Genomic DNA, 56350 nt, shown 5'->3' with positions numbered 1-56350 from the left:
AGGAAGGTGCCCAGCGGCATCGCGGCCCCAAAAAGCTCCGTGAGCCAGCGCCACCGTAGAACCCGTCCACGTCCAATCATTTGCCCCAAAGCCAGAGAGATCAGCACGATGACGAACGGGATGAACGCCGTGGCGTAGAAGAAGTACATCTGTCGGTCGAAGACCATGAGCCAGGGCAGGAAACCCGCCGCGGCACCCACGAGCGGGATAAGGAAGGCGCGGTTGCGTCGCACGAGCAAGGACCACAGTCCCCACAGCACCGCCGGGATAACCAGCCACCAAATGACCGGGGTACCAAAGAGGTACAGCATCCTGCGGCAGGATCCGCCGTCCCCGCAAGAGATGTCCGTGGAGGAGTAGTAGAGGATCGGACGTGCGGCCACCAGCCAAGCCCACGGCTTGGAGTCCCAGGGGTGGCTGTGGCCACCTGAGGAGGTCAAGGAGGCGTGGAACTCCAGCACAGAGGAGTGGTAGTAGAACCAACCGGCAAGAGGCTCGGGGAGGTGGAGCAGCCAAGAGCCATCCTCGATCGTGCCGTCAACCTTGGCGTGGCGGTAGACGGCGGTCTCATCGGCGAACCAGGCGCGCCAAGACCACGCATACAGGGCTACGGGGACCGCAACGAGTGAGGCCAGGGCTGCTGGGGTATCGCGTACCAGCGTGCCCACGATGTAGCGGCGTACGCCATACAAGCGGCGCAGAGCGAGATCCGAGAAAACGCTCATGAGACCGAAGAACATGATGTAGTACAGGCCGGACCACTTCACGGCCAGCGTTAGCCCCAGGAAAACGCCGGCAGTAAAACGCCACCACCGGAAGCCAAATCGGGGGCCGAATTCGGAGTCCCCCATCGTGCCTGACAGGAAGGCGGCGTGCAGGCGCTCGCGCATCTGCTGGTGATCCCGCGCCAAGGCCCAGGCGGCGGCGACAATGAAGAAGACCTGAAAGATATCAAGCATTCCGAACTTGGATGCCACGAGCAGCACGCCGTCGCACACGGCGAGCGGGCCGGCGAGGAAGCCCACCTGCCAGGAACCGGACAAGCGGCGTGCCAGCGCCATGGTGAGTAGCACGGTGCCCACGCCAAAGAGCGCCGCCATGGCCCGCCAGCCCAGTGGGGTGTAGCCGAAGATGGCCTCCGATATCGCGACAATCTGCTTGGCCAGCGGTGGGTGCACAACCAGGCCGTAGCCCGGGTTGGACTCGATGCCGCCGAGGAAGAGGTTGTGCCAGCTGGTGACCATGTCCCAGGCCTGCGGCACGTAGTGCTTCTCATCGAAGACGGGCGTGCCTTCGGAGACCGGTGCGGTGAGACCTGCGAAACGCGTGATGAAAGCCAGCACGGCGATGATGGCGGTGCTGATCGTGTCGGCCTTGGTCCGGGTAGCGGGAATGAGCGAGTGGGATGGATGCGCGGCGACGCGCGCGGCTGGTGCGGCCAGATCGATCAGTAGGGATTGCGATACTCACGCGGAAGAGTCTAGCGTGCGTGTGCCATGCTGGGGTATGAGTCTTCAGCTTGAACCCCTGCCGCGTGGAGTCATCCTGGCCGCCACGCCGCTGGGAAATCCCGGTGATGCTTCTGCCCGATTGATGCAGGCGTTGGGCCACGCGGATGTGATCGCTGCGGAAGACACCCGCCGCGTTCGTAACCTGGCCCAGGCGCTGGGGGTAGAGATCCGCGGCAAGGTGGTTTCCAATTTCGACCACAACGAAGAGGAACGCTCGCGCGCGCTCGTCAACGCTGCCCGTACGGGCACGGTTCTCGTGGTGTCGGATGCTGGCATGCCGCTGGTCTCCGATCCTGGGCACTCCATTGTCACCGCTGCGGTGGAAGCGGATGTGCCTGTGACCTGCTTTCCGGGGCCCTCGGCGGTGCCGACTGCGCTTGCACTTTCCGGACTGGGGGTGGGGCATTTCCTCTTCGATGCCTTCCCGCCGCGCAAACCCGGACCGCGTAAAGCCTGGCTGGAGTCCCTCGTGGGGGAGCGCCGTGCCATTGCTTTCTTTGAATCCCCGCACCGTCTAGCGCAGACGCTTGGCGACGCCTCAGCGATCCTCGGCGCGGAGCGCCGCGCTGCGGTCTGCCGTGAGCTGACGAAGACCTACGAGGAAATCAAGCGTGGCACCTTGGGCGAGCTTGCCGAGTGGGCGCAGGAGAATGCGCGGGGTGAAATCACCGTCGTCATCGAGGGCGGGGATGCCGCACCCGTGTCGTTGGAGGCCCTCGTGGAGCAGGTCCGTGCGGAGGTTGAGCGGGGCGTGCGGGCCAAGGATGCCTGCAAGCAAGCAGCAGCGGGAACCGAGTGGTCCAACCGTGAACTTTATGATGCATACCTCGCCGCGCGCGGCTGAGCTTTAACAATAAATTCTGGTGATGCCCGTCTCTTTTGGGCCAATCGTTATGGCATCGTTATGTCACCCGGCGTGGCCGCGGCATGCGCGGTAGGGATGCCATACCTCGGAAGTGCCTCCGAACAAGCTGGCAAGCTGCACAGTTGCGGTACAGATTCGGCAGCTGCGGTGGAATAGCGGTCGTGCAAAGAAGCTCGTGACAGACGCTTTAGGAACGCTATATGCCCGAAATGCATGTGGTGAATAGTCTTTTTGTTTCCGTTTTAGTTTGACTAGTTGATGAGACAGCACCAAGGTCGGGAGGTATGACAGACTCGACGAATGCAGACAATGTAAAGGACACGGGGGTGTCTTCGGCTGTGCCCCAAGGCGAGAGCTCGCCGGCCGCGGTAGAGGAATACCGCACCGTCGACGAGCGCCTCGAGGAGGCCTCGGCCACAAGCCAGCTCCAGGATATGCTCACCAACAAGGCGTTCAATCCTGAGGCGGCTCCCGCGCCGGTGGAGGAGGAAGAGGACGAGAAGTTTGGCCCAGGCGGCATTGATTCACCGATCGACTGGACCATTGTGGGAATCGCCGGCCTGCTCGTTGCCGCCTTTGTGGCATGGGGCTTGGCCGCTCCAGAGAGCTTTGCCTCCTTCTCCAGCAATGCTCTGAGCTTCGTGGTGAATAACTTTGGCTGGGCCTATGTGCTCTTCGGGACCATTTTTGTGGTTTTCGTTATCTGCGTTGCGGCCTCGAAGTTCGGCACCATTCGTTTGGGCAAGATTAACGAGGAACCGGAATTCTCCACGGTCTCTTGGATTGCGATGATGTTCGCTGCCGGCATGGGCATCGGCTTGATGTTCTATGGTGCTTCCGAGCCGCTCAACTACTTTAAGAACGGCGTTCCGGGCCATGGTGAGAATGAGGTAGGAACCTCAATGGCCACGGCCATGTTCCACTGGACCCTGCACCCATGGGCCGTGTACGCCATCGTGGGGCTTGCCATCGCTTATTCCACCTTCCGTATTGGCCGCAAGCAGTTGTTGAGCCAGGCCTTCGTGCCGCTCATTGGCCAGCGCGCCGCCGACGGATTCGCAGGCAAGATCATTGATATCTTGGCCATCTTCGCCACCGTCTTTGGCACCGCTTGTTCGCTGGGCCTCGGCGCGATGCAGATTCAGGCAGGCCTGCAGGCCTCCGGAATTATTGAGAACCCCACGCAGAACGTCGTTATCGGCATCGTTCTCGTGCTGACCTTGGCCTTTATTCTGTCGGCCATGTCGGGTGTAGGCAAAGGTATTCAGTACCTCTCTAACACCAATATGGTCTTGGCGGCTCTGCTGGCCATCTTCGTGTTCGTCTTCGGCCCAACCGTGTCGATTTTGAACCAGATCCCAGGCTCCATTGGTAACTACCTGGCGAACTTCACCGAGATGATCGCTCGTACCGCTGAGTCCGATAACGGAAACGCTGGCGAGTGGCTATCTACCTGGACCATTTTCTACTGGGCTTGGTGGGTTTCCTGGTCGCCGTTCGTGGGCATGTTCCTCGCCCGCATTTCGCGCGGCCGTTCCGTCCGCGAGTTCTGCGTTGGTGTGCTTCTCGTCCCGGCTGGTGTCTCCACGGTGTGGTTTGCCATCTTCGGCGGTACCGCCATCCACATGGAGCAGAACGGCAACTCCATCTCCGGTGAGTCTGCCGAGCAGGAGCTGTTCAACCTGCTGCAGAACCTCCCCGGTGGTTTCATCGCGGGCATCGTCGCCGCCCTGCTCCTTGCCACGTTCTTCATTACGTCGGCCGACTCGGCGTCGACAGTCATGGGCTCGATGTCCCAGTCTGGCGCTACCACCGCCAAGCCGTGGCTGTCCGCGGCATGGGGTGTGCTCACTGCGGCTGTCGGCCTGACCTTGCTGCTGTCGAGCGAGAATGCCCTGTCAAACCTGCAGAACGTCACCATCGTGGCGGCGCTGCCATTCCTCTTCATCCTCGTCGGCCTCATGTTCGCTATTTACAAGGACTTGAGCAACGCAATACCGCGATAGCTTCCGCGCAACGGCGTGGCCTACGCAGTTCCAGCGCGAACAGGCCTACAAGGCCCGCCGCCGCCAGCACAGCCACAAGAACTAGTTCTGGCGCGAGCATTTCTCTCATACACCCCTCATGCTCCGGTGAGGTGTTCGACAGGAGGGCCATGACTGAGACAGTTGTCGTTAATGTTGCTTGGCCCTATGCCAACGGACCCCGCCACATCGGACACGTGGCGGGTTTCGGTGTTCCTTCCGACGTGTTCGCCCGTTTCCAGCGAATGCGTGGCAACGACGTCCTCATGGTTTCCGGTACCGACGAGCATGGCACCCCGTTGCTCGTGCAGGCGGATAAGGAAGGCGTGACGGTTCGTGAATTGGCGGATCGCTACAACCGCCAGATTGTCACCGACCTGGCTGGGCTCGGCCTGTCTTATGACCTCTTTACCCGCACCACCACTCGCAACCACTACGCGGTGGTGCAGGAGCTGTTCAAGGGGCTGTACGAGAACGGCTACATGATTAAGGAGACCACCCAGGGCGCCATTTCGCCGTCCACGGGCCGTACCTTGCCTGACCGCTATATCGAGGGAACCTGTCCGCTGTGTGGTGCCGATGGCGCGCGCGGTGACCAGTGCGATAACTGCGGCAACCAACTCGATCCGGTAGATCTCATCAACCCGGTGTCCAAGATCAACGGCGAAACCCCGAAGTTCATCGATACCGAGCACTTCCTGCTGGATCTTCCTGCGGTCAAGGACGTCCTCGAAGAGTGGCTGAAGACGCGCGAGGACTGGCGTCCCAACGTTCTCAAGTTCTCCCTCAACCTGCTGGAGGATATGCGCCCGCGCACCATGACCCGTGACATCGACTGGGGCATTCCCATTCCGGTCGAAGGCTGGGAGGATAACGGCGCGAAGAAGCTCTACGTGTGGTTCGACGCGGTGATTGGTTACCTGTCTTCCTCCATCGAGTGGGCCCACCGCACCGGCAACCCGGAGGCTTGGAAGGACTACTGGCAGAACCCGCAGGCACGCCACTACTACTTCCAAGGCAAGGACAACATCACCTTTCACTCCCAGATCTGGCCAGCAGAGCTCTTGGGCTACGCGGGCAAGGGCTCCAAGGGCGGTGAGCTGCACACCTACGGTGAGCTCAACCTGCCCACGGAGATTGTGTCTTCGGAATACCTGACCATGTCCGGCTCCAAGTTCTCCTCCTCCAAGGGCGTCGTTATCTACGTCAAGGACTTCCTCGAGGAGTTCGGCCCAGACGCACTGCGCTACTTCATCGCCGTTGCCGGCCCAGAAAACAATGACACTGACTTCACCTGGGATGAGTTCGTGCGCCGTATCAACAACGAGCTTGCCAACGGCTGGGGCAACCTGGTCAACCGCACCGTGTCGATGGCCCACAAGAACTTCGGCGAGGTCCCGGCCCCGGCCGCGCTGGAGCAGGCAGACAAGGACATCCTGGCACTGGCGGAGGAGACCTTCACCACCGCCGCGAATTTCCTCGAGCAGTCCAAGTTCAAGCAGGCCATGACCGCCATCATGCACGTCGTCGGCGAGGCCAATGCCTATGTCGCGGCGATGGAGCCGTGGAAGCTGGCCAAGGATGAAACCCAGCGCGAGCGTCTGGCCACCGTGCTGTGGACCGCACTGCAGGTGGTCTCCGACTGCAACGTAATGTTGACCCCGTTCTTGCCCTTCACCGCACAGAAGGTGCACGAGACCCTGGGACGTGAGGGCGTCTGGGCCGCACAGCCGCGCATTGAAGACGTGGTGGATGATATGCCGGTCGAACTCGTTGGCGTAGACCTCCCGCCGGAGAATCACCCGTACCCGATCATCACCGGTGACTACGCGGCGCAGCAGGCTGCGTGGAAGCGTGTCGACATTACGCCGGGTACAACGCTGCAGAAGCCGAAGCCGCTGGTGGCTAAGCTCGACCCGGAGCTTGGTGAGACCGGCCCGGAGTGGGCCCCGGTTCAGAAGTAAAGGCGTGGGCTCGGCGTTTCGGCGCTCCCTGGCGCCCGTCCTACTCTTTGTTGTTGTCTGCCTGACCGCGCTGAACCTACGGACGGGCATCGCGTCGGTGGCGCCGGTGCTGGGTCAAATCCAAGATTTCTTTGAAATCAGCTCCGGCCAGGCGGGTTTGCTTACCGCACTTCCGGGGCTGTGCTTCGCGGCCATGGGTTTGGCCGCCGTGCCCATTGCTCGGCGGGGCGGGCTCAGCCGTACCTTGACCGGCGGCACGCTGGCCCTAGTGGTGGGCCTGGCGCTGCGTCCGTGGGTGAGCAGCTTCCCGCTGTTTATTGCGTTGACCCTGTGCGTTGTCGGCGGCATCGCTCTAGCCAACGTTCTGCTTCCCGCGTGGATCAAGCAACATGGTTCGGGCCGCACGCTGGTGGCGTTGATGACCACCTACACCACGATGCTGGGCGTATCCAGCGCCCTTGGCCCGCTGTCCGCGGTGACGCAAAGCACGTGGCAAGGTGCGCTGTGGATCTGGTGCCTGCCCGCCATCGCGCAGCTGGTGGCGTGGATAGTGGTTCTGCCGCAGGCTGGCAAGGACGTCGCCCACGGGGCGATCGACGGTGCCGGCGCGCCAAAGCCCATGTACACTTCGCCCACGGCGGTGGCCATGCTCTTTTTCTTCGGGCTGCAGTCCTCCATGGCCTATGTCCAAATGGGTTGGCTGCCGCGCATGCTGGTAGAGAAGGGCGTGAGTGAGGATACCGCCAGTGTGGCACTTGCTGTCATCGGTGTCTTTAACATCGCCGGCGGCGTGATCATGCCCTGGCTAATTTCTCGCCTGGACCGCCTAACACCCGTACCGATTGTGCTGGCGCTGTGCACCTGTGCTGGGTGGGGTGGGGTCCTTGTGGCTGCCGACGTCGCCCCGCTCGCCTGGGCCTGCATGATGGGGATCGGCGGTATGTGCTTCCCACTGGCTCTGGCATTGCTCACCGCCCGCACTCGGAGTGCGCTGACGACCGCACGACTCTCCGGTTTTGTGCAGCCGGGCGGCTACATCTTGGCGGGGCTGTTGCCGCTTTTCGTGGGCGTTGTGCGCGGCGCTACCGGTAACTGGACGGCCGTCCTGATTGCGCTGATGGTGCTCAGCCTTTGCATGCTGATGGCGGGTTTGCGCGCGACTAGGCGGGTCTACATTGACGACGAGCTCGCTGCCTAGCGGGGTCCTCCTTAGTTGCGGTAACTTTTGTATTGCAGCGTTAGTTAGAGTTAACGCCTCGCGTTATTGACGTGTCGCGTTATGGGGGGTATGGTGCATTTATGATTCAGTCGTTCGCGGATAGGGATACAGAGCGCTTATGGAATCGAGAGAGGGTGTCCTCGATAGATTCACGTATTCACTCGGTAGCTCTTCGCAAACTGAGGCAATTGGGCTATGTGCAGAGGCTAGATGAGCTTCGGATTCCTCCGGGGAATAGGCTCGAAGCGTTGAAGGGCGATCGGCGGGGTCAATATAGTATTCGTATCAATGACCAATGGCGGATCTGCTTCCGGTGGACCGCTTTAGGGCCAGAGGAGGTTGAGATCGTTGACTACCACTAAAAAGCTCCCCCCAGTGCACCCAGGTGAAATCCTGATGGAAGATTTTCTTAAGGAAATGGGGATTACCCAGCACAAGCTCGCTGTTTCGATAGGGGTCCCGCCTCGACGTATTAACGAAATCGTCCACGGAAAGCGGGCTATTACCGCCGATACGGCTCTTCGCCTTGCCAAGTTTTTTGGAATGTCCCCACAGTTCTGGCTGGGGTTGCAGACCCATTACGACTTGGATGTCGCAGAGGACAAAATTCTTGCCGAGCTGGACGATATTGTGCCGCTTCAGGCAGCGCCGGCTTAACGCGTTTGCCGTCTGTGACCGCGTAGCGCAGGGTGAGTTGCTCAAGCCGAAGTCGCCGTTGTTGCCAAAGTTTCTCGCCTCGCCGCGGGCGGGCCAGATCTTTGGCAACAATGGCAGTGCCGTCACTGGTGGTGGGGCGGCTGGCACGCGCCTCCCTGAGTTAGTGGCCATCAAACCGCTTTAGGAGCGGTCGAAGTCGCGCTGCAGGTGCACCAGCCCGAGGCGCACGCCGTCCTTGGTGTGGATATTGGGCATGCGGCCGGTTTCCACGAACCCGAACTTCTTGTGCAGGGCAATGGAGGACTCGTTGGTGTCCACGATGTAGGTAATCATCGTCTCCACGTAGTCATTTTCCTTCGCGTGGTCCATGAGCGTGTCCATGAGCTCGCTGCCCACGCCCTTGCCCCGTGCGGACTCCGCAATATAGATGGAATCCTCCGCCGTGCCGTAGTAGCTAGCTGGGGTGACAAACTGGAAGTAGGCGGCCCAGCCAATGATTTCGTCATCGTCCACCGCCACATAGACGGGAAAACCTTCCTCCTCCATCTGTGCGAGCCACTTTTCGCGGTCCTCGACGGACTCCTGCCACGTGACTAGGTTGGTGGCCGGCTTCGCGGCGGAGGCGGCATTATAGATGGCGGCGATTGCGGGGGCGTCGGCAAGCTCTGCGGGACGTACGTGCATGATGTTCCTTAAACCATGAGTTGCAAGTGGGTGAGGTCTATCCAGCGCCCAGCTTTGCGGCTGACTTCTTTTAACGTTCCTACAGTGGCAAAGCCGAACTTCTCATGCAACTTGATGGATGCGACGTTGTCCGCCACGATGAGTGCCAGCAGCGTATGGACCTGCTCCGCCTCGCGGGCATGCTGAACGACTGCATCGAGCAAGCGCGTGCCTACCCCGCGGCCATGGGCGGTGGGATCAACGTAGATCGTCGTCTCGTAGCAGCCCAGCCACACCTTAGGATCGCGGTAGGGGCGGTAGAGTGCCCAGCCCAAGTACGCGCCATCGTCATCGAAAGCCACGAAACAAGGACAGGCTTCGCGGCGCAGCTGGTGGAGATACTCGGTGCGCTCTTCCACTGTGGCGGGTTCGCTGCGAAAGATGAAGTGGGTCTCCCGGATGGCCCAGTTTAAGGTGGCGGTCATTGCGGGGACGTCGGCGTCCGTCGCTTCACGGATTATCATGCGCGCAAGACTACACTCGCAGCCATGTCTAAGAAGAAGCCACGCCCCATGCCCGTTCCCGCCGAAGGTTTGAGCCAGCTTATCGACGCCCACACGCACCTCGCCTCTTGCCGCGACGCTGACGCCGACCTCGTTGAGCGTGCCCGTGCCGCAGGGGTTGAGCGCATCGTCACCGTGGGCGATGGCCTAGCGGAGGCGGAGAAGGCTTTGGCCGCGGCGCAGGAATTCGACAACGTGTACGCGGCCTGCGCTATTCATCCCACCAAGGCGCATGAACTCGACGAGGCCGCCCGTGCGCGCCTGAGCGAAATGGCTGCGGACCCGCGCTGCGTGGCCATCGGGGAAACTGGGTTGGATACCTACTGGATACATCATGAGCCGGAACGCACCGCGCCGCTTGACGTCCAGGAGGAAGCGCTTCACTGGCACGCCGAGTTGGCGGCAAAGGTGGGCAAGACGCTGATGATCCACAACCGCGAGGCCGATGAGGAGCTCATGCGCGTGCTGGGGGAGTGCGCTGAGGCGCCGAAGGTCATGCTGCACTGTTTCTCCTCGCCACTTGATGTGGCCAAGGAGGCTCTGGAGCGTGGCTACGTTTTGTCCTTCGCCGGCAACGTGACGTTCAAGCGCAACGAGGAGATGCGCCAAGCCGCAGCGCTCGCGCCAGCCGGGCAGCTGCTCATTGAGACGGACGCGCCGTACATGACCCCGGAGCTCTTCCGTGGTGCGCGTAATGAACCTTCGTTGATTGGTCATACGTACCGCTGCGTGGCGCAGGCGCGCGGCCAAGAAGTGGAGGACTTGGCCGCAGAGGTGGCTGAAACCTTCGCCGAGGTCTTCGGAGTGTGATGATCTTCACTCAAAGCAAAGGTGCTGCTCAACGGTGGCGCGCGTGTTTGGTGTGACGAGTGTGTTGCCAGTGGTGGCGGCGTGTGAGAACGTCTCGATCGTTACGCTCTGTTACCGTATCGTTATCCAAAGTTAGTCCGGCCTTGATGTTGCCGGCTGGCGTGCATTCGCACGCCACGTCAGGTGCTGAGGAGAGTTCAAAGACCTCTCTGGGCACGAAGCAACGCAGAGACGAGTAAAGGTTTATGTCCCCGAAGAAGCAGATCAAGCGAATCAACAACTCCCGCTCCCTGCCACTGCGCATGGCCACCGGCGGTGTGCTCGGCACGTTGGCTGTGGGTGGTGTCGTTGCCGTCGGTTCTCAGAAGGACATCACGCTCGACATCAACGGTGAGACCACCCAGCTGGCTACCTTCGCCGGCGATGTTAACGCGGCTCTCGAGGCCGCAGGTGTGAGCGTTGGCGGGGAGGACGTTGTCTACCCGGCGCTTTCTGAGCAGGTCTCCGATGGTGACTCGATTACCGTTCGCACCGCCAAGCCGGTTGCGGTGACCATCGATGGCGTGGAGACGAAGATGTCCTCCACTGACCTCACCGTGTCTGACCTGCTGGGCGGCCTCGACGGCATCGTCCCAGGCGCTGCTATCACCTCCGGTTCCAAGACCGTCGAGGATGATGAGGTTCTGACTGAGGGAATGAACCTTGAGGTGGTATCCCCGAAGATCATTAAGCTCTCTGACGGTGGCTCTGTGTCCTACGCCAGCGTTGCGGCTAAGACCGTGAAGGACGTGCTAGAAGCCCGCGGTATCACCGTGGGCAAGGATGACCGCGTGTCGCCGGACCTTGACGCTCCCGTCAAGGCCGGCACGGCCATCACCGTGGACCGCGTGGACATCTCCGAAGAGGAGAAGACGGAGGACTTCGACGCACCAGCTACCTACGTTGATGACCCGGAGCTGGAAGAAGGCACTGAGGAAGTCCGCGAGGAGGGCACCCCAGGCTCGCGCACCGTGACCCGCAAGATTGTGAAGGTCAACGGTGCGGAAGAGTCCAACGACATCATCAAGGAAGACGTGCGCACCGAGGCCGTCGCCGCAGTCATCGCGCGCGGTACCAAGCCGAAGTCCACCGCACCGGCCGTTGCTGAGGGCTCCGTATGGGATGCCTTGGCACAGTGTGAGGCCACCGGTAACTGGTCCATCAACACCGGTAACGGTTTCTCCGGCGGCCTGCAGTTCACCCCGTCGACCTGGGCTGCCTTTGGCGGCACCGAGTACGCCCCGCAGGCCTGGCAGGCCTCCCGCGAGCAGCAGATCGCCGTGGCCCAGAAGGTTCAGGCCGCACAGGGCTGGGGCGCATGGCCCGCCTGCACCTCGAAGCTCGGCCTGCGCTAAAGCTTCAGCGCCCTGCGTATTAGTCTGGATGACATGACACAACCCCACTTGCTGGGCCCGGTGGAGATCCGCGAGCTCGCCGCTGAGCTCGACGTGACGCCGACAAAGAAGCTGGGCCAGAACTTTCTGCATGATCCCAACACCATCCGGCGCATCGTGGCTGCCGCGGACCTGCAACCGGAGGACCGCGTGGTGGAGGTCGGCCCTGGTTTGGGTTCGCTGACCTTGGGACTACTGGGTGAAGTCGAGCACGTGACGGCCGTGGAGATTGACCCGCGCCTGGCAGGCAAGCTCCCAGATACCGTGGCGGCGCGGGCAGCCAACTTTGCGGATCGCCTCACCGTGGTGGAGAAGGACGCACTCACCGTTGAGGCAGGGGAGTTGGGGGAGCCGACCGCCTTGGTAGCTAACTTGCCCTATAACGTGGCGGTGCCGGTGCTGCTCCACCTGCTGGAGGTCTATCCATCCATTCGTCGTGTCCTGGTCATGGTGCAGCTGGAAGTAGCTGAGCGCCTCGCCGCCGCGCCGGGCAGCAAGGTCTATGGCATCCCCAGCGTGAAAGCATCCTTCTATGGACCGGTTCGCCAGGCCGGCACGATTGGCAAGAACGTGTTTTGGCCGGCACCTAAGATTGAGTCAGGGTTGGTGCGCATCGACTGCACCCGCCCCTTCGACGAGTCACTGCGCCCGCGTCTGTTCGCGCTGATCGACGCCGCCTTTGCGCAACGCCGCAAGACACTTCGCGCCGCCCTGGCAGGTTTCTATGGTTCCGCCGCAGCAGCCGAGGAAGCGCTGCGCGCGGCGGATATCGATCCGCGCCTGCGCGGTGAGAAGCTGGGCGTGGAGGACTTCGTCCGATTGGCGGAAGCCTCATGAGTAGGACAGGAGACGACTCCCCGCAGATCTGGCAGGCGCGCGCCCACGCCAAGGTCAACCTGCACCTGGGGGTGGGGGAGGCACGCGCGGATGGTTTCCATGAGCTGGCTACGGTCTTCCAGTCCCTCGACGTGCATGACCGCATTAGCTACCGCTGGGGCGAGGAAAGCAGCGTGGTGGTCACCGGCAACCACGCGAAGGGTGTGCCGGCGTCAACCGAGAATCTGGCGTGGCGCGCGGTAGAGCTGGTGGCTCACAACCTCATGTTGCCAGCTGCCGGCACGCTCACGATGGAAAAGAACATCCCCGCCGCCGGGGGCATGGCCGGTGGCTCCGCTGATGCCGCGGCCGCCTTGCTTTTGGCCAACCAAGCTTTGAGCACCGAATTCGGCCGTGAAGCCCTCAGCATGGAGAAGCTCTACGAACTCGCCGCGGAACTGGGCTCCGACGTGCCTTTTACCCTCATGGGCGGCACCGCCTTGGGGCGCGGGCGCGGCGAACTCTTGACCCCGATGCTCTCGCGCGGGCGCTATATCTGGGCAATCATCACCAATGCGGAGGGTTTGTCCACACCCACTGTCTTCCGCAAGCTGGATGAGCTGCGCGCTGCCGGCCGTGGAAGCACACCGCACTTGGACACGGAAGCCGTGGGCCAAGCCCTCGTCGGCGGCAACCCCCACGAGCTTGCCGCGGTGATGCACAATGACCTCCAGCCGGCAGCACTCTCTTTGCGTCCGGACTTACGCAAGATTCTCGACACCGGTGAGGCCGCCGGCGCCCTCAAGGGCATCGTTTCCGGGTCTGGGCCTACCTGTGCCTTCCTCTGCGAGGACGAGGAGACCGCACAGGAAGTGGTGGCCCAGGTCTGCGCCGATAACCGCGGAACCCGTGGCCTGGTGACCGCAGGCCCCGCAACCGGAGCAACGCTGGTCTAGCGCCAGCGCTGTAGGTAGCGGTCCTTAGAGGACGGCCATCTCCACGGGCTTGAAGTCGAGCTTGTAGCGCTGCGGCTCCTGGTCACCGAGGAGGTCAAGGACCACCAGTTCTTGCTTGTTCGCATCGGTGACGTAGGCATAGCCGTTTGCCGCCTTGAGGATCGGACCCGGCTGCTGCCACTCCTCGTTTTCCTTCCACGGGGAGATAGCGTCAATCTTCTTTGTTACCTCGCCGGAATCCGGGTCGATGACGTTGAGCTTGCCGTCGGTCGTGAGGACTAAGGCCTCGCCCAGGGGACCGCGGGCCAACGAGCGGAACCAATAGGATTCGCCCAGTTCAACCTTCTTGGCAGAGTAGTCCTCCGTATTGATGAGGGTCACTGAGGTGGGACGCTCGAAGTCGACATCCTTGTCGGTCTTGTTGTCTGCCAAGATGATGTTGGATTCCTCCGAACCCGCAGAATTGCCGGAGCGCTGGTATCCGTCCTTGCCCGCGTAAGCGGAGACGTCGATCTTGTGGAATTCGGTGCCGTCGAAGACGACGGGCCCATCCTCGCAGCCGAAGAAAAGGGAACCGTTGCCGGCGGCAGCTTCGCCGTGGACGCCAGGACACTCAGTGGTTTCCGCAAGGACCTTGCCGGACTTGTCGAGGTGCTGGATGGTGTGGCGCTCGTCTTCCGTGCCCTTCGTGGTGACCACGGAGCCGTCTTTCAGCGGGACGGCCACACCGTGGTGCGCAGCGCCTGTCTCGACGGTGTTGACGGGCTTGGCGTCTTCCTTGCCGATGTCCTCGGTCTTGTAAATCCGTGCCACACCATCGCCGTCGGAGAAGAGCGCGGTAAAGCCGTCGTGGTGAACCACGTGACCGGCGTGCGGTGCGTCGATGGCTGCGCTGAGAAGCTGCGGCTGCGCCGCGTAGTAGTGCTTGTGGTCGCCGTGGGGCTTGGTGATGCGCCCCGTGTCGAAGGTGAGGAAGCTATCGCCCTTGGTCACCATGATGTGGCGGTTATCGCCGGCATCGCTTAGACGGAGGAATGCTTTCAGATCTTCGCTCTCGATGACCTCACCGGTTTCGCCGTCGAGCGTGGTGAGGCCGTTTTTGTGGGAAAGAAGGATACGGTTTGGCAGCTCAGCTACCTCAGTCTCACCTTCCGCGGCTTCGAAGCCGTCATGGCTGTGCTCCCCATCATGGTCATCGTCGTGCTCGGCATGCGCGTGGGAGGCTTCAGCGCTGGAGGGCGACGTGGATTCCTCGCTGTCAGGGGAGGAGCAAGCGGACATGGTGAGGATCGTGGCGGAAAGTGCGGCGCACAGGGCGAGACGTTCTTTTTTCATAGTGCGCCAGAGTATTGGAAGTGAAAATCAATAGCAATAAAGGTAATGGTGCGGGGGTAACCGCGCCGAGGCACTAAGATGAACACTCGATATGGCGAACCTCATTAACCTTGAAAACGTAACCAAGTCCTTTGGGCTTAAGACCCTGCTGGACGGGGTCTCCCTCGGCGTGCAAACCGGTGATCGCATCGGCATCGTCGGCGTCAACGGCGGCGGCAAAACGACGCTGCTGGAAGTTCTCACCGGTATCGAATCCCCAGACTCGGGCCGCGTGTCCCACAACTCGGAATTGCGCATGGCGGTGGTGACCCAGCGCTTTGAATTAGAAGAATCGCTCACCATCGCCCAAGCCATCATTGAGCCGTTGGGCTTGGAGACTTTCGAGTGGGCATCCAACGCGAAGGTGCGCGATGTCCTCGGCGGCCTCGGCATTGTTGACCTAGGGCTAGACACCCCTGTGGGCTCGCTCTCCGGTGGTGAGCGCCGCCGCGTCAGCCTGGCTGCCGCACTCGTTCAAGACCTCGACATCGTGGTGCTCGATGAGCCGACCAACCACCTCGACGTCGAAGGTGTGCAATGGCTGGCCAGCCACCTGCTTTCGCGCAAGCTAGCGGTCGTCGTCGTCACGCACGACCGCTGGTTCCTCGACACCGTGGCCACCACTACCTGGGAGGTGCACGACGGTGTCGTCGATGCCTACGAGGGTGGCTATAACGACTGGACCTTTGCCCGCGCCGAGCGCGCCCGCCAAGCCGATGCTATTGAGCAGCGCCGGCAGAACTTGGCCCGCAAGGAGCTGGCGTGGCTGCGTCGCGGAGCGCCGGCGCGTACCTCGAAGCCGCGCTATCGCATCGAGGCAGCCGAGGCACTCATCGCCGACGTCCCCGCACCGCGCGACAAGGTCGAGCTCATGGCCTTTTCCAAGCAGCGCCAGGGACGAGTCGTCATTGAGCTCGAGGACGCAAAGGTCACAACCCCGGACGGTCGCACGCTCGTGGATCACCTCACCTGGCGCTTGGCGCCGGGCGAGCGCATCGGCCTCGTTGGTGTTAACGGTTCGGGCAAGACCACGCTGCTGCGCGCCCTTGCTGGTGAAGTCGAGCTTGCCGCTGGCAAGCGCATCGAGGGCAAGACGGTGCGCCTGGGCTGGCTGCGCCAGGAGCTCGATGATCTGGATCCGGAGCGCCGGCTTCTCGACGCCGTCGAAGACGTCGCCACCTACGTTCACCTAGGCAAGAAGGAACTGTCCGCGTCCCAGCTCGCGGAGCGCCTGGGTTTTTCCGCCAAGCGCCAGCGCACGCCGGTCGGCGACCTCTCCGGCGGTGAGCGCCGCCGTCTGCAGCTGACCCGCGTGCTTATGGCGGAGCCAAACGTGCTGCTTCTCGACGAGCCCACGAACGACCTCGACATCGATACTCTCCAGGAGCTGGAGTCTCTTCTGGACTCGTGGCCGGGCACCTTGGTGGTCATCTCGCACGACCGCTACCTCATCGAGCGCATCGCGGATAACACCTATGCGCTGTTTGGGGATGGCAAGCTCACCAACCTGCCGGGCGGAATCGAGGAATACCTGCGCCGCCGTCAGGAGATGGAGGCCGCCACCGCCCGCGGCGTCCTTGATTTAGGAGAAGCCTCCAAGAACTCTGACGAGCAGAGCGCGGATGCCGCCCCGGCCAAGCGGTTGAGCTCCCAGGAAGAGCGCGAGCTGACCAAGAAGATGAATGCGCTGGAGCGCAAGATGGGCAAGCTCGACGATAAGACGGCGAAGCTGAACGAAAAGATGGCGGTGGCTGCAGAGAAGATGTCCTCCGGTGAGGGGGACAGCGGTGAGCTAGCGAAGCTCGACTCCGAGCTCAAGGCCATTGCCTCTGAGCGCGAAGAGCTAGAAATGGAATGGCTGGAGTTGGGGGAGAAGCTCGAGGGGTAGGCCCAGCCCTACCCGAAGAGAGCCGCGATGCCCAGCATCGCCGGCAGCGAGAGGAAGGTGGTGAGGAAGACCGTATCGCGCGCCACCGTTTCTCCCGACTGGTAGGTCGCGGCATAGTTGTAGACGTTCTGTGCGGTCGGAAGCGCGGCCAAGATCAGCGCTGTGTAGAGCTCGTTGCCGCTCAGCCCCAACGCCAAGCCGGCCGCCAGCGCAATCGCCGGCATAGCAATGAGCTTGAGAACCGTGGCGGTAATCGTCGGCAGGCGGTCAACGGCTAACAGCCCGTCGCCGGTGAGTGAGGCGCCAAAGCTCATCAGGATCATCGGGATGGAGGCACCACCAAGGATCTCGAGCGGAGCCATAATGACGTCGGGGACGTGCCAGCCTGCGGCGGACACGATGAAGCCGGCGATCGCCGCGATGACCACTGGGGCTGTCAACCCTGAGACCACGGAACTTAAAATCGAACGCAGGCTTGTTCCCTGGGCGTTGAGGCCGGCAATGATGAAGGGCGAGAGGACTGCCATTTGCAGCACGAGCGCTGGCACCACAAAGGTGGCATCACCGATGACATAGGTGGCGATGGGCAGCCCGATGTTGACCGAGTTGTAGTAACTGGCCGCGGCCGCGCCGGCCATGGTTTCCGCTCCGCTACGCCGGAAGAATAACGCGCTCAGCACCCAATACAAGGCCATCGTGGCGACCGAAGCTATCGCGATGACGGCGACAACCGGCGAGGCAAAGGCCGAGGTGTCAGAGGTGGCCACGCTGGAAAAGATCAGCGCTGGGGTCGCCGCCCAGAACGCCGTGCGATTGAACTGCAGGCGCGCCTCACCTTCGCCGATAACGCCGCGCCGAGCCATGATGAAGCCCACGCCGATAACCACAAAAATGATGGCGAAACCGGTTAAGACGTCCAGCAACAGTGATCACCTTTCGGATACTCGTTAAAAAATCCATACTAAAGCCAGCCTTGGCTATTCTTCCATGCCGGCATGCAGCCACCGGCAAGTGATAACAAAGTGGTATCGAAAATCCCACATGAGCGGGAAGTCTTTTTCCGCCGAAGCATTTTTGTGGCACGGTGGAAGGCATGAATTCTTTCCGTCGTGTTTCCCGCATGTCCGCCACCGCCGCCGTGGCAGCCACCCTCACCGCTGCTCTGTCGGTGTCCGCTGCCCAGGCCGCCCCGGTCAACTCCTCTTCCGCACAATTGCAGGATGTAAACCAGCTGTCCTCCCAGGCCGTTGAGCAGGTCAACTCTTTAGAGATCGAGCTGCCTGCGCAGGCCTATGACTTGGCGAAGCAGTTTAACGTCCAGTTGCCGGGCTTCATCAAGAAGCCGACCCCGGCCGTCGCCGGCGAACTTGTTGGTGCTACCCATGCCCACCTGCTCAAGCAGGGCCACCACGAGGATGCCAACGCCAAGAACATCGCGCAGGAGTGGGCAAACCAGGCAGCAGCTGGCAAGGTCACCTTCCACGACAATGCAGGCGATGGGCTGACCCACCTGGAGGAGGGCAGCGGCAACATTTACAAGCTCACCGAATCTGAGGCCAAGGAGCGCGTGGACTGGCTCAACCGCGACGTGCCCGTGACCAAGACGGATGGCACCGGCTTCGGCGTCGCCCAGGCCTTTGACGGAACCTACGTCTACGTGGCGGAGTACTTCTTCAACAAGTAATCCTCCCGAGAGGCTTTTTACAAGGCCTTCTGCATGTTTTCGTGGAGATGGTTACAGTGGGGCCCATGATTTTGATCAACGTACAGTTCCACGTCAAGCCCGAGTACGCCGAGACCTTCCTCGACGAGATCGACTGGTACACCAAGGCCTGCCAGGCAGAGCCCGGCTGCATCGACTTCAAGTGGTTCCGCGATCCGGAAGACAAGCAGCGCTTCCTGCTCCTCGAGTCCTACAAGGACGGCACCGACGTTGACCACGTCAACACTGAGCACTTCAAACGCTCCTGCGAGGAGTTCCCGAAGTACCTGGTGGAGACGCCGGACATTATCAACACTCACCTCGATGGAAAAACGCAATGGGATAAGATGGCTGAATTTTCCGTCTAGGAGATTGAGCGTCTTTCAGTAACACCGGAAGCGCACAAGCATCGGCACATAGAAAAACGGCCGGGGAGGCACATCCCCGGCCGTTTTTCTATGTGCTCGGGCCTAGCGGCGAATCCCGTCAACTGCCCTAGTTGCCAAAGTTATAGGTCCTGCCCCAAGGATCTGGCCAGATCTTTGGCAACTAGGCCAGTGCTGCTAGGGCGATGCTGCTAGCGCACTGCCCTGATTGGAGAGCAGCTGATTCGAGAGCGGCCGAAGGCTAGAGCGAGCAGGCCGTGGTGATGGATTTTTCTCCGCGGGAGTACTGCTCGAGGGCGTCGGAAAGCGCCTGCACGTACAGCGCTGCGCCCTCGGCCTGTGGGTGCACGCCGTCGTCGTAGAGCAGCGCCGGGTTCTCTTGGGCCATGCCGCACCAGTCGGCCACGTAGACGTTGTCGTGCTCTTTGGCGGCCTCGATAATCTCTGCGCGTGCCTGCCCCATCCAGTCGCGCTCGCCGTAGGGCACGACGAGGATAACCGTGCGATCGGAACCGAGGATGGTGAGGAGTTCGTCCATCTCGCCGTCTGCAGCCGCTCCGTTCGTGCCCAGCCCCACAAAGACGGTGGAGCGTAGCTGACCGGATTCCTTCAGCTGCCGGATTTCCGCGATTGCCTCGGCATAGTGGCGGGACACTTCCGCGTCGATGAGAATCCCTGGGAAACGCTCGTTGAGGGCTTCGGAGGCGGCGAGCATGACCGAATCGCCCACCGCGTTGATCGCCGTGCCCGCAGGCAGAGCGCGCTTTTCTGGAGGCTTCTTGGTCTCTGTCGGTGTTGCCGGGGCCGATGCCGCTGCCTGCTCATTGGCCTGGGACATGCGCTCCAATTCTCGCTCCAGCTCGGTCTGGTCCTGTGACGTGACCAGCCCATAGGCCGCCCAGCGCGGAGAAGATCACCATGGCGGGCACGGCGGGCATGGCCTTGCCGAAACCGTCCTTCATCTCGGCCACAGTGGGGCGCGAAGCAATAGGTGCGCCACGTGGCGACATATCCGGCGCGGCGGAAGGGGTTTTCCACGAACTGATACGTCACCTCAGCCAACAGGAAGGACAGAGGAAGCGCGAGCAAACCCAGCAGCCACGCCGGGGCATCAGACAGCTCGCGGAGGATCATCACCACAGGCCAATGCCACAGGTAGAGCGAGAAGGAGCGCTGGCCCAGCCACCGCATCACCCGGGTGCGGAAGAGCCATGTGAGAGGTCCGGTCTCACGCACCACACCCCAGATCATTGCCGCGCCGAGGAGGCTGGTGAGGACCAGGCCGCCGCGGTAGGTGACCCCAAGGTCTGCGCTCATCCACACCAGCTGCGCCAGGTAACCAACCAGGGCGAGGGCTCCGACGGTGCCGGCGATAACGCCTGTGCTTGTCGACGCCCATGAGTCCGCCTTCGCCTCCTTCGACGTCGAGGTGAGAAGAAGGGACAGCAGCGCACCGATGAGGAGGCCGAAGGCATGGGTATCGGTGCCGTAATAAACACGGGTAGGGTCTTCGCCCGGAGTGAACAGCAGCGCCATCGCGGCAGCGGAGGCGACCGCGAGGACGAGAGAGAGCGCGATGGGCAGGCGCTTGGGTTGGCGTCGCGACAGCGCGAAAGCGCCAAACATGAGCAGGGGCCATAGGAGGTAGAACTGCTCCTCAACGGCCAGGGACCAGTAGTGGGCGAAGACTTGCACCTCATTGGGCGCAAAATAGGTCTGGCTGGTGGCGATCTGGGTCCAGTTGTTGACGAAGAAGAAGGTACCCAAGAACTGTTCGCGGATCCCCACAGCGAGGTCCCCGCCGATCATTGCGACGAGGGCCGTGCACAGGCATAAGACAACGAGCGCAGCCGGAAGGATGCGCCGGAAGCGCCGGATCCAGAAATCGGTGAGACTGATGCGCCCGGTCACGGCGAACTCGCGCACGAGCAGCGAGGTGATAAGGAAGCCGGAGAGGACAAAGAACATATCCACGCCGAGGTATCCGCCGGGGAGCAGATCCCCGAAGAAGTGGTAGATCACCACAGCCAAGACCGCGAGACCGCGCAGCCCATCCAAACCAGGTACCGGGCGCAGGCGCGCGCGACGCTGACGCGTGACGGTGGCGGATTCCTTCGGCACCGCAATGTCTCCAGTGTTTTTCGCGCTGTCGTGCTGTGCGGCCTGGCGCTGCTCGCGGGAAGGGCGCGGTGTTTTGAGCTGCTTGCTTGTCGGTGTGCCGACGGGCTGCGAGCGCCGCGCCAAGGCGCGCGAGATCTCATTCTCGGGCCGTGATTCGGGAGAACTCTCGGCGGGTTTGGATTGAGCTGGGGGTTGCGCGGCCGATCCCAGCGCGCTGTCGTGCGTGCAGCCGGCGCGCTGCGGCGCGGCGCGGCGAGGTTTCGGCGGCTCGCGGCTTTGTGCAGCTTGGCCTTGCGCACAGCGGATGCCTTGGGGAGGGACTCCGGATCCAGTTCAAGGGAGGTGTCCGTGGCCCGACGAGGGACACGGGGCCCAGGGGATCGCAGGAACTTCTTCACTGAACACTCCACACGTAAGGGATTGGGGGTCTAGGGAACCGGGGTAATCCTACTCGGGTGGTGGTAGAGAATCGGGAAGGTTTCCTGGGAGCGTGTTAGGTGCGCAGAAGCTGGCGCAGCATGGTGCTCACACCATTGTCGGTATTGGCAGGCGCGATAATATCCGCTATTTCCTTCAACTTCGGATGCGCGTTGTCCATGGCGACAGCCGTCCCAGCAGCGCGCAGCATTTCGAGGTCATTGAGGTAGTCGCCGAAGGCCACGGTGGCGGTGATTGGAACGTTGGCAAGTTCAGCGAGTGTGGTTAAGGCTGCTCCCTTATCGACGCCGCGGGCCATGACATCGAGCCAGACCTTGCCCGATACCGCCACGTTGTCCTCCGGTACGGCACGGCGGATGGGCTCGTAGATATGTGTCTCGGAACCGGATTCGCAGAAGATGGCGATCTTGATGATGTTGGTATTGGGGACGGTGTCCAGGTTATCGACCCACGTGACCGCCTTGTAATACTTGGAAATCTCCGCGCGTGCTGCCTGCGTGACATCCCGGGCTACGTAGGCGGTCTCCGGGGAACACAGAACGACGGTGTGCGCTTCGCTGATGGCGGATGCGGCGTCGCGCGCCGCGCGCACGGTTTCTTCCTGCAGCGGGAAGGTGGCGATGATCTCTCCGTCGCGCACAATCACCGAGCCGTTCTCCGCAATGAATGTGCCGCCTTCCGGGAACATGTCTTGCAGGGTGGCCAGCTGGCGCCCTGAGGCCGGAACCAGCTCGCAGCCGCGGGCGGTGGCGAGCTCCTCAAGCTCTGAAAAGTCTGCGGGCAGCTGACCGTGGGCATCGAGGAGGGTGCCGTCCATGTCAAGAGCAACAAGCTGTGGGAGCAAGAAATTCACACCAATCTGAAGGTTGGGTTTAGAGGCAGGGGTCGATGTTAAAACCAGCCTCAAAAAAGGTGGCTGAAACATGTGTGATATGGAACACTGGTGCGCATGACTACGACTGATCCAGTACTCGTTTCCGTCCGCAACCATACCGGAGTCCTCGAACTCAATCGGCCGAAGGCCCTGAACTCGTTGAACCCGGACATGATCGATATCATCCGCCGCTCCCTCGAAGCCTGGGCACAGGACGATGAGATTGAACAGGTTCTGATTTACTCCAACAGCCCTAAAGCATTCTGTGCGGGCGGCGATGTGCGCCACGCGCGGGAGGGAATCGCGGAAGGCAAGCTGGAGGAGGTCGATGCCTTCTTCGCCAGCGAGTACCTCACCAACGGTGATATCGCCGAGTTTCCAAAGCCCTATATCGCCGTCATCGACGGTGTCGTTATGGGTGGTGGATTGGGCATTTCCCTGCACGGCTCGCATCGCGTGGTGACAGAAAAGGCCTTCGCCTCGATGCCGGAGATGAACATCGGCTATGTCACCGACGTCGGTGTGGCCTATGCGGCCCAGCGCATGGTGGGCACCCGCGGTATCGCCTCACCGGGCTTGGCCAAGTTCTGGGGTCTTAGTGGATACCGCATGTATGCCGCAGACATGTTGTGGACTGGCGTGGCAACCCACGTTGTCAAGGATGCACACGAGCTGATTGAGGCCGCCATTGAGCGCGGTATTGATGCCGCGCTGGAGGACCTCGCCCTGCCCGCACCCGAAGAGCCCGCCCCGCTGGAGCAGGTGGCCAAGGACCTGGAGGAGACGTTTGCCCTGCCAACGTGGGAGGAAATCTCCGCGGAGTTGGACAAGCGCCCGCTCATTGCCGGTGAGGTCCGCCGCCTTATGGCAGGGGCGTGCCCAGCTGCCATTATCGCGGCTAACGAGCTTTATGAGGCAGAGGCCGGTGTCGACGACATTCGCGAGGCCCTCCTTTTGGAACTCAAGCTGGGCATGCACATGTACCGCCGTCCCGACTTTTCTGAGGGCGTGCGCGCGGTACTAGTGGACAAGACCCAGGACGCAGCGTTTAACCCGGCCACCACAGAGGAGGTTGACGTCGAGGAGTTCCGCGCCGTGCTGAACTCCTAACGCTCCCAGCCGCTCACGCACTCAGCGCTGTCCGAGCACTTATAGGGGGCGCGCCCGGTGGTAGGCAGCGCGCGCCCGCTGCTCGTCCACGCCTGCCGGCACCGCAACGTTGAGGGTGGCTTGCGTGGCCGCCGGAGTCGGTGCGGGGAGGTGGAACGCGGGGGCGTCGGACAGCGCGAGGCCTTGGCGGCCGTCGGGAAGCTGCACCGGCAGCAAGGTCCACAGGCCCAGAACTGGCATGGCCAGCTGCGGCAAGCGTGTAGAGCGTGCCTCAGTGATGGACACGCGGGCCCGAATCAATTCGGGGATGGCCTGGTCATATCCGAAGCGGCGCAGGTTCCCCGCCGCCTGGGCGGACATGGAGCCGGATAGCTCGTCTGCCCAGGCCCACGTGAAGGTGTCTGCGGCAGCGTCGATCGTGGCAATGAGGTGCGCGGGCACCGTGAGCGAGCCGTAATCAGAGTTCACCACGGTCCGCGACGTATCGGGATCAAGGTCCGCCCACAGGTTGGGGAAACGGGCCTCCAAGAAGAAGTTGTGCTCGGTGGCGAGGAAGTGGGCATCGGCCAACACCTCGCGCGCGCTGAGCCCGGCGCGGCCCGGGGCCTGGGGGAGAGCCACGATCCGGGAGCCGTGGAAGAGCGCGAGATTCTCCGCGTTGCTCTGCGGAATGCCCAGGTAGGAAGCGAGCTCGGCGGTGGCTAGGCGCTCGTCGACGCCACCGGCGATATCCCCCGAGTGCTCAATTCCGGCCAGAATGCTCACCCGAGGATCCGGGTTAATCTCTGCGAAGTCGACGGCGACGAGCGCTTCGCCATCGCCCTGCGGGACGCGGACAACAGGCCGGTCGCCTACGAGCCGTCGCGCCAAGCCGCGCAGCAGGACGGAGTCCGGCTGCGGCCCGTGGAACTCCGGCTGCGGTGCGTGCTCCACCATGCCAGTGGCCCAGAGCAGGTGACCATCGTGGATGGTGGCCAGGCGCAGGCCATCGAAATCATAAACCCCGGAATCAGTGCTAAAACGTACGACGGCGCGCTGATCTTGGTCTGGCTGCCCGTCCTCCGAGGCTGCTGATGCGGAATCGGTGGGAATGAAATTTACCTCGACGTCGCGAACGACGCCCAGGCGTGAGGCAAACGTGGCGTCGATGCCGGCTTGGATAAAGGCGCCAGCGGAGTACAGGTTCTGGGCTGAATCCATGGGTCTCCTTGACTAGTTTGTATTCCTGCGGAAGGGGTGCTCGATGGCCTCCTCGTAGGCCTGAAGGAGGGCTTGGGTGGATTCTACCCAGGAATGTTTTTCAGCTTCGCGGCGGGCGGCCTGTCCCATCTGCGCCCGGCGGGAGGAATCACGGAGGAGGCTGAGAGCGGCGCGGGCCCACGCGGTGTCGTCAGCGTCGGGCTCGATGAGATGTCCTGTGACGCCTTCTTCGATAACGAAGGGGATGCCGCCGGCATTCGTGCCGATGACCGGAACCCCAGAGGCGAAGGACTCGAGAGCCACGAGTCCCAGGGTTTCCGTGGCGGAGGGGAAGAGGAAAACATCCCCCACGGCGAAGGCGGCGGCGAGCTCCTCGCCGGAGAGGTAGCCAGTGAATACGGTGTGCGCAGGATTGAAGCTGGACTTGAGCTCCTCCAAGGCGGGGCCATCGCCAACGATGGCCAGGCGGGCGTCGCTAAGCTGTGCCCTCACCAGTTCCATCACGTGATCGAGGCGTTCCAAGTCTTTCTCCTTGGAGACGCGGCCGATATAGGTCACCAACGGGGAATCCGGGTTACCGTCGGTCAGGCGCTCGCGCATCTGTTCCGTGGCGCCACTGGGGTGATAGGTCTGCGTATCAACAGCCTTGGGCCACAGCTGCACGTTGCGGATCCCCATCATCCGAGCCTTATCCACCATGGGGCCGGAGGTGCACAGGTTCACCGCAGCCTGGTTGTGCAGATACTTCAGCGCGGCTTCGGTCAGCGGCCTAGTCCACCCAATCCCCAGCGCTTCAACGTACTCGGGGACATTGGTGTGGAAGCTGGCTACCAGCGGTACGGCATCGCGCTGCGCGGCAAAGACGCCGAGGGCCGCGGTCCAAATGGGATTGACCGCGTGGATGACATCGGGATCGAAATCCCGGATTTCCTTGAAGAATTTCCACGAGGGCAAACCGAATTTAATCTCCGGGTAGACCCACAGCGACAAACTGGGGATGCGGGTGACCTCGAAGCCGGCATAGGTGTCAGGGGCCTTGCCTGTGGCAAAAATCCGCACCTCATGGCCCATCGCGGCCAGCTGGTCCAGCGTGCGCGTCAGGCGGGTGACCACGCCGTCGATCTTGGGCAGGAAGACCTCGGTAACGATAGCGATGCGCACGAAGGTTTAAGCCTCCGCAGCGTCCGCGCCGTTGGCCAAGGCTTCGGGAACACCAGCGTGCTGCTGGCGCGTCCACAGCGACTGGGCTGGAATCTTGGAGCGGTCAACACGGTCGGCGTACTTACGCGCGACTTCCTCCACCTCGTGGAGCAACCCCTCCGACAAAGTGGTCGGCTCCAGGCCGAGCTCGAGGAACGTGTCGTTGGTGACGTGGAGTTCATTCTCTGCGGATTCCTTGCGCGGGTTCGGCACATAAGCCACTTCCGCACCAGAGATCTTCGCCAGTAGTTCTGCCAGGTCACGCACGCGGTGGGTTTCGGTCATCTGGTTGATGATCTTGACGCGCTCCCCGCGTGCTGGCGGATTCTGCAGGGCTAGCTCGATGCAGCGCACCATGTCACGAATGTGAATAAAGGCGCGGGTCTGTCCGCCGGTGCCGTGGACGGTCAGCGGATAACCAATGCCGGCCTGAATGAGGAAGCGGTTGAGCACCGTTCCGTAGTCACCGTCATAATCAAAGCGGTTAATGAGGCGCTCGTCCTTCTGGGTCTGCTCAGTGTGCGTGCCCCAGATGATGCCCTGGTGTAGGTCGGTGATGCGCAGCTCATCATTCTTGGCGTAGTAGGCAAACAGGTGCTGGTCCAGGACCTTCGTCATGTGGTAGACCGAGCCCGGGTTGGAGGGGTAGAGGATTTGCTGCTTGACGACGCCATTCTCGCCCGCATCCACCTGCACATCCAGGTAGCCCTCCGGAATCTTCATACCGGCGGTGCCGTAGCCGTAGACACCCATGGTGCCCAAGTGGGCGACGTGGATATCTTGCTCAGATTCCACGATGGCGGCGAGCAAGTTGTGGGTGGCGTTGATGTTGTTATCCACCGTGTAGCGTTTGGTGCGCGAATTCTTCATGGAATAGGGGGCGGCGCGCTGCTCAGCGAAGTGCACCACCGCATCCGGGCGTTCGGTATTCAGGAACTCCAGCAAGCCGTCGTAGTCCTGGGCCACGTCGAGGTTACGGAAGCCGATGGTCTTGCCGGAAACCTCGGTCCACGCGGCCAGGCGATCCTCAATGGAGGCGATGGGTGTTAAGGATTCCGCGCCCAACTCCTCATCGATGGCGCGCCGGGAGAGGTTATCCACGATGATGACCTCGTGGCCTTGGTCGGAGAGATAAAGGGAAGCGGGCCAACCGCAGAAGCCGTCTCCGCCGAGAATCGCTACCTTCATTTTTTGTCTCTCCACTTCTTGGGTCGGGGTCAAAACGTGCTGTACCAGCAGGGGTCTAGTCTATGTTGACACGCGTAAGTTGGGGGTTCGTTACGTGGCACACTTTTTTCGAACATACCGTTTGCTCGCCTGCGTCGGGGGCGCGCGGGGTAAACAGTAGATGAATGTTCTCTAAGAGCCTGTAGACTAGCCCGCATGCTTGAAGCCGTGCTGAATGCCTTCGCCGATTCCGTCAACGCGCTTCTCATCGGAATCCTGGTGGCCATCGGCATCATGCTTCCGCGGGGGAGCTACCGCAAGATCGCGGCCCTCGTCATCGTCGGTGACTGGTTCGGCGTGCTCACCGCCGCTGCTGTGGTGATGTTCGTCTTCGTCGGTATCCAGGACAACGTGGCCGCCGCGCTGGAATCACCGCTGCTTGGTTGGGGTCTGGTGGTCATCGGCCTGGGGCTGGGTCTTCTGGCCTGGCGCTCCAAGGGCGAACCCAATGACATGGTGCAGAAACTCCTCGGCCCACTGCGCACGCCCTCGGCCAAGACTGTCGCGGTGGGCTACGCCATGGGTGTTATCCAGTCCTTGACCTCCGTACCCTTTTTCTATGGGCTGATGCACCTTGCTGCCGGGGATTTCAGCAACACCGTTAAATACGGAGGCCTTTTCTTCTATGCCACCTTCGCGCTCTCGCTGCCCACGGTGTGCGGGCTTTTCATCGCGCTTGTGCGGGCGAAGCCAGACTCCTGGGCTGGTCGCGCCTTCGCGTGGGCGCGGGAAAACTCTGCAGCGGTTGCGCTTTGGAGCGGCTACGGAGTGGCCGCCTTCCTGGTGGTGATGGGTCTCGTTGCTCTTCTATAACGAGCCGGCTGGTGGGCAAGAGTTCAAAAGTGAACTGCCCTAGTTGCCAAAGTTCTGGTCAGTTTTTGCGGCGGACTCGGGAGTTTTGTCAACAACGGCAGTTGCGGTGCTAGTCGTAGAGGACTTCGTCGAGGGGGAGGGCGTCGCCAAGCGGCGCCTGATTCTTAGCAATGTCGACGTAGCGCGCGGCGTGCGGGATGAAGGCGGCGGATTCCTCAGGGCTCAACGCACGGCGCACCTTGGCGGGCACCCCGGCGGCCAAGGCGCCGGCGGGAATGTTTTGGCCTTCGAGCACCACCGCGCCGGCGGCGATGAGAGAGCCTGTGCCCACGGTGGAGCCGGAAAGCAAAGAAGACTTCATTCCAACCAGCGTGCCCGCGCCCACGTGCGTGCCGTGGAGCATGGCCATGTGGCCCACGGTGACGTCATCGTCCAGTACACACGGCGCAGTGGCTTCGACGTGGATGACGCAGTTGTCCTGGATGTTGACGCGGGCGCCAAGACGGATGGAACCAACGTCCCCGCGCAGCACGCTGCCATAGAACACGGAAGAATCCGGCCCGATGGTGACGTCACCGATGATGGTGGCATTCGGCGCAATCCAGGCGCTGCGGTGGATGCGAGGCGTGTGCCCTTGGAAGGGGAGGATGAGCATGGCGGACTAGCTTTCTTCAGGGGTGGGTTCGACGGACACAGCGAGTGACTCGGAAATTTCATAATCGCCGGGCTCGGCGTTGAGTTGGGACAGTGTTTCTCTTTCTGCGGGCGACAACGGGATGGCCCATCCCTTCTTGGGGTCGTGGACGGGACGCTGCTCCTTAGTCGTGGGGGAGAGATGCACCGTGGTCTGAGGGCCACGCAACTGCGCGGGCTCACCGGAACGCGCCACCTCACTGAGTATTTGTGCGCCGGCTGGGGAGGTGACCAGGATGATGAGGCCGCCGGCCGTGTGGACGGAGAGGTGGTCTACAGAGACCTCGACGGCGTGGGGATCCGGGGAGGCCAAGCGGACGGTGCTGGAGCCGCCAAGCTTGTCGACGGCATTCTTAACCGCAGAAAACAATCCCATGGCGCGATCCTAGCGCGGGGGTACCATCGGGCACTGTGATTGACGCGAAAGATACAGCACTCGTCATTGAAGGCGGCGGCATGCGCAATTCCTATACCGCCGCGTGCATCGTCAAACTTCTGCAGGAGGAGGTGGAATTTGGCTGGGTTGGAGGTGTTTCCGCGGGCTCTTCACACACCGTGAACTTCCTCTCCCGCGACGTGAGCCGCTCGGAAGAATCCTTCGTGGATTTTGCCAAGAACCCCAGCTTCGGTGGCCTGGGTTCGCTGCTGCGCGGTAGCGGCTACTTCAATGCGGAGTTCATCTATGAGAAGGCCGCCGATCAGGACATGCCCTTTGACTGGGAAGCATTTCAGGCCAACCCGGCGCAGATGTGTATTTCCGCCGCGCGCGCCGATACCGGGGAGAGCGTGTACTGGGGGCGCAATGACATAAAGACACAAGAGGACCTGATGGTGCGCGTTCGCGCGTCTTCGACGTTGCCGCTGATCATGCCGATGCGTGTTATCGATGGCGCACCGTACGTCGACGGTGCGATGGGGGAATCCGGTGGCATCCTCATCGAGCAGGCGGAGAAGGCCGGCTTTGAAAAGTTCTTGTTCCTTGGCTCGAAACCGCGTGGCTACGTGCGGCCTGAGGTAGGGCGGCCCGCGGCGCTGCGACGAATCTTCCGAAAGTACCCTGCCGTGGCGGAGTCAATGATTGCCCGGCCGCCCCGGTACAACGCCTCCAAGGAGCGGCTTCTGGAGCTGGAAAAGGAAGGGCGAGCCCAGCTTTTCTTCCCGGAGGATATGCAGGTGGCATCGACTGAGCGTTCTGTGACAAAGCTGCGCTCCAACTATGAGGCTGGGCGCGCGCAGACCTATGCGGAATGGCCGGCGTGGAAGGAATTCCTCAGCAGTTAAGGGAAACGCTGTGCCTAATCCGCCACGAGTGTTTCGATGGTCAGCTCCGGGTGCTCCTTCTCAATGAAGGCCAGCTTCCACTTATCGCCAAACAGAGCGATGAGTTCGCCGTCGGTGCGGGTAAAGATTTCTACGCCGCGCTGGCGGCCCAGCTCGGGTGCGGATTCGGCGTCGGTGCGGCGCGCCACGGAGTAGGGGATGGGCTCGGTGATGGTCTCCACGTTGTACTCGACTTCCATGCGAGCCTGCATGACCTCGAACTGCATGGGGCCCACCGCGGCCATGACGGGGGCGGCATCGCCGCGCGTATCGTTGCGCAGGATCTGGACCACGCCCTCCGCCGCCAGTTGGTCCAGGCCCTTGCGGAAGGCCTTGTAGTCGCCCAAAGACTTCGCGCGCAGGATGCGGAAGGACTCCGGTGCGAACTGCGGCATGGGCTTGAACTGCACCTTCTTGCCGGTGTAAATCGTGTCACCGGGAGCCAAGGAACCGGCGTTGACCAAGCCGACGATGTCACCCGGGTACGCCGTGTCCACGGTGTCACGTGTGCGGCCAAAGACCGTCAGGGCGTACTTGGTGGAGAAGCTGCGGCCGGATTGGGCGTGGTTGACCTGCATGCCGCGCTCAAATTCACCGGAGACCACGCGCATGAAAGCGAGGTTATCGCGGTGCTTGCGGTCCATGCCCGCCTGCACCTTGAAGATGACACCTGAGAACTCATCGGTGACCTCACGGACCTCATCGATAGCGGAGGTGGCGGCCTCGATGGCCTGCGGATCCGAATCGCGGGAGCGCGGAGCCGGGGCGATGGCGCACAGGGTATCCAGAATCTGGTGCACGCCGAAGTTCAGCATCGCGGAGGCGAAGATGAGCGGGGAGGTCACGCATTGCTCGAAGAGCTCTTGGTCGTGCAGGGCGCCGTCCGCAGCCAGCAGCTCTGCCTCCTCCACGGCTGTTTCCCAGGCGTCCTCTTCCTTCGCGGCGGCCTCGTCGGGGGAGTAGTGCTCCTCCGGGGCGATGGTGGAACCACCGGCGGTGCGCAGGAAGTGCACGTACTCATCGGCCTCGCCGTCATCGTTGATGTGGGCCAAGCCGCGGAAGTCGCCGGCGATACCCACCGGCCAGTACAGTGGGGTGGGCTGCAGCTGGATTTCGTTGACGATTTCGTCGACAAGCTCCAGCGGCTCACGGCCCACGCGGTCCCACTTGTTGATCACCGTGATGATCGGCAGGCCGCGGCCTTGCACGCGGAAGAGCTTGAGGGTCTGGGGCTCGAGGCCCTGGCGGCGTCGATAAGCATCACGGCGGCATCCACCGCCGTGAGCACGCGGTAGGTATCCTCCGAAAAGTCCGCGTGGCCCGGGGTATCCACCAGGTTGATAATAGGCTGCCTCGGGCCCTCGGCGTACTCGAACTGCAGCGCGGAGGAGGCCACGGAAATACCGCGTTCTTCTCCATCTCCATCCAGTCAGAAACCGTGGACTTGCGGTTGCCCTTGCCGTGCACCGCGCCGGCCTCGTTGATGACGTGCGCGTGGAGCGCCAGCGCCTCCGTCAGCGTGGACTTACCAGCATCCGGGTGGGCGATGACTGCGAATGTGCGGCGGCGGGAAGCTTCGGAGGCAATACTCATGCGGGCTAGTTTAGCCGCTGGGTGCTACCACTCCACATTGAGCTGGCGGCCCAGATCATCAAAGATGCGCCGGGCCACGGAGAGCTTCTTCGCAATCGGCCGCTGCAGGCCTGGCTTGCGCTTCTGGTTGTAATACTCGCCGGAGTCGAAATGGATGCCCGGTGTGCCGCTGAGGAAGTAGGCCAAGTTCTCCCCACCCTTGTCCGCCTTGCCCAAGACGTATTGAGCCGCAGTGGTCGAATAGAGCTTGCTCGTCCTGCTCGTTGAGTTATGCCCGAAACCAGTATTCAATATCCCCGGGTGGAAGGCCACGGAGGTCAGCCCGTGGGAGGCGAGGTAGCGGGTCAGCAGGATATCGCCCAACTTGGCGTTGCCATAGGCGCGCTCCGCCGTGAATTTTTCAAAAGTATTCGGGTCACCGGGGTCGAAAGAGGAATACAGCATGTTGGCCAACGAGGCGGTCTGCACCACGGTGGCGTTGCTGGCCCGCAGCGTATCGCGCAGCAAGGAGGTCAGAAGAAAAGGCGCCACAACGTTGATCTGCCACGTGCGCTCGAAACCATCGGCGGTGGCGAAAGGGCCGTCGAACATTCCGCCGGCATTATTGCCCAAGGCGTCGATCCGCGGGTATTGGCTCAGCTCCTCGGCGAGCCGGCGCACCTGGCCCAAAGACTCATAATCGGCCACATGAAAGCCGGCTCCGATCTCCTCAGCCACAGCCTGCGTCTTCTCCGGGTTGCGGCCCACGAGCACGAGCGAATCCTGCGGGCGGCGCTGGTGAAGGATACGGGCAGCGGCCGCGCCCACGCCGTCAGAGGCTCCGGTGATGACGATAGTTTTCGGGTCGTTATTCAATGGCAGGCTCTGGCTCGTGCGGCTCATACTTGGACAGTGTAGGACGTTGAGCGTGGTCGCGCCGGGGGTTATTTCGTCCGGGAATGGATTTCCTGCTGGGCCTTGTTGAGACCCTCAGCCACGATGAGACGTGCGGCCTCGGCGGCGGTGGCGATGGTGGAATCGAGCTCAGCGCTGGCGTCGACAGGCGCGAGCACCCAATCCGGGATGGAACCACCCTTGGGTGGGCGCCCGATACCGATGCGCACGCGCAGGTAATCGCGCGTGCCCAAGCGCTCGCTCAGTGACTTAAGGCCGTTGTGGCCGTTTTCGTTGCCGCCCTTCTTAATACGCACCTTGCCGGCGGGCAGGTCGAGCTCATCGTGGATGACGATGATGTTCTCTGCCGCAACGCCCAGCAGCGTGGCCAACGGGGCGATGGGATCGCCAGAGAGGTTCATGTAGGTGTGTGAGCGCAGCGCTACGACCTTCGTGCCTCCGAGCTCGAGCTGCGCCGCGCTGAGTTGGTGTCCGGTGACAGGCTCGAGCATGTCACCAGATTCGGCGAGGAGATCATCCACGGCCATGTACCCCACATTGTGGCGGGTCGCGGCGTATTTCGCGCCGGGATTACCCAAACCCACGATGAGCCACTCGGCGCTTAAATCCGAGGGATTAAGTCCGGAGGCGGCGGCCTTCTGTGTTTTCTTATTCGGTGCTTCGCCGGCGCGGCCAAAGCGGCGGGTGAAAAAGTCACGGATGGCAGACACAACTACTCCCTTGATGGTTTTCTTTAGGCTGGGTAACCATGAGTCAACTTCTTGAGACTATCACTTGCCCTGTCCTACCTGCCCCGATGGCGGGCGGGCCCACCACGCCTGAGTTAGTCGCCGCCGCCGACGCCGCTGGTTCCTTCAGCGCGCTGGGGCTGGGGACGTGCTCCGTCGACGCCGCGCGGGAGGCCATCGCTGCGTGTGCCGGTACGCGCTTCGGGGTCAATATCTTTCACCCGCAGCGCGCGCTGACCGAAACGGAACTCGCGGCTGCACGGTCCCTCGCCGCCGAAGAGGGCGCCGTGCTTGGCGACGTCTCCCTCAACTTCGGCTGGCAGGACAAGCTCGACGCCGCCTGAGTGAGGGCGTCGTCGATGTTCGGCGTTTTAGCGACGAGTCGCGCATCCATGACGCTGGGGCAGAGGCGTGGACCACGGTCACCAACCCCGAGGCGGCGCCCGCGGCATCGATGTTGGCGTGCAGCCCTGAAGCTGGCGGGGTGGTGTGGACGAGTGCGGAACCCGATCAGCGCCCTCTCGAGGAACTCGTCGCGGCGGTCCACCAGGTCACGGACCTTCCGCTCATTGCCGCGGGTGGTCTGCGCACGGCGGAAGATGTTGCCACGGCCCTGGCCTGGCCGGGGGTAAAAGCAGTCAGCTGTGGTTCCGCCTTCCTGCTGTCCGAGGAGGCGGGAACGAGTGAACACAACCGTGGCCTTCTGCGTCGCGGTGGCCAGACGGTGTCCACCCGCGCGTTCTCTGGGCGCTACGCCCGCGGGCTGGAGACCGCCTACACGCGGGCACACCCGGACCTGCCTTTGGTCTACCCCTACCTCAACGCGCTACTGAAACCTCGTCGCGCCCAGCTTGACGCGGACGTGGACTATTGCCTCGTAGGTGTCGATGTAATGAAACTTGGCGGGGGTAGTGTGGCGGAGATCCTCGCTCAACTACACCCAAACGGGCATGAATAACGGTTAATATTTACGGATGGACAGAGTTTTACACCCTTTTTGACGAGTAAAGGATACAAAGCACGTGACTTCGAACGCGCACATTGGGCACGAGGATTGGAACGAGCGCCTGGAGCTGGCCCAAGAGATGATCCCGCTCATCCACCAGCTGCACCGCAACAATAACGTTGTCACCTCTATCTACGGCCGCCTGCTCATCGGCGTGACCGACATCGACATCATCAAGGCGCACCGCTACGCCCGCCGCATTGCTGAGCGCGAGCTTTCCACCGCAGAGACCCTGCCGATTGTGAAGGAACTGTGCTCGATGAACCTGGGCACCGCCTCCATTGACCTGGGACGTCTGGCCACCGGCTTCGAGGAGTCCGGCTCCGACAACCTGCGCAACTACCTCGAGGAGACCCTCGTGGATCTCGTCGGCGCTGCTGTGGACAAGGAATCCACCGACGTCGTTCTCTACGGCTTCGGTCGCATCGGCCGCCTCCTGGCACGCATCCTGATTGCCCGCGAGGCTGCCTACGGCGGCGTGCGCCTGCGCGCTATTGTCGTGCGCAAGAAGGGCGACATTGACATCTTCAAGCGCGCCTCCCTCCTGCGCCGCGACTCTGTCCACGGTGCCTTCAACGGCACCATCGCTGTCGATGAAGAGAATGAAGTCATCTGGGCTAATGGCACCAAGATCCAGATGATTTACGCCAACGACCCGGCAGACATTGACTACACCAAGTACGGCATCGACAACGCCATCGTCGTCGACAACACCGGTGTGTGGCGCGACCGCGAAGGCCTGTCCCAGCACCTGCAGTCCAAGGGTGTGGCTCGCGTGCTGCTCACCGCTCCGGGCAAGGGCGATCTGAAGAACATTGTCTACGGCATCAACCACGGCGACATCGAGGACTCCGACCAGATCCTCTCCGCCGCATCCTGCACCACCAACGGCATCACCCCGGTGCTCAAGGTCATCAACGACCGCTACGGCGTGGTTCACGGCCACGTGGAGACTGCACACTCCTTCACCAATGACCAGAATCTCATCGATAACTTCCACAAGGGTGACCGCCGCGGCCGCGCAGCTGGCCTGAACATGGTGCTCACGGAAACCGGTGCAGCCAAGGCCGTGTCCAAGGCTCTGCCGGAGTTCGAGGGCAAGCTCACCGGTAACGCCATTCGCGTTCCCACCCCGGACGTGTCCATGGCTGTGCTCAACCTCGAGCTGGAGAAGGAAGCTGACCGCGACGAGGTCAATGACTTCCTGCGCAACGTGTCCCTGCACTCTGACCTGCGCCAGCAGATCTCCTACATCGCTTCTCCGGAAGTTGTGTCCTCTGACTTCGTTGGTTCCACCCACGCCGGTGTAGTCGATGGTCTCGCCACCATCTCCTCCGGCAAGCACCTTGTGCTCTACGTGTGGTACGACAACGAGTTCGGCTACTCCAACCAGGTCATCCGTATCGTCGAGGACATGGCCGGTGCTCGCCCGGTGGTGTACCCGAAGCGCGTTGATGTCTCTGAGCTTTAAGAGCTAGAACACGAACACCGCCCTCGCTGCATGGCGTGGGCGGTGTTGCTGTTTTAGAGTTCCGCTCGGCTTCCGGCTCATCCCCTTCTTAGATACGGAACTGCCCGTTCTGCCAAAAGTAGCGGCGCGGATTGAAAAATCCGGCCATCTTTCGTCAGATAGGGCAGTATGTGAGTGGGCCAGTGGCGCACCCAGTGGGGGATTCAAGCCAGAAGCTTGAGGGGAGGACTACTTCTTCTTTTTGTCCTTCTTGGCCTTCTTTTTCTTGCCCTGCTTTTTGCCGTTGACCTTGGCACGTTCCAAGTCAGCCGCGACATCCGGGACGTAGGCAAAGTCGTTGCGTGGCGGGCGAACGTATTCGGCCTCGAGCTCGGGGCGGCTCGGGATCTCCGGTACGTCTTGCTCCACGTGTTGGTAGGGAACCATCTTGAGGATGTGGTTGATCACGTTGATGCGTGAACGCTTCTTATCCTCGGATTCGACCGTGTACCACGGGGCGGAGGGGGTATCCGTGTGGACGAACATCTCGTCCTTGGCACGCGAGTAGTCTTCCCAGCGGGTGATGGACTGCAGGTCCATGGGGGAGAGCTTCCAGCGGCGCAGCGGATCGTTGCGACGGGATTTAAAGCGCGCGAGCTGCTCCTCGTCAGAGACGGAGAACCAGTACTTAAGCAGAATGATGCCATCTTCGATGAGCATGTGCTCTAGCTGTGGCGCCTGGTGGAGGAAGCGCACGTACTCCTGCTGGGAGCAAAAGCCCATGACGCGTTCCACGCCGGCGCGGTTGTACCAGGAACGGTCGAAGATGACGATCTCACCGGCAGTGGGCAGTTTTTCAATGTAGCGCTGGAAGTACCACTGGCCCGCCTCGCGGTCGGTGGGCTTGGGCAGCGCTTCGATGCGGCAAGTACGCGGGTTCAAGTATTGCGTAATGCGCTTGATGGCGGAACCCTTGCCGGCGGCGTCGCGGCCTTCCATGATGATGACCACGCGGGCGCCGGTCTCGACGACCCACTGCTGCATCTCGACGAGCTCTGCTTGGAGGCGCTTGAGCTCGTCCTCATAGGCTTGCTTGTCTAGCTTCGGCGGCTTGGTGGCAGACTTCTTAGACTGTGAACTCATATCTTTAAATCTACCGCTTAGCTGGGGAAATACCTAAATGCGGGGGTTAGGTATATGGGGCGAATAGGGAGGTGTCTAGTCAACCTCGTGTTGCGTCACCGCGCCGCTGGCGGCATCGACATCGAGCTCGTGTTCTTGGCCGTTGGCCTTGAACTCGATTTCCCAGTGGGGGCCCGTGCCGTCATCACCATCGTCGTAGTCGACTTCTTTTTCTGTGACGGCCTGCGCATCAACGCCGGCGTGGGCTAAGGCTTTCTCGAACGCCTCATCGCCACTGAGCATGCCGGAGCCCTCTGCGTTGCCAGTGGCTCCGGCGCCCGCCGTGTCCGCAGGCTGCTGAGCGTCTTCATCGTCGCGGTCATCATCATGGTCATCGTCGTCCGCATCCGTGCCCGGCGCCGCGGCGGTTTCCGTCACGGTCTCCACCGGCGCGGGAGTCGGCGTCGGGGCGGGATCGGCCTCTTTATCCGACGAGCACGCCACCAGCGTGGTGCTGGCGCAGAGTGCGATGCCGGTGGCGGTAAAGCGGGAACGAAGAGTCATCAAGGCTCATCCTTCTCAGTCAAATTTGCGAAAATGTGGTGCCCCACCGTAATAGAGTCTGTTCGTTTTCGCTGAACGCCCTGGATATGGCCGAATGTTAACGGCCGTGACAGGTGCAGCCTTCGCCGCAGCTTCCGGCAGCGGGTGGCTCGCCGAAGCGTGTGGTGTTTTCAATTGCCCCGAGACCTTCGACGCTGATGCGGGTTGTGGAGCCATCGCCCAGCAGCGCCTCTTCACCGCGCGCAAAGCCCACGCCTTGCGGCGTGCCGGTGGCAATGACATCACCCGGGTTGAGGGGGTAGAGGGAGGAGCAGAAAGCGATGAGCTCGGCCACGGAGAAGATGAGGTCGTCGGTGTTATCGTCTTGACGAACGTCGCCGTCGACGGTCGTCGTAAGCCGCGCGGCCTTGCCTGGGGCCCATTCATCAGCCGTGGTCAACCATGGCCCGAATCCAGCGGTGCGGTAGAAGGATTTGCCGGCGTGGAACTGCGTGGTGGCACGCTGATAATCCCGCAGGGTGTAGTCGTTCATGATGGCATAGCCAGCCGCATAATCCAGTGCCTCAGCGACCGGAACGCGGTGCGCGCGGCGGCCGATGACCACGGCGAGCTCTCCTTCATAGTCCAACTTCCTCGTGGCATAGTCCGGGACATAGACGTCGTCGAAGGGGCCAGTCAGAGCTTCTGGAAACTTGATAAAGAGCGTGGGTTGCACAGGTAGCTCGCGCCCCATCTCTCGGGCATGCTTGGCGTAGTTCACGCCGACGCAAATGATCTTTCCCGGGTTTGGGATGACGGGTGCTAGGTCGCAATCCTCAAAAACTACTGGTTCGCCGGAGAGCTGAGCGGCTTTGCGCCAGTCGGGGCTGGCGAGCAGCTCGCCTACGTCTTCGTAGTCGAGCTCCGTGCCCACGTTGGGTCCATCGATGCGGATAGCACAGGTGCCAAAACTGGTGCGGAGAGTAGCGAGCTTCATGCCGGCTAGTCTAACGCGCGAAGAATCTCATCGACCGCATCGGCGCAAATGATGGGGATCTCCTGAGCCTCCTGCTTGCTCCACGGCTTAAGAACAAATGCGGCTGGGTCCATGCGGCCGGGCGGGCGGCCGATGCCGATGGAGAGGCGCTGGTAGTCCTTGGTTCCCAAAGACTTCGTGGTCGAGCGCAGACCGTTGTGGCCGTGGTCTCCGCCGCCTAAGCGCCGCTTGATGGTGGCGAAGTCGAGCTCCAGTTCATCGTGGACGACGATGATGTGATCGGTAGGCACGTTGAAGTATTGGGCAAGGGCCTTGATGGGGCCGCCGGACAAGTTCATAAAGCAGCGCGGCTTGGCGACGATCACTTTGGCGTCCCCGCGCCGCGCTTCGGCGACATCGGTGTTTGTTTTCTTGTGAACGGAAAAGGATGTCAGTAGCTCGTGGGCCAGTTCATCAGCCACGTCAAAGCCAATGTTGTGGCGCGTGCCGGCGTATTTCGGGCCGGGGTTTCCTAGGCCAACGACGAGAAAAGGAGAAGAAGTCACGCAGCCCATTCTAAGCCGCGAGGGTGGGGACACAAGAACGCACCGCCACCTGCGTTCTCACCCCTCAATATGTAGGGAAGAGGTGAAAAAGAATGCAGGCAGCGGTGCGCTAGAAAATGAGGAGTGATAAGGAGAGGGGAGTTTTACTCCTCGTCAGCCTTCTCCTCGGCAGCGCCCTCATCGACGGACTCGGCGCCAGCCTCAGCGCCGCCGTCCTCGGCAGCCTCAGCAGCAGCCTCGAGGTCCTCATCAACCTCCGGCTCGGAGATGGAGACGATGACGGTGTCTTCCTCGGCCACGAGGGTGGTGCCCTCCGGCAGGGTGATATCGCCAGCGGTAACCACGGTGCCATCCTCGAGGCCCTCGATGGATACGGCGATCTCTTCCGGAATGTTGAGTACGTCGGACTCGACCAGGAGGACGTCGGCATCCTGGATGAACATGAGGCCCGGAGCCGGCTCGCCCTCAATAGCGAGCGGAACCTCAACCTCAACCTTCTCGCCACGCTTAATGGAGAGCAGGTCGATGTGGTCGATGTCGAAGGTCAGGACGTTCTGGTCGATGTGCTTGACCATGACGAGGTGCTGCTCGCCCTCGAGCTCCAGCTCGAACACGGCGTTAACACCTTGGTTACGGACGACTGCGGTCATTTCCAGACGGTCAACGGCGAAGTGCAGAACGTCGACGGCGTGGCCGTAGACAACGCCCGGGATCTTGCCGGCAGCGCGCAAACGGCGAGCGAAGCCCTTGCCAAACTCGGAACGGACTTCAGCCTTCACTACGGGGCGCTCAGAAGCCATAAGTAAATCTCCTTAAAGTATCGTGGTGCGGCAAGGGCTGATGAAGGACCGTGTAGATACGACAAAAGCCTGCCGATGGACGTCTTGGACGAGTCATCGCAGGCTTAAAAGATTCACTGCTTAACTTGTGCTATCGCGTCGATAACGGATTTCTCCCTCGCCGAGACGCACAAGATTTTAACAGCAGCGTTGTCGCAGAACCAAATCTAGTGGGTCTCAAACAGAGTGGTCACGGAACCGTTCTCGAAAATCTCGTGGATGGTGCGGGCCAGCAGCGGGGCGATGGACAGGACCGTGAGATTGTCCCAGCCCTCGGTGGACTGCGGCAGGGTATCGGTGGTAATCACCTCGACAGCACCGCACTCAGACAGGCGCTCGCGTGCCGGGTCAGAGAAAACACCGTGGGTACATGCAATAACTACGGACTTAGCACCTGCTTCCTCCAGCACGCGGACAGCGCCCGCGATGGTGCCGCCGGTATCAATCATGTCATCGAGCAGGATGCAGTCCTTGCCCTCCACGTCACCGACGACGCGGTTGGACACGGTCTTGTTGGCCTCGGTGTTGGAGCGAGTCTTGTGGACGAAGGACAGTGGGGCATCGCCCAACTCGTGTGCCCACTTCTCCGCGACCTTCACGCGGCCGGCATCGGGGGAGACTACAGCCAGGTTGTCCAACGGGTACTTGGACTTGATGTAGTCGGTCAGGATCGGCATAGCGTGCATGTGGTCGACTGGGCCATCGAAGAATCCCTGAATCTGGTCGGTGTGCAGATCTACGGACACGATGCGGTCGGCACCTGCAGCGGCGAGCAGGTCCGCCACCAAGCGGGCGGAGATGGGCTCGCGGCCCAGGTGCTTCTTGTCCTGGCGTGCGTACGGGTAGAAGGGCAGGATGGCGGTGATGCGCTTGGCGGAGCCGCGCTTGAGCGCATCAATCATGATGAGCTGCTCTACCAGCCACTTGTTGAGCGGCTGGGTGTGGGACTGCATCACGAAGCAGTCAGCACCACGGACGGACTCCTCGAAGCGAATGAAAATCTCACCGTTGGCGAAATCGCGGGCGGTGGTCGGCACTAGATCGGTCTTGAGCTCCTTGGCCACAGCTTCAGCCAACGCCGGGTGAGCGCGCCCGGTGAAGAGCATCATGTTCTTGCTGCTGCCGGTAACCTTGCCAGTCATCAGTAGATATCCCTTTACTTGTCGTTAGTTAGTGGTCTGTTCGTCAGCTTCGGCGCCCTGTGCCTTGTCGGCGGCTTCTGCCGCCGGCGTGCCTGGACGCTTCTTTTGCACCCAACCTTCGATGTTGCGCTGCTTGCCGCCGGAGACCGCGAGCGCTCCCGGGGGAACGTCGTCCTTAATTACTGTACCCGCACCAGAGTAGGCCCCATCACCGACGGTGACGGGGGCGATGAACATTGAGTCCGAACCGGTGCGCACGTGGCTGCCGATGGTCGTGTGATGCTTGTTGACGCCGTCGTAATTGACGAAGACGGAAGAGGCACCGATGTTGGAGTAGTCACCCACGGTTGCGTCACCGATGTACGTCAGGTGGGGAACCTTGGTGCCGCGGCCAATCTGGGCCTTCTTCGCCTCGACGAATCCGCCCAACTTGCCTTCTTCACCCACGATGACGCCGGGGCGGATGTAGGTAAACGGGCCCACCTGGGCGTCGGTGCCAATGACGGAGTCAAAGCCGTGTGTGCGCACCACGCTGGCGCCAGCGCCCACCTGCATATTGGTCAGGGTGGTGTCGGGGCCCACCTCAGCACCATCGGCGATGGTTGTCGCACCCCACAGCTGGGTATTGGGGTGAATGACAACGTCCTGGCCAATGGTCACGTTGACGCCGATCCAAGTGGTATCGGGATCGACGATGGTGGCGCCGCCGCGCATGGCTTCCTCGACCACACGGCGGTTGAGAATGCGACCGGCCGCGGCCAACTGCACGCGGTCATTCACACCGGAGAGCTCCTCCGGATCGACAGCAACGTGCGCGCCGACGCGGTGGCCTCCCTCGCGGGCGATCTCCAGCACATCGGTGATGTAAAGCTCGCCCTGGGCGTTGTCGGAGTTGAGCTTCGTCAAGGCGTCGCGAAGCACGGCTCCATCGAAAGCAAAAACGCCGGAGTTGACCTCGCGCACCGCGCGCTGCTCCTCGGAGGCATCCTTTTGCTCCACGATGGCGGTGACCGATCCATCCTCGGCGCGCAGCACGCGGCCGTAACCGGTGGGATCCTCCAGGGTCATGGACAGCACGGTCACGGCGTTGCCTTGGCCGGTGTGGGTCTCGTGCAGCTGGCGCAGTGTCTCCGGGCGCAGAAGCGGAACGTCACCGTTGGTCACGATGACGGTGCCGTCGAAGTCAGGCAACGCACTCAGGCCGCACTGGACGGCGTGACCGGTACCGTTCTGCTCTTCCTGGACGGCCTGGGAGACCTCGCAGTCCAGCTCCTCGGAGATGGCATCGACGGCAGGGGAGACCTGGTCGCGCTGGTGGCCCACGACGACCACGAGGTGCTCCGGGTTCAAGCCAGCGGCTGCGTGGAGGGCGTGGCCGAGAAGTGACCTCCCGCCAATCTCATGCAACGTCTTTTGGGTTGAGGATTTCATGCGGGTACCTGCGCCTGCGGCAAGGACGATGGCGGCGCAGTTCGTTACTTCAGCCACGAGTGTGTGCTTCTCCTGTGATTGGGGATGTCAGGACTTACTTTTTTCATCATAACGCCTGCGTTCTATTTTTCGCGTGAGACCTCCGGAAGTGCCCGGGCACGCCAGGCGCCGAGCAGACCGATGCAGGCCAAGAACAGAATGGCTGCCGAGGGACCAGCCAGCGCGATCACGGCGGAGATGCCGCCAATCACGAGGAGAATGACACCCATCATGGTGTTTGCAGCCCCGACGTAGCGGGTGCGCTTGTCTTCGCCAGCCATGTCCACCACATAGGTCTTGCGCGCCACGCGAATGGCAGTGTGCGCCAGGTTGACCAGGAAGAAACCGAGAGGCAATGCCCACATGCTTACCGCTGCCGGCGCCCACGCGGCACACGCGACGATGCCCAGCAGGATGATCGCTGCGGCACCCGCACCCCAGGACATGACCAAGCGGGAGGACTTATCCGAGAGCACGCCGGATACACGGCCACCCACGAGGCTGGCCAAGCCCGAGGCCAAGACGAAGCCGCCGAGCCCGCTCAAAGCCTGCGAACCGATGCTCTGCGAAAGCACCACGATAAAGGAGGTGGACAGGGCAGACACCAAAAGCAGGGCACGAACGTTGACGAAGCTGCGGAAGCGGGAATCCTGGGTGTATAGCTTCCAGGTGTCCGTCCACCAGCTGCGGTTCAGGCCTTTCTGACCGGCGTCATCCGGCACCGGCTCCTCGATGGTGCGGAAGACTGCTGCCGCCAAGAACCACGTGGCCGCACCGATGGCCAGCAACGCCGCCAAACCCCAGCGCGGGAGCTCGCCCAGCACGGCGAGGATGCCACCGGTAATCAAGGTGACCGCGCCGCCGAGCTGCGTGGCCCGGCCGGTCACTACTCCGCGGTGGCCCTTGGAAATGGTGCGGCCCTGCACGTCTTTGCCGGTCAGCGAACACAGCGCGCGCAGCACGGCGAGAGCTGCCAGGGCGAGGCAGACGATGAGGCCGAGGAGGGGGCCGTCGACAAGCACCGCAGCCGCCGCGATGATCGCCGCGCACAGACCCTGGCCCACCGAGCCCAGCACCCACAGGCGTTTGCGTGCTGGATGGGACACCACCCACGGGGTCAGCGCCGCCTGCGGGAGCATGGAGCCGGACTCGCGCAAGGGGACCAGTAGGCCCGTGAAGAAGCCCGGCACCCCGGCCACGCTAAACAGCCAGGGTAGGACCGTCTTTCCGGAGAGCAATTGATCGCCCACTCCCTGCAGGCCATTCGACCAGACGAAGCGGCGGGCATTGGCGGACTCTTCGGACGGTGAGGAGCCGTGGGGAGATGCTGAACGCGAAGCCATGACTGTGATCTTAAGCCCGGCTCGCTCCAATCCGGGGTCTAAGGTTCACCTGATCTCTATCCTGGGAGGCATGTCTATCTCCGCTCGCCCTACAGTATCCCGCCGTATTTTTGTCCAGGGTTCCGTGCTGACTGTTGCCGGTGCCGCCGTGATGGGGTTGAGCGCCTGCTTCTCGGGTCGAAGAATCAACCGGAGCCGCTGGGCTACGACGGCGAGCCGCGTGCCCTGCCCATCCCGCCCGTGGAGGAAGGGAGGTCGTCGACGGCACGCGCGTATTCAAACTCACCGCCCAGGACGGCTACTCGGAGATCCTCCCCGGCAACGACCGCACGCGGACGTGGGGCTTCAACGGCGCCTTCTTGGGCCCCACTCTGCGGGCTCGGCGGGGCGAGAAAGTCCGCGCGGAAATCACCAACGACCTCATTGAGATGACCACGGTGCACTGGCACGGCATGAAGCTTCCGGCCTATTCGGATGGCGGCCCGCACTCACCGATTGAGGTGGGCAAGACCTGGAAGCCCGAGTGGGAGATCATCCAGCCCGCGGCCACGCTGTGGTACCACCCGCACCCGCACATGGCCACGGCCACGCATGCCTACCGCGGGCTGGCGGGCATGTTCCTCATCGGTGACGATGTGGCCGATGACCTGGACCTGCCGCAGGACTACGGTGTGGACGATATCCCGGTAGTCATCATGGATGCCAAGTTCACCGACGATGGCCAGATTGATGAAAAGAGCGATAACACTCTGGGCCTTCTGGGCACCACGCCTCTGGTCAACGGCATCACCAATGCGCGCTTCGACGCCACCACGCGCCGGGTTCGCTTGCGCCTGCTCAACGGTGCTTCGATGCGCTTCTACACACTGGAGCTCAGCAACGGTCCCTTCCACGTCATCGCCACGGACACGGGGCTTCTCGACGCCCCCGTGGAAGTCGACTCCCTCTTCCTCGGCCCCGGCGAGCGCGCCGAAATCATCGTGGACTTGGAGCCCGGCAAGGAAGTCCAGCTGCGCTCGGTGCCGCGCAAGGATAATTTTGGGGTGCCCAAGGACAAGGACGCGGCCGACTTCGGCTTCCAAGATTCCTTCGACCTGCTCACCATTTCCGGGCCGGCGGAAAACGCCTCGGAACCACCCGCCCTGCCGGCAACCCTTGACCCCGCCGCGGCGGAGACCCCGTCCACGGAGGGGCTTGAAGAGCGCGAGTTCGTGCTCAACACCTTCATGATCAACGGTGAGCAGATGGACATGGCACGTGTGGATACCGTCATCGATCACGAAGCCCCGGAAATCTGGACCGTGACCAATGAGAACTCTGACTGGCCGCACAACTTCCATATCCACAACGCCCGCTTCAAGGTTCTGGAGTGGGACGGCGACGAGAAGATGGATGTGTTCAACTCCGGCTGGAAAGACATTGTCAACCTTCCGCCGAAGGTCACCGCACGCCTGCTGGTGGAGTTCGGTCACTTCCCGGATAAGACCATCCCGTACATGTACCACTGCCACATGCTGCTGCATGAGGACGAGGGAATGATGGGGCAGTACGTCATGGTCAACAAAGGCGAGAAGCCCGACGTGCGCGTCAAACCCGCCGCCTTAGTCTTCGACCAAACCGCCACCGCCCACTCCGCACATGCCGGCCAAGTGGTGGACTCCTCCCGCAGCCCCTATGCGACGCCGGAGGCGAAGGCTTAACCGTTTACGATTTTCTCGTAGGCACGGCCCGCCAGCGCCGAGCTGTGCCAGCGGCGGAAGAGGTTGGACGGGCGGTTGCGCATCAAGGTGACCGCGAATTTGCGAGCATCAGAGATTACTTCTGGTGCTAGGGCGTTGAAGGTTTCCTCTAGTTGGCCGATGGGATAGTAATAAGCCTCAGTTGGCGTGACGTTGTAATCATGGGAAGCGACGAAGTGGTAGGGGGATTTGCTAAACCAAACGGTATCGGATTCTGCTTTCCAATCGCCGCCCTCGCGTGGAAGAAGGTTAAAGAATCCAGTGCCGAGGGTGTAGCCGTCAAGAAAACCCGGGGCTAAGTCAGTTGGATCAGTGACGACACTGCTACGCGGGAAAACAAGAAACTCAAGTATTCCGGTATTGAGGGTTGCATATCGGCCACCAGCGGTTGAAGGATAGTCCGACAACGTCCAGTACGTTTTCTCTGTTTCTGGCGCTACAGGGATGATGTGCTCGAGGGCGAATGCGATGTCTTTGATTACGGCTTGAGAAACTTTTGGGGGTGCTTTCTTCTCCAGCTTTGTTGGCCCCGATGCTTCAGCGCCACGGACAAAAGCTGCGCGATCAAACTGTGATGGTTCCCAATCCCCAAGGATCCAATGTTTTTGATCGGTGACGGTTACGACTAAATCCAGCGGGCTGGGGCCCTCAGAGGCTAATACACCGCTGCGATTTCGGAGTAAGACACCGGCATCGAGTTGGTGTTGGATCATTTGTTTTTCAAGGATGTCCAGCTCCAAAGGCGGTGCGGGCGCAAATGATAGTGCTACGACATCGCCCCAGGATTCATGATGGTTGGAGCCATGCGTGTGGTCCCAGAACCGCTTGACGACGTCGATGGATTGCCCCACGTACTTGGTGCCATCGTCGAACTCGATGACGTAGATTCCGCATCGCTCATTGGCAGGGAAGATGGGTCCGATAGGTGTGTTGGAGTTGAGCTCCAAGCGCTTGAAGTCAAGGGGAGAGGTCATGATGACAACGTAGACGATGCGTAGACCCAGCGTCCGCAGATTGGGTGTTTCAGATAAAAGAAAGCCCCGCTGACGCGGGGAAGTGATGGTGTTAAGCATCAGCAAGGGCTCATCCCAGCAGCGCAGGGAAGTTAAAAGGCCCGTCATGAAGCCTACATTGCGATTGCTAAAGAACAATTTTCAGAAAACAATGAACTTGCTAATGCTAAAATTGCTATGCTCGTTTTAAACCACTTCTTGTGAAGGATGATCATGGAAAAGACCGCTGGACAGGGGCCGAACTCAAGTTTAATTCCGGACCGGGCACGTGATTTTTGCCTTAGGGCTGATGGCTGGGCGCGCGAGCGTAGTCCGCAAGCTCAAAGTTTGTGGGCGAAATCCGGAGATGGCACAGATTTCTTGACGCTGCCGCAGCATATGGTGGACTCGGCGTGTGCCGCCTCTTTCTTGTATAACTCCTGGTTGGCAGCTTCTGTGAAGCGCTATCTTTCAGAAGAGCTGGGGGTTGATGAGTCTGGGGTTGAGGCGCTATATGTGTGGCTTGCGGGAGTCCACGATGTGGGAAAAGCAATACGCACCTTCCAGCGCCTACTCCTGGAAAGTGATAAAGCGCATCTCGTTCATGCCGTCTCAGATGCAGGTTTAGATATCGACCTCAGTGTCGATGAGGCCAACTTCGACAAGCTCCCGCATGGCGTTGCATCGGGTGAAATCCTCTCGCAATGGTTATGCGCGCGAGGTGTTCGCCTCCCCAAGGCTAACGCATTAGCGGCAGTGGTTAACGCACATCACGGCATTGCAAATAGACCTTCTACGCAGGTGCGTGACCTCATTGAAGATTACCCCGAGCCGTGGAAGAACGTGCATAAAGAGCTACTCGACGCGATGACGGAGCTCTGCGGAGCTGACTCAGTGCTTGAGAAAGTCTGTCGAGGCAGAAACCTGCATCAGGGCGCTGCGGAAATCCTTACTGGGCTCGTGGTGATGGCGGACTGGATGGCCTCTAACGAAAACGCGTTCACACTGTACGTGAGTGGAACGCAGCTGGAACGAGTTGAAGCAGCTGCCGCAGCTATCGACGTAACGATGCCTTGGGAACCTGAAAAAGGGGACTGGCAGGATATTGACGCTCATTTTAGGCGGTCGTTTGACTGGCCAGAGGAGTACTGCGCTCGGCCGGTGCAGCGTGCTGTCGTAGAAGCAGTGCAACAGTTGAAGGGACCAATGCTTGTTGTTATTGAGGCCGAAACTGGAGTTGGAAAGACTGAGGCGGCCCTGGCCACCGCGGAGATCCTAGGTGCTGGCAGCGGAGCACAAGGGATCTTCTTCGCGGCGCCGACAATGGCAACGGCCAATGGCTTGTTGGAGCGCACAATCGAATGGGCCTCGAACAATAGCATTGACTCGGTAAGGAGCATGTACCTTGCTCACTCCAAAAACGTGCTCTCGGAGCCGTACAGACAGCTGAAATTCTCACAAATCGGCAAAGACTCCGGGGAAGGCGGCGGAGTTATTGCGTCCCAATGGATGTCTGGACGTCGATTGGGACTGCTGTCCAATTTTGTAGTGGGCACCGTGGACCAAGTTCTGATGATGGCGTTACAGCAGCGCTTCCACATGCTGCGTCACGTGGGGCTGGCGGGAAAAGTCATCATCTTCGATGAGGTGCACTCCTTTGATGTTTACACCAGTGACTACCTCCAACGAACCATCGAGTGGCTCGGCTACTACGGTGCCAGCGTCATTCTCATGTCAGCGACGCTTCCTCCCGACAAGAGACGTTCACTGGTGCAGGCATACTCCTGTGCTTCCTGGCCGGATGAGGAACCTATTGGGTATCCACTGCTAACACTCGCAACACGGGATTCCGTGAAATTTCACTCGGTGCCGCCAATGCCGACGAACTTAGAAGCGCGCATCGAGTACCTAGACGATGATGTGGAAAAGCTCGTTACATTTGCGGAGCAGTACCTCGACGAAGGCGGCTGCGCGCTCATTATTTGTAATACGATTGCCCGCGCACAAGAGGCATACCGAGTGTTGGAAGAGGTTTATGGCAATGATGTCCAGCTACATCATGCTGGTTTCGTTGCATGGGAGCGCATAGCGAAAGAAGATGCACTGCGCGAGGAACTCGGACCGGATTCTCACCGGGGGAGTGGACGTCCGTGGCGCAAAATAGTGGTCGCAACCCAAGTTGCCGAGCAAAGTCTCGATATTGATGCTGATGTTCTTGTCACGGATATCGCCCCGATGGATCTCATTATTCAGCGCATCGGACGTTTGCATCGCCATGCGCGACCAGCCACTGATCGGCCGGAAAAGCTACAACAGCCGCAGGTGATGATTAGGGGAGTTCTCGAGCGCGAGCCAGTTCCCGAGTTTGATTCGGGGGCTGAGTTTATCTACGGCGAAACCTTGCTTCTATCGACCTACGCGACGCTTCCAGAAGTCTTTCGACGCCCCGATGATATTGAAGGACTTGTCCGAGCAGCATATGACAAGAACTTCACTCCACCGGTGGAGTGGGAAGGGGCGTGGGAGAAGGCTCGGCAGCAGAATCTGTTTGATGAGGATAGCGCGCACTCGAAATCGTCGACTTTTCGACTGCCTAGCCCTCGGCGACGAACCAGCTATGATGCGCTCTTTTCGCAACTCATCAGTGATGACTCAGCATCGGGAGATGAACGCGGTGCTGCTCAAGTCCGAGACGCCGAACCGTCGGTGGAAGTCATTCCAATTAGGAGCACGGAATACGGGTATCAGCCGTGGGGCTTTGAGGAAGAAGTGCTTGAGGGCACCGAGCTGTCCTACGATGTCGCGTTCCATTTGGCTTCGAGCACGGTTCGTCTCCCAACCCGTATGACGAGGTGGGAATCTGATTTCGAGGCGGTTATCAGCACTTTGGAAGAAGCTACGCCGGCACAATGGCGTTCTCATTTCCTATTGAGGGGACAACTGGCGTTGCCACTGGACGAATCTGACACCGCCCAACTTGGCCGCTTTACCGTGACCTATTCCTCCAAGCTGGGAATCGAAATTCTTAGCGACGGGAGAAAGTGAATGTCCGTCGACCTTTGTACTCTGAGGGCACCTCCTCTCAGAGGCCCCTCTACGACAATCAACAACCCACAACAAGACAAAGAAAGGAGGCGAAAGAAGAATGACTGAAACCTCAACGTTTAACCTTCTCGATGAGCCATGGATCAAGTGCATGGATGGTACCAACCAGCCTGTAAGTTTGAGCATCCGCGATATCTTTTCGGGTCGAGGTGACGCCTATAAAGTCGTCGGCGACTCGCCAACCCAAGACTACGCGGTGCTTCGTGTGCTGCTGGCCATTTTTTGGCGGGCGCATGCTCTAGATCTTGTAGAAAGCTACGCGGGTAATAATTGGGAAGATTTTGATTGGCCGGAATGGTTCGATGATCTGCGTGACCAGCTTGTAAGCGAGAAGCGCGATGACGTAGTCCTTGACTACCTCGAAGGCTTTGAAGAGCGGTTCGATCTTCTTTCACCGACCGCTCCCTTCATGCAAGTCGCGGACTTGCATACGAAGTCAGGAGCCACCAAACCAGTATCCTTCATCGTTCCGGAAGCTGCTGACGACTTCTTCACCATGCGTACAGCTGAAGGGCGAGAATCGCTAGCCCCTGATGAGGCTGCCAGGTGGCTTATCCATGCGCAGGCATTTGATTACTCCGGAATTAAGTCGGGAGCGGAAGGAGATCCTCGCGTCAAAGGCGGACGAGGTTATCCCATCGGAACTGGTTGGACCGGACACACTGGCGGCACGATTGTCCTAGGGGCGGGTGGGATCCTCGAGACTATGATTCTCAATACTCCACCGTCAGCGGTCTTGGATTCCCAAGAAGGTGGAGCAGTGAGTACGGATACTCCTGTCTGGGAACGTGAACCTGACACCGCAGCACAGAGACCAGGATCAAATGATGACATAGGCGCTGTGCCGCACGGTGCAGTCGATCTCGCTACGTGGCAGGCGCGGCGTATTCGTCTCTTTTTCGAAGGCGACCGTGCAGTCCAGGTATTGGTATCCAACGGCGACCGTATTCCAGACGCGGGGAAGAACGTCATGGGCGATCCCATGACTCCCTACCGCTACAGCCCGAATCAGTCGAAGAAGGGCATTGACGCTTACTACGCGCGCCCTTACGACCCGACTCGGACAATGTGGCGAGCACTCGATGCATTGATCGCACTGGAAGATGACCCTGGATTCGATAACGGCAAGAACAAAGCCCCTAAGCGGCCGCGGAACCTCTCCAATCTGGCAAATCTTGAGGCGGACGGGTACTTGGACAAGAGCCTTCTCGACCTTGCTTTAGTGTCGATGGAGTATGGCCCACAGGAATCATCCGTAGCCTCGACGTTCATCGCCACGATTGGCTTGCCACTCGTCGTTCTGCGTGCTGATGATAACGGCCGAAAGGTACGCAATGCCGTTCGTACCTCTGCTGAGAAAACGGGGAAGGCAGCGATCAGCCTCGGCTGGTTTGCTGGTCAACTGCTCGTCGCCGCCGGCGGTGACTATGAATTCGGAAGCAGTACTGCCGATCGTTTCTATGCTCGCCTTGAGCCGCTCTTCCTGGCGTGGATGGCAGGCTTGAACTCTGACAACGCTGAAACGGGGCAGATTGATTGGCAAAAACAGCTCCGCGAGCAGGTGCTTCGTGACGCTCGCGAACTTCTTCGTGGTGCTGGAACAAAGGCCATCGTTGGCAGGGAAGTCGACGCCGGAGACAGCGGCAAGGGACGAATAGTTTCAGCTGGCTCGCTTTACCGTCAACTGCATCGAAGGCTGGACAAGGACCTTCCATTGACGGTTTCTCGCACTACCCCAGGCACAGATGCCTCTGGAAAATCACACGAGGATGACTCCGATGACTAACACTCCAACTAGCACTGACTATCCGAGCACGTCGGCAGGGCCAACCTTGCGCCCAGCAGTAGCTCGGACTGCAAACGACCTACAGTTCGCCATCTTGCGCTCACCAAACCACGCGCAAAGTGCGCAAGCTCGTGCAACGCTTGCGAACCTTCGCAAGTATGCTTCCGTTCCCCTCAACGACCAACCTCTAGCGCTAGAGGAAGTCCTATTGAGCCTCCACCCGCCTCTCAGCGAGAAGGAACTCGGCAGAGGAGATGCTCCTTCAGCGTCGGAGTCTGCAGCATTTCATGCTCTCGTCATGTTTGGCATACACATGCAAAGTGCGACGACTGACGCCCACGTCGAAGGTCAAAGCTTTGCCCGTGCATGCGGCCGTTTCTTTGCACAGAGCGAATCGCAGTCCACAAAACCTCGCTTCGATGCCATGCTCGTTTCACGCGATGAAGCATCCCGATTGATCCATATCCGTTCGCTCATCACTCTGCTCCGCGGCGCAAAAATCGGCTTTGATTATGGGCAATTTGCGCAAGACCTCCGAACTCTCAGCGCTCGTACTTCTACCCAAGCTGATCAGAATCGTCGCCAGGGAGTTCTTTTGAGATGGGGTCGTGATTTTGCCACTGGTGCTTTTACTAAAAGCACGAAAACCTCTGAATCCTAAACAACACTCTTGAACTGAAAGGAAAGTTCACCATGTCACTTGTCATTGATATCCACGCACTGCAAACGCTGCCGCCATCCCTGATCAACCGCGACGATACAGGTGCACCTAAGTCCGCTATTTTTGGTGGAGTCCCGCGCCAGCGCGTGTCCTCCCAGTCCTGGAAGCGCGCAATCCGTAGCTACTTTGAAAAGAATGTTGATCCTGAGTCTGTGGGAGACCGCTCGAAGCGCTTGCCGGAGAAGATCGCCAAGCTGGTTGAGAAACACGAAGGCTGGGATGCCGAGCGCGCAATCAAGCAGGTTAGTGACCTCTTCAAGGTCGCAGGAATTTCGACCGAAGTTGATAACAAGCGGATCAAGGAACTAGAAAAGTCCGAAGTCGAGGATAAAGAAGAGCTCCTCAAGGAAGCCCGCTATCCGCGCACCAAATACCTCATTTTCTTGAGCCCGCAGCAGATTGACCGCGCGGTCCGGGCAATCGTCGCTGCAGACGGAGAGAAGATCAAAAAGGCTGAGGCGAAGGAAATTCTCGATACTCAGCACTCGGTTGATATGGCGATGTTTGGTCGCATGATTGCTGATGACGCTGCCTTTAACGTCGATGCCGCAGTGCAGGTCGCTCATGCGCTGGGCATTCACGATAGTGCTCCGGAGTTCGACTACTTCACTGCTGTCGACGATCTGGCAGAAGACGGTGAAGAGACAGGCGCTGGGATGATCGGCACGGTCCAAATGATGTCCTCCACCCTGTACCGGTTTGCCACCGTGAATGTAGCGGGCCTTAAGGAGAACCTTGACTCCGAAGAGAACGCGAAGCAGGCAGCGGTTCAGTTTGTCGACGCTTTCATCAAGTCCATGCCGACCGGCAAGATCAACACTTTTGCCAACCACACGCTACCCGAGCTGGTCTATGTCACGGTGCGGGATACTCGTCCCGTCAGCCTTGTGACGGCGTTCGAAGAGCCAGTCCAAGCCACCGATGACAAGAATTTGCGCATCGCTGGTGCCGAAGCTCTAGCAAAGGAAGAAAAGGAATTTGAGGAGAACTACGGGCTAAAGCCATTGGCTGCATTCGTGGTCGGTGTAAGCGAAGCGCGAGCACCGTTCGCTGACATCGCTGAGGTTGTCACTCTGCCCGAGCTTTCGGAACGTCTCGCCGCAGCGTTGGATTCCTCCCAGTCCTAGTGAAGGGAGTCATCTCATGACATCGAGCTTATTACTACTACTCAAAGCCCCCTTGCAGTCTTGGGGCAACGAATCGCGCTATACAACGCGAACAACATCTCAGATTCCATCGAAGTCGGGAGTGCTCGGCATGCTTGCCGCTGCAGAAGGTCGCCGACGGACCGACGACATTGAGGATCTCGCGCGTCTGACGTTCGCTGTGCGAGTTGACCAGTCCGGCAGTTTGCTTCGCGACTACCAGACCGCGCAGAATTGGCAGCGCAATCCTCAAGCATCTGCAAAGTTGATTACACGTTATTTCCTATCCGATGCTGCTTTTGTCGCTGCGATCGAAGCTGAGGACCGTGGATTGCTCGAAGGCTTGGTAGAAGCACTACACAAACCTGCGTTCCCTATTTTCTTGGGACGACGGTCATGTCCGGCTCCGCCGAATGTAGTGCAGGGAATCGTAGATAAGCCTGCGGTTGAGGCGCTCCAAGCACACCCTACGTGGCATGCCACAAAGGAGTACATGAAGACCTGCGGGGAGAAGGTCGCCCTGCCGATCTATCGCGACGCGAAGCCAGGTGAAGTAGGTGAGTCGTTGCAGGACGTTCCCGTGTCTTTCGACCCGAGGCACCGTAAGTACTCGTGGCGCACAGTAGTTCAACGCGAAAGCGCCACGGTGGATAACCCCTTGGATGCCTCGCAGCTGCGGCCGGACCCATTCATGGAAGCGGTGATGAACGCATGACCACGCTAACTAAGATCCTGATCAACTCACAGCTGCGTCAAGGGCGAAAGCTGCTGACGAACCCACATGCAATGCATGCGGCAGTTAGCGCAGCTTTTCCGCCGGACATCGAAACCGATGAAGCTCGGTTGTTGTGGCGGATTGATCGCAATAGGCACGAGAATGTCCTATACATAGTTGGCCCTGAGAAACCGACAGCGTCGGGAATCGTAGAGCAGGCTGGCTACGACACACGACCTGCGCAGTCCCTTGACTACACCCGCCTGTTGGGTTCTTTGCAGAAGGGACAACGGTGGAGGTTTGAGCTGCTTGCAAACCCAACCTATTCTCAGGCCAACAATGGAAAGCGCGGCAAAGTAAAAGCCCACGTGTCAGTGGAGCATCAGCTTGAGTGGCTTTACTCGAGGGCAGCAAAGGCGGGTTTTGCGCTGGCTCCGCGCGCCAACGAAGCGGTGTCTGCGGAAGAACGTGCTCGTTGGTCGGTAGAGGATGAAACAGCCATCGTGGAAAGACGCTCCCTCGATTTCCGTAAAGGGGAGAACCGGCGTCCTATCCGCATCGTAACGGCCCGCTATCGTGGCACCTTGGAGGTCACCGAGCCTCATCTACTCCGCTCCACACTTACCCACGGCATTGGCCGTGCTCGTGGCTATGGTTGTGGCCTGATGACGCTGGCGGCAGTTTCTTAATGGCTACGCCACGTGAGGTCCCTCTCGCACGCCAGGCATTGGCACGCGTCGGGGACCGCATCAGTTTTCTTTACGCTGAGCGTTGTGTGGTGAACCGTGATGGGAATTCGCTCACGATCCTGGATCAACGGGGGATCGCGCACCTTCCAGCTACCCAAATTGCCGCACTTCTTTTAGGGCCTGGGACAAAAATTACTTACGCGGCTATGGCTTTGCTTGGCGATGCCGGCGTGAGCACCATATGGGTAGGGGAGCGCGGTGTGCGGTACTACGCGCACGGCCGTCCGCCAGCGAAATCAAGCCGCATGGCAGAAATCCAAGCGGAGGTAGTCACCCATCAGCGCAAGCGTTTGAATTGTGCGCGACGCATGTACTCGATGCGGTTTCCTGGCGAAGATGTGTCAAGTCTGACCATGGCACAACTACGCGGCCGGGAAGGCGCGAGGATGAAGAAAGTTTACGAAGCGGAATCGAAACGGACCGGAGTTTATTGGAATCGTCGAACCTACGATCCGAATGACTTCGATTCTTCGGATCCAATCAACCAGGCGCTTACCGCTGCGAGCGCAGCGCTCTATGGTGTAGCACATGCTGTTATCGCTGCACTAGGTTTCGTTCCAGCGTTAGGAGTTATTCACACGGGAACCGATCGATCCTTTGTTTATGACATCGCAGATTTATACAAGGCAGAGATTTCAATCCCTGCTGCCTTCGATACTGTCGCTGCTGCCAAGGGAAAACCGTCCACGGAAGTCCGTCGTCGCGTTCGCGATTATGTTGTTTCGCACAGGCTCATGCCGCGTATGGTGAAAGACTTGAAGGCGTTGTTTGACGTGCCTGATGAAGAGCTCGTCAGCGATGTTGAACTGATGCTGTGGAGTGAACTTGAGGTCATTGCTTCGGGAATGAACTGGGCTGAAGAGGAGACACTGTCGTGATCGTTCTCGTTGTAACAGCGTGCCCCGCTGGGCTTCGGGGCGACTTATCGAAATGGCTTATCGAACTCACACCGGGAGTGTTTGTTGGCCGTCCTTCCGCAAGAATTCGTGATCTTCTGTGGGAGCGAACAGTCGAACTATGTAAGGACGGACGAGCTCTACTGGTCTACTCGGCAGCTAATGAACAAGGCCTAGAGTTTAGGACTCACCGGCACCATTGGCAGCCAACAGATTTCGATGGAGTCACGCTTATGGTTCGCCCTTCTCCTGAACGCAAGACTGTGCAGAGCAGAACTGGTTGGTCGCGAGCACGACAGAACCGTTCTGCGTATCAGAAGCAGAAAAGAAACAAGTAGTAGGGGCACACTGCACCCTAGGTTCTGTTATCGCGAAAAGTCGTATGTAAAATGAGACTACGGCTCCCTAATTCGCTGTTCAGCAAGAGTGCTCCCCGCGTGAGCGGGGATGAGCCCGTGGAACAACAATTTTGCGACCCTACTTTTAAGTGCTCCCCGCGTGAGCGGGGATGAGCCCACCCGGCATGTCATCGCCCGCGACGTAGCTGAGTGCTCCCCGCGTGAGCGGGGATGAGCCCGAGGACGGCAACGGACCGACCCGCCTGTCCTTGTGCTCCCCGCGTGAGCGGGGATGAGCCCATATCGTCCTCTTTCTTAGGTTTCGGTGCAGGGTGCTCCCCGCGTGAGCGGGGATGAGCCGGGTAGTCATCGGCGCTATCGGCAACATGATTGGTGCTCCCCGCGTGAGCGGGGATGAGCCCCACGTCATCGCCTGTTTTGCGTATGCCACGACGTGCTCCCCGCGTGAGCGGGGATGAGCCCGGAATCATGACGTGCCCCTTGCCTGTGAAGCGGTGCTCCCCGCGTGAGCGGGGATGAGCCCGGACTTGATAGGAGTAATCAAGCGCGCCGGGGGTGCTCCCCGCGTGAGCGGGGATGAGCCGAAAATGTGGGATTCCCTGAACCGGGATAAGAAGTGCTCCCCGCGTGAGCGGGGATGAGCC

At 60.7% G+C, this 56350-nt stretch carries 52 protein-coding genes, 1 pseudogene and 1 CRISPR repeat array (1 of these 54 cut by a window edge); of the genes and pseudogenes, 28 read left to right on the top strand and 25 right to left on the bottom strand.

The features are described from left to right. On the bottom strand, window positions 1-1394 hold the 5' portion of the coding sequence (locus tag HWX44_RS12780; RefSeq protein WP_254868266.1) for a dolichyl-phosphate-mannose--protein mannosyltransferase. 121 nt of this gene lie to the left of the window's left edge; 1394 of the gene's 1515 nt are visible here — the first part of the coding sequence; it begins with the start codon at window positions 1392-1394; its stop codon lies off the left edge, out of view. A 112-nt stretch (window positions 1395-1506) separates the two neighbouring features. Here HWX44_RS12780 and rsmI point away from each other — a divergent pair, with 112 nt between their 5' ends. From rsmI to HWX44_RS12750, 6 genes are all read left to right on the top strand, one after another. Continuing rightward, entirely contained in the window at window positions 1507-2355 is an 849-nt protein-coding gene (gene rsmI / locus HWX44_RS12775) for a 16S rRNA (cytidine(1402)-2'-O)-methyltransferase (protein ID WP_046646950.1), read from the top strand. Between the two features lie 455 nt (window positions 2356-2810). After that, window positions 2811-4382 (top strand): BCCT family transporter, encoded by a 1572-nt coding sequence (locus tag HWX44_RS12770; protein WP_303049257.1) that lies wholly within the window; start codon window positions 2811-2813, stop codon window positions 4380-4382. 149 nt (window positions 4383-4531) lie between these two features. Then, window positions 4532-6364, top strand: a complete 1833-nt coding sequence (gene metG, locus HWX44_RS12765; RefSeq protein ID WP_049154222.1) for a methionine--tRNA ligase — start codon at window positions 4532-4534, stop codon at window positions 6362-6364. Window positions 6365-6368: 4 nt separating this feature from the next. Continuing rightward, window positions 6369-7562, top strand: coding sequence for an MFS transporter (locus tag HWX44_RS12760; RefSeq protein ID WP_175975052.1), 1194 nt, complete (start codon window positions 6369-6371; stop codon window positions 7560-7562). Between the two features lie 101 nt (window positions 7563-7663). Next, entirely contained in the window at window positions 7664-7945 is a 282-nt protein-coding gene (locus HWX44_RS12755) for a type II toxin-antitoxin system RelE/ParE family toxin (protein ID WP_046646946.1), read from the top strand. A gap of 34 nt (window positions 7946-7979) precedes the next feature. Next, on the top strand, window positions 7980-8240 hold the full coding sequence (locus HWX44_RS12750; RefSeq protein ID WP_046646945.1) for a HigA family addiction module antitoxin: 261 nt from the start codon (window positions 7980-7982) through the stop codon (window positions 8238-8240). Window positions 8241-8420: 180 nt separating this feature from the next. Here the strand turns inward: HWX44_RS12750 and HWX44_RS12745 are convergent, their stop codons facing one another. Further along, window positions 8421-8924 carry a GNAT family N-acetyltransferase gene (locus HWX44_RS12745; RefSeq protein WP_175975051.1) on the bottom strand — a complete coding sequence of 168 codons (504 nt, stop codon included), beginning with the start codon at window positions 8922-8924 and terminating at the stop codon, window positions 8421-8423. A gap of 8 nt (window positions 8925-8932) precedes the next feature. Then, window positions 8933-9427 carry a GNAT family N-acetyltransferase gene (locus HWX44_RS12740; RefSeq protein ID WP_080975046.1) on the bottom strand — a complete coding sequence of 165 codons (495 nt, stop codon included), beginning with the start codon at window positions 9425-9427 and terminating at the stop codon, window positions 8933-8935. 24 nt (window positions 9428-9451) lie between these two features. On the opposite strand from HWX44_RS12740, the gene HWX44_RS12735 reads away from it, so the two are divergent. The 4 genes from HWX44_RS12735 to HWX44_RS12720 all read left to right on the top strand — a co-directional run bounded on the left by HWX44_RS12735 (window position 9452) and on the right by HWX44_RS12720 (window position 13481). Then, window positions 9452-10276, top strand: coding sequence for a TatD family hydrolase (locus tag HWX44_RS12735; RefSeq protein WP_175975050.1), 825 nt, complete (start codon window positions 9452-9454; stop codon window positions 10274-10276). A 245-nt stretch (window positions 10277-10521) separates the two neighbouring features. Continuing rightward, complete coding sequence (locus tag HWX44_RS12730) at window positions 10522-11670, top strand: resuscitation-promoting factor (RefSeq protein ID WP_046646941.1); 1149 nt, start codon at window positions 10522-10524, stop codon at window positions 11668-11670. A gap of 33 nt (window positions 11671-11703) precedes the next feature. Then, window positions 11704-12546, top strand: coding sequence for a 16S rRNA (adenine(1518)-N(6)/adenine(1519)-N(6))-dimethyltransferase RsmA (gene rsmA, locus HWX44_RS12725; protein ID WP_046646940.1), 843 nt, complete (start codon window positions 11704-11706; stop codon window positions 12544-12546). Continuing rightward, on the top strand, window positions 12543-13481 hold the full coding sequence (locus tag HWX44_RS12720) for a 4-(cytidine 5'-diphospho)-2-C-methyl-D-erythritol kinase (RefSeq protein ID WP_046646939.1): 939 nt from the start codon (window positions 12543-12545) through the stop codon (window positions 13479-13481). The genes rsmA and HWX44_RS12720 overlap by 4 nt, the downstream gene beginning before the upstream one ends. Before the next feature lie 24 nt (window positions 13482-13505). Here the strand turns inward: HWX44_RS12720 and HWX44_RS12715 are convergent, their stop codons facing one another. Continuing rightward, window positions 13506-14816: a hypothetical protein gene (locus HWX44_RS12715; protein ID WP_070510391.1), complete on the bottom strand. Its 1311-nt coding sequence runs from the start codon at window positions 14814-14816 to the stop codon at window positions 13506-13508. A 91-nt stretch (window positions 14817-14907) separates the two neighbouring features. Here HWX44_RS12715 and HWX44_RS12710 point away from each other — a divergent pair, with 91 nt between their 5' ends. Continuing rightward, window positions 14908-16743, top strand: a complete 1836-nt coding sequence (locus HWX44_RS12710; RefSeq protein ID WP_175975049.1) for an ABC-F family ATP-binding cassette domain-containing protein — start codon at window positions 14908-14910, stop codon at window positions 16741-16743. An 8-nt stretch (window positions 16744-16751) separates the two neighbouring features. On the opposite strand, the gene HWX44_RS12705 is transcribed toward HWX44_RS12710, so the two are convergent. Then, a complete protein-coding gene (locus HWX44_RS12705; RefSeq protein ID WP_046646938.1) occupies window positions 16752-17666 on the bottom strand; it encodes an AEC family transporter in 915 nt (304 codons plus the stop codon). Between the two features lie 170 nt (window positions 17667-17836). Between HWX44_RS12705 and HWX44_RS12700 the strand changes: the two genes are divergently transcribed. Continuing rightward, entirely contained in the window at window positions 17837-18427 is a 591-nt protein-coding gene (locus tag HWX44_RS12700; protein ID WP_175975048.1) for a hypothetical protein, read from the top strand. A 65-nt stretch (window positions 18428-18492) separates the two neighbouring features. Next, a complete protein-coding gene (locus tag HWX44_RS12695; protein WP_175975047.1) occupies window positions 18493-18813 on the top strand; it encodes a putative quinol monooxygenase in 321 nt (106 codons plus the stop codon). A gap of 259 nt (window positions 18814-19072) precedes the next feature. Here the strand turns inward: HWX44_RS12695 and HWX44_RS13435 are convergent, their stop codons facing one another. From HWX44_RS13435 to HWX44_RS12685, 3 genes are all read right to left on the bottom strand, one after another. Continuing rightward, window positions 19073-19546 carry an SGNH/GDSL hydrolase family protein gene (locus tag HWX44_RS13435; protein ID WP_254868263.1) on the bottom strand — a complete coding sequence of 158 codons (474 nt, stop codon included), beginning with the start codon at window positions 19544-19546 and terminating at the stop codon, window positions 19073-19075. Next, a complete protein-coding gene (locus HWX44_RS12690) occupies window positions 19441-21075 on the bottom strand; it encodes an acyltransferase family protein (protein ID WP_254868262.1) in 1635 nt (544 codons plus the stop codon). The genes HWX44_RS13435 and HWX44_RS12690 overlap by 106 nt, the downstream gene beginning before the upstream one ends. A 370-nt stretch (window positions 21076-21445) precedes the next feature. Next, window positions 21446-22243: an HAD family hydrolase gene (locus HWX44_RS12685; RefSeq protein WP_254868261.1), complete on the bottom strand. Its 798-nt coding sequence runs from the start codon at window positions 22241-22243 to the stop codon at window positions 21446-21448. A 96-nt stretch (window positions 22244-22339) separates the two neighbouring features. Between HWX44_RS12685 and HWX44_RS12680 the strand changes: the two genes are divergently transcribed. Next, entirely contained in the window at window positions 22340-23374 is a 1035-nt protein-coding gene (locus HWX44_RS12680; RefSeq protein ID WP_175975046.1) for an enoyl-CoA hydratase/isomerase family protein, read from the top strand. 39 nt (window positions 23375-23413) lie between these two features. On the opposite strand, the gene HWX44_RS12675 is transcribed toward HWX44_RS12680, so the two are convergent. Genes HWX44_RS12675 through HWX44_RS12665 form a run of 3 tightly spaced genes read right to left on the bottom strand, consistent with a single transcriptional unit; the run spans window position 23414 to window position 26962 of the window. Beyond that, the gene (locus HWX44_RS12675) at window positions 23414-24574 is read right to left on the bottom strand and encodes a DUF6882 domain-containing protein (protein WP_175975045.1); all 1161 of its coding nucleotides are present in this window, start codon (window positions 24572-24574) and stop codon (window positions 23414-23416) included. Window positions 24575-24586: 12 nt separating this feature from the next. Then, the gene (locus HWX44_RS12670; protein WP_175975043.1) at window positions 24587-25735 is read right to left on the bottom strand and encodes a glycosyltransferase family 4 protein; all 1149 of its coding nucleotides are present in this window, start codon (window positions 25733-25735) and stop codon (window positions 24587-24589) included. 6 nt (window positions 25736-25741) lie between these two features. Continuing rightward, complete coding sequence (locus tag HWX44_RS12665; RefSeq protein WP_070754567.1) at window positions 25742-26962, bottom strand: NAD-dependent epimerase/dehydratase family protein; 1221 nt, start codon at window positions 26960-26962, stop codon at window positions 25742-25744. Between the two features lie 195 nt (window positions 26963-27157). Here HWX44_RS12665 and HWX44_RS12660 point away from each other — a divergent pair, with 195 nt between their 5' ends. Further along, the gene (locus HWX44_RS12660; protein WP_175975042.1) at window positions 27158-27814 is read left to right on the top strand and encodes a hypothetical protein; all 657 of its coding nucleotides are present in this window, start codon (window positions 27158-27160) and stop codon (window positions 27812-27814) included. Window positions 27815-27923: 109 nt separating this feature from the next. Here HWX44_RS12660 and HWX44_RS12655 read toward each other — a convergent pair whose 3' ends face one another. After that, window positions 27924-28469 carry a gamma carbonic anhydrase family protein gene (locus HWX44_RS12655; protein ID WP_175975040.1) on the bottom strand — a complete coding sequence of 182 codons (546 nt, stop codon included), beginning with the start codon at window positions 28467-28469 and terminating at the stop codon, window positions 27924-27926. 6 nt (window positions 28470-28475) lie between these two features. Beyond that, window positions 28476-28883, bottom strand: coding sequence for a hypothetical protein (locus HWX44_RS12650; protein WP_144013995.1), 408 nt, complete (start codon window positions 28881-28883; stop codon window positions 28476-28478). A 35-nt stretch (window positions 28884-28918) separates the two neighbouring features. Here HWX44_RS12650 and HWX44_RS12645 point away from each other — a divergent pair, with 35 nt between their 5' ends. After that, entirely contained in the window at window positions 28919-29788 is an 870-nt protein-coding gene (locus HWX44_RS12645; protein ID WP_175975039.1) for a patatin-like phospholipase family protein, read from the top strand. A 14-nt stretch (window positions 29789-29802) separates the two neighbouring features. Here the strand turns inward: HWX44_RS12645 and HWX44_RS12640 are convergent. The 3 genes and pseudogenes from HWX44_RS12640 to pth (HWX44_RS12630) form a co-directional block, all read right to left on the bottom strand. Next, window positions 29803-31420 (bottom strand): annotated as a pseudogene (locus tag HWX44_RS12640) (peptide chain release factor 3). Between the two features lie 24 nt (window positions 31421-31444). Further along, window positions 31445-32302 carry an SDR family NAD(P)-dependent oxidoreductase gene (locus HWX44_RS12635; protein WP_175975037.1) on the bottom strand — a complete coding sequence of 286 codons (858 nt, stop codon included), beginning with the start codon at window positions 32300-32302 and terminating at the stop codon, window positions 31445-31447. 41 nt (window positions 32303-32343) lie between these two features. After that, complete coding sequence (gene pth, locus HWX44_RS12630; RefSeq protein ID WP_175975035.1) at window positions 32344-33024, bottom strand: aminoacyl-tRNA hydrolase; 681 nt, start codon at window positions 33022-33024, stop codon at window positions 32344-32346. Between the two features lie 38 nt (window positions 33025-33062). Here pth (HWX44_RS12630) and HWX44_RS13590 point away from each other — a divergent pair, with 38 nt between their 5' ends. From HWX44_RS13590 to HWX44_RS12620, 3 genes are all read left to right on the top strand, one after another. Further along, complete coding sequence (locus HWX44_RS13590) at window positions 33063-33386, top strand: nitronate monooxygenase (RefSeq protein ID WP_444843294.1); 324 nt, start codon at window positions 33063-33065, stop codon at window positions 33384-33386. A gap of 140 nt (window positions 33387-33526) precedes the next feature. Continuing rightward, window positions 33527-34000: a nitronate monooxygenase gene (locus tag HWX44_RS13585; protein ID WP_444843293.1), complete on the top strand. Its 474-nt coding sequence runs from the start codon at window positions 33527-33529 to the stop codon at window positions 33998-34000. Window positions 34001-34064: 64 nt separating this feature from the next. Beyond that, window positions 34065-35519: a glyceraldehyde-3-phosphate dehydrogenase gene (locus HWX44_RS12620; protein WP_175975033.1), complete on the top strand. Its 1455-nt coding sequence runs from the start codon at window positions 34065-34067 to the stop codon at window positions 35517-35519. A 228-nt stretch (window positions 35520-35747) separates the two neighbouring features. Here HWX44_RS12620 and ppk2 read toward each other — a convergent pair whose 3' ends face one another. From ppk2 to HWX44_RS12580, 8 genes are all read right to left on the bottom strand, one after another. Then, entirely contained in the window at window positions 35748-36641 is an 894-nt protein-coding gene (ppk2, locus tag HWX44_RS12615) for a polyphosphate kinase 2 (RefSeq protein ID WP_175975031.1), read from the bottom strand. 75 nt (window positions 36642-36716) lie between these two features. Then, a complete protein-coding gene (locus tag HWX44_RS12610; RefSeq protein ID WP_254868258.1) occupies window positions 36717-37184 on the bottom strand; it encodes a PepSY domain-containing protein in 468 nt (155 codons plus the stop codon). A 97-nt stretch (window positions 37185-37281) separates the two neighbouring features. After that, window positions 37282-38160, bottom strand: coding sequence for a fumarylacetoacetate hydrolase family protein (locus HWX44_RS12605; protein ID WP_175975029.1), 879 nt, complete (start codon window positions 38158-38160; stop codon window positions 37282-37284). 5 nt (window positions 38161-38165) lie between these two features. Next, window positions 38166-38714, bottom strand: a complete 549-nt coding sequence (gene pth / locus HWX44_RS12600) for an aminoacyl-tRNA hydrolase (RefSeq protein WP_175975027.1) — start codon at window positions 38712-38714, stop codon at window positions 38166-38168. 134 nt (window positions 38715-38848) lie between these two features. After that, window positions 38849-39505: a 50S ribosomal protein L25/general stress protein Ctc gene (locus HWX44_RS12595; protein ID WP_175975025.1), complete on the bottom strand. Its 657-nt coding sequence runs from the start codon at window positions 39503-39505 to the stop codon at window positions 38849-38851. Window positions 39506-39711: 206 nt separating this feature from the next. Continuing rightward, the gene (locus tag HWX44_RS12590) at window positions 39712-40686 is read right to left on the bottom strand and encodes a ribose-phosphate diphosphokinase (RefSeq protein ID WP_070447098.1); all 975 of its coding nucleotides are present in this window, start codon (window positions 40684-40686) and stop codon (window positions 39712-39714) included. Between the two features lie 24 nt (window positions 40687-40710). Continuing rightward, window positions 40711-42174 (bottom strand): bifunctional UDP-N-acetylglucosamine diphosphorylase/glucosamine-1-phosphate N-acetyltransferase GlmU, encoded by a 1464-nt coding sequence (glmU, locus tag HWX44_RS12585; RefSeq protein WP_175975023.1) that lies wholly within the window; start codon window positions 42172-42174, stop codon window positions 40711-40713. Between the two features lie 65 nt (window positions 42175-42239). Continuing rightward, window positions 42240-43499, bottom strand: a complete 1260-nt coding sequence (locus tag HWX44_RS12580; RefSeq protein WP_070681825.1) for an MFS transporter — start codon at window positions 43497-43499, stop codon at window positions 42240-42242. A 308-nt stretch (window positions 43500-43807) separates the two neighbouring features. Here HWX44_RS12580 and HWX44_RS12575 point away from each other — a divergent pair, with 308 nt between their 5' ends. After that, window positions 43808-45199: a multicopper oxidase family protein gene (locus HWX44_RS12575; RefSeq protein WP_444843295.1), complete on the top strand. Its 1392-nt coding sequence runs from the start codon at window positions 43808-43810 to the stop codon at window positions 45197-45199. Here HWX44_RS12575 and HWX44_RS13430 read toward each other — a convergent pair. After that, entirely contained in the window at window positions 45196-46311 is a 1116-nt protein-coding gene (locus tag HWX44_RS13430; protein ID WP_254868256.1) for a GIY-YIG nuclease family protein, read from the bottom strand. The two genes, HWX44_RS12575 and HWX44_RS13430, sit on opposite strands and share 4 nt — an antisense overlap. Before the next feature lie 153 nt (window positions 46312-46464). Between HWX44_RS13430 and cas3 the strand changes: the two genes are divergently transcribed. The 8 genes from cas3 (at window position 46465) to cas2e (ending at window position 55685) form a co-directional block, all read left to right on the top strand. Next, a complete protein-coding gene (cas3, locus tag HWX44_RS12560) occupies window positions 46465-49275 on the top strand; it encodes a CRISPR-associated helicase Cas3' (protein ID WP_175975021.1) in 2811 nt (936 codons plus the stop codon). Window positions 49276-49375: 100 nt separating this feature from the next. Beyond that, window positions 49376-51121: a type I-E CRISPR-associated protein Cse1/CasA gene (gene casA, locus HWX44_RS12555; RefSeq protein WP_175975019.1), complete on the top strand. Its 1746-nt coding sequence runs from the start codon at window positions 49376-49378 to the stop codon at window positions 51119-51121. After that, window positions 51081-51782: a type I-E CRISPR-associated protein Cse2/CasB gene (casB, locus tag HWX44_RS12550; protein WP_368302452.1), complete on the top strand. Its 702-nt coding sequence runs from the start codon at window positions 51081-51083 to the stop codon at window positions 51780-51782. Before casA ends, casB begins: the two co-directional genes overlap by 41 nt. 32 nt (window positions 51783-51814) lie before the next feature. Beyond that, window positions 51815-52969 carry a type I-E CRISPR-associated protein Cas7/Cse4/CasC gene (gene cas7e, locus HWX44_RS12545; protein ID WP_158381791.1) on the top strand — a complete coding sequence of 385 codons (1155 nt, stop codon included), beginning with the start codon at window positions 51815-51817 and terminating at the stop codon, window positions 52967-52969. A gap of 16 nt (window positions 52970-52985) precedes the next feature. Beyond that, a complete protein-coding gene (cas5e, locus tag HWX44_RS12540; RefSeq protein ID WP_158381792.1) occupies window positions 52986-53702 on the top strand; it encodes a type I-E CRISPR-associated protein Cas5/CasD in 717 nt (238 codons plus the stop codon). Continuing rightward, window positions 53699-54391, top strand: coding sequence for a type I-E CRISPR-associated protein Cas6/Cse3/CasE (gene cas6e, locus HWX44_RS12535; protein WP_175975017.1), 693 nt, complete (start codon window positions 53699-53701; stop codon window positions 54389-54391). Before cas5e ends, cas6e begins: the two co-directional genes overlap by 4 nt. Then, window positions 54391-55329: a type I-E CRISPR-associated endonuclease Cas1e gene (gene cas1e / locus HWX44_RS12530; RefSeq protein ID WP_175975015.1), complete on the top strand. Its 939-nt coding sequence runs from the start codon at window positions 54391-54393 to the stop codon at window positions 55327-55329. Before cas6e ends, cas1e begins: the two co-directional genes overlap by 1 nt. Further along, window positions 55326-55685, top strand: a complete 360-nt coding sequence (gene cas2e / locus HWX44_RS12525) for a type I-E CRISPR-associated endoribonuclease Cas2e (protein WP_158381795.1) — start codon at window positions 55326-55328, stop codon at window positions 55683-55685. Before cas1e ends, cas2e begins: the two co-directional genes overlap by 4 nt. An 88-nt stretch (window positions 55686-55773) precedes the next feature. Further along, window positions 55774-56350: direct repeats of the CRISPR family, unit length 28 nt; unit sequence GTGCTCCCCGCGTGAGCGGGGATGAGCC.

The organism is Corynebacterium sp. Marseille-Q2823, from assembly GCF_903645345.1.
Lineage (GTDB): Bacteria > Actinomycetota > Actinomycetes > Mycobacteriales > Mycobacteriaceae > Corynebacterium > Corynebacterium hiratae.
Note: the sequence above shows the minus strand (reverse complement) of the source record. Positions and strands in the feature narration are given on the sequence as shown.

Bases quoted from the DNA above. Each gene is read 5' to 3' on its own strand.
- rsmI (WP_046646950.1), top strand. From the start codon at position 1,507: ATGAGTCTTCAGCTTGAACCCCTGCCGCGTGGAGTCATCCTGGCCGCC.
- HWX44_RS12770 (WP_303049257.1), top strand. From the start codon at position 2,811: ATGCTCACCAACAAGGCGTTCAATCCTGAGGCGGCTCCCGCGCCGGTG.
- metG (WP_049154222.1), top strand. From the start codon at position 4,532: ATGACTGAGACAGTTGTCGTTAATGTTGCTTGGCCCTATGCCAACGGA.
- HWX44_RS12755 (WP_046646946.1), top strand. From the start codon at position 7,664: ATGATTCAGTCGTTCGCGGATAGGGATACAGAGCGCTTATGGAATCGA.
- HWX44_RS12750 (WP_046646945.1), top strand. From the start codon at position 7,980: ATGGAAGATTTTCTTAAGGAAATGGGGATTACCCAGCACAAGCTCGCT.
- HWX44_RS12745 (WP_175975051.1), bottom strand. From the start codon at position 8,924: ATGCACGTACGTCCCGCAGAGCTTGCCGACGCCCCCGCAATCGCCGCC.
- HWX44_RS12740 (WP_080975046.1), bottom strand. From the start codon at position 9,427: ATGATAATCCGTGAAGCGACGGACGCCGACGTCCCCGCAATGACCGCC.
- HWX44_RS12735 (WP_175975050.1), top strand. From the start codon at position 9,452: ATGTCTAAGAAGAAGCCACGCCCCATGCCCGTTCCCGCCGAAGGTTTG.
- HWX44_RS12730 (WP_046646941.1), top strand. From the start codon at position 10,522: ATGTCCCCGAAGAAGCAGATCAAGCGAATCAACAACTCCCGCTCCCTG.
- rsmA (WP_046646940.1), top strand. From the start codon at position 11,704: ATGACACAACCCCACTTGCTGGGCCCGGTGGAGATCCGCGAGCTCGCC.
- HWX44_RS12720 (WP_046646939.1), top strand. From the start codon at position 12,543: ATGAGTAGGACAGGAGACGACTCCCCGCAGATCTGGCAGGCGCGCGCC.
- HWX44_RS12715 (WP_070510391.1), bottom strand. From the start codon at position 14,816: ATGAAAAAAGAACGTCTCGCCCTGTGCGCCGCACTTTCCGCCACGATC.
- HWX44_RS12710 (WP_175975049.1), top strand. From the start codon at position 14,908: ATGGCGAACCTCATTAACCTTGAAAACGTAACCAAGTCCTTTGGGCTT.
- HWX44_RS12700 (WP_175975048.1), top strand. From the start codon at position 17,837: ATGAATTCTTTCCGTCGTGTTTCCCGCATGTCCGCCACCGCCGCCGTG.
- HWX44_RS12695 (WP_175975047.1), top strand. From the start codon at position 18,493: ATGATTTTGATCAACGTACAGTTCCACGTCAAGCCCGAGTACGCCGAG.
- HWX44_RS13435 (WP_254868263.1), bottom strand. From the start codon at position 19,546: ATGCTCGCCGCCTCCGAAGCCCTCAACGAGCGTTTCCCAGGGATTCTC.
- HWX44_RS12680 (WP_175975046.1), top strand. From the start codon at position 22,340: ATGACTACGACTGATCCAGTACTCGTTTCCGTCCGCAACCATACCGGA.
- HWX44_RS12675 (WP_175975045.1), bottom strand. From the start codon at position 24,574: ATGGATTCAGCCCAGAACCTGTACTCCGCTGGCGCCTTTATCCAAGCC.
- HWX44_RS12665 (WP_070754567.1), bottom strand. From the start codon at position 26,962: ATGAAGGTAGCGATTCTCGGCGGAGACGGCTTCTGCGGTTGGCCCGCT.
- HWX44_RS12660 (WP_175975042.1), top strand. From the start codon at position 27,158: ATGCTTGAAGCCGTGCTGAATGCCTTCGCCGATTCCGTCAACGCGCTT.
- HWX44_RS12655 (WP_175975040.1), bottom strand. From the start codon at position 28,469: ATGCTCATCCTCCCCTTCCAAGGGCACACGCCTCGCATCCACCGCAGC.
- HWX44_RS12650 (WP_144013995.1), bottom strand. From the start codon at position 28,883: ATGGGATTGTTTTCTGCGGTTAAGAATGCCGTCGACAAGCTTGGCGGC.
- HWX44_RS12635 (WP_175975037.1), bottom strand. From the start codon at position 32,302: ATGAGCCGCACGAGCCAGAGCCTGCCATTGAATAACGACCCGAAAACT.
- HWX44_RS13590 (WP_444843294.1), top strand. From the start codon at position 33,063: ATGAGTCAACTTCTTGAGACTATCACTTGCCCTGTCCTACCTGCCCCG.
- ppk2 (WP_175975031.1), bottom strand. From the start codon at position 36,641: ATGAGTTCACAGTCTAAGAAGTCTGCCACCAAGCCGCCGAAGCTAGAC.
- HWX44_RS12610 (WP_254868258.1), bottom strand. From the start codon at position 37,184: ATGACTCTTCGTTCCCGCTTTACCGCCACCGGCATCGCACTCTGCGCC.
- HWX44_RS12605 (WP_175975029.1), bottom strand. From the start codon at position 38,160: ATGAAGCTCGCTACTCTCCGCACCAGTTTTGGCACCTGTGCTATCCGC.
- pth (WP_175975027.1), bottom strand. From the start codon at position 38,714: ATGGGCTGCGTGACTTCTTCTCCTTTTCTCGTCGTTGGCCTAGGAAAC.
- HWX44_RS12595 (WP_175975025.1), bottom strand. From the start codon at position 39,505: ATGGCTTCTGAGCGCCCCGTAGTGAAGGCTGAAGTCCGTTCCGAGTTT.
- HWX44_RS12590 (WP_070447098.1), bottom strand. From the start codon at position 40,686: ATGACTGGCAAGGTTACCGGCAGCAGCAAGAACATGATGCTCTTCACC.
- HWX44_RS12580 (WP_070681825.1), bottom strand. From the start codon at position 43,499: ATGGCTTCGCGTTCAGCATCTCCCCACGGCTCCTCACCGTCCGAAGAG.
- HWX44_RS13430 (WP_254868256.1), bottom strand. From the start codon at position 46,311: ATGCTTAACACCATCACTTCCCCGCGTCAGCGGGGCTTTCTTTTATCT.
- cas3 (WP_175975021.1), top strand. From the start codon at position 46,465: ATGGAAAAGACCGCTGGACAGGGGCCGAACTCAAGTTTAATTCCGGAC.
- casA (WP_175975019.1), top strand. From the start codon at position 49,376: ATGACTGAAACCTCAACGTTTAACCTTCTCGATGAGCCATGGATCAAG.
- casB (WP_368302452.1), top strand. From the start codon at position 51,081: ATGCCTCTGGAAAATCACACGAGGATGACTCCGATGACTAACACTCCA.
- cas7e (WP_158381791.1), top strand. From the start codon at position 51,815: ATGTCACTTGTCATTGATATCCACGCACTGCAAACGCTGCCGCCATCC.
- cas5e (WP_158381792.1), top strand. From the start codon at position 52,986: ATGACATCGAGCTTATTACTACTACTCAAAGCCCCCTTGCAGTCTTGG.
- cas6e (WP_175975017.1), top strand. From the start codon at position 53,699: ATGACCACGCTAACTAAGATCCTGATCAACTCACAGCTGCGTCAAGGG.
- cas1e (WP_175975015.1), top strand. From the start codon at position 54,391: ATGGCTACGCCACGTGAGGTCCCTCTCGCACGCCAGGCATTGGCACGC.